This window comes from Halomicrococcus pelagicus, from assembly GCF_050954125.1.
In genome coordinates, this window is sequence record NZ_JBPBWC010000025.1 from 1 (window position 1) to 57671 (window position 57671).

The 57671-nt window shown below is 59.4% G+C and carries 49 protein-coding genes and 2 pseudogenes (1 of these 51 running past the window's edge); 19 read left to right on the forward strand and 32 right to left on the reverse strand.

The window, feature by feature from the left end:
- Positions 1-242: 242 nt before the first annotated feature.
- The 4 genes from ACRYA2_RS24520 to ACRYA2_RS24535 form a co-directional block, all read right to left on the reverse strand.
- Positions 243-1319, reverse strand: a complete 1077-nt coding sequence (locus tag ACRYA2_RS24520) for a class I SAM-dependent methyltransferase (RefSeq protein ID WP_433634156.1) — start codon at positions 1317-1319, stop codon at positions 243-245.
- A 5-nt stretch (positions 1320-1324) separates the two neighbouring features.
- Positions 1325-2092, reverse strand: a complete 768-nt coding sequence (locus ACRYA2_RS24525; RefSeq protein ID WP_433634037.1) for a methyltransferase domain-containing protein — start codon at positions 2090-2092, stop codon at positions 1325-1327.
- Positions 2093-2105: 13 nt separating this feature from the next.
- Positions 2106-2711 (reverse strand): OsmC family protein, encoded by a 606-nt coding sequence (locus tag ACRYA2_RS24530; RefSeq protein ID WP_433634039.1) that lies wholly within the window; start codon positions 2709-2711, stop codon positions 2106-2108.
- 224 nt (positions 2712-2935) lie between these two features.
- Positions 2936-3745 (reverse strand): helix-turn-helix transcriptional regulator, encoded by an 810-nt coding sequence (locus tag ACRYA2_RS24535; RefSeq protein WP_472850139.1) that lies wholly within the window; start codon positions 3743-3745, stop codon positions 2936-2938.
- Between the two features lie 384 nt (positions 3746-4129).
- Between ACRYA2_RS24535 and ACRYA2_RS24540 the strand changes: the two genes are divergently transcribed.
- Positions 4130-4438, forward strand: a complete 309-nt coding sequence (locus ACRYA2_RS24540; protein WP_433634043.1) for a HalOD1 output domain-containing protein — start codon at positions 4130-4132, stop codon at positions 4436-4438.
- Positions 4439-4872: 434 nt separating this feature from the next.
- On the opposite strand, the gene ACRYA2_RS24545 is transcribed toward ACRYA2_RS24540, so the two are convergent.
- From ACRYA2_RS24545 to ACRYA2_RS24560, 4 genes are read right to left on the reverse strand one after another with little or no spacing between them, the layout of a single operon-like run.
- Entirely contained in the window at positions 4873-5298 is a 426-nt protein-coding gene (locus ACRYA2_RS24545) for a Zn-ribbon domain-containing OB-fold protein (RefSeq protein WP_433634047.1), read from the reverse strand.
- The gene (locus tag ACRYA2_RS24550) at positions 5295-6494 is read right to left on the reverse strand and encodes a thiolase family protein (protein WP_433634049.1); all 1200 of its coding nucleotides are present in this window, start codon (positions 6492-6494) and stop codon (positions 5295-5297) included. Before ACRYA2_RS24550 ends, ACRYA2_RS24545 begins: the two co-directional genes overlap by 4 nt.
- On the reverse strand, positions 6491-7078 hold the full coding sequence (locus ACRYA2_RS24555; RefSeq protein WP_433634051.1) for an AMP-binding protein: 588 nt from the start codon (positions 7076-7078) through the stop codon (positions 6491-6493). Before ACRYA2_RS24555 ends, ACRYA2_RS24550 begins: the two co-directional genes overlap by 4 nt.
- A gap of 14 nt (positions 7079-7092) precedes the next feature.
- A complete protein-coding gene (locus tag ACRYA2_RS24560) occupies positions 7093-7977 on the reverse strand; it encodes an aldo/keto reductase (protein ID WP_433634053.1) in 885 nt (294 codons plus the stop codon).
- A gap of 200 nt (positions 7978-8177) precedes the next feature.
- Here ACRYA2_RS24560 and ACRYA2_RS24565 point away from each other — a divergent pair, with 200 nt between their 5' ends.
- Complete coding sequence (locus ACRYA2_RS24565; protein ID WP_433634055.1) at positions 8178-8750, forward strand: hypothetical protein; 573 nt, start codon at positions 8178-8180, stop codon at positions 8748-8750.
- Between the two features lie 308 nt (positions 8751-9058).
- On the opposite strand, the gene ACRYA2_RS24570 is transcribed toward ACRYA2_RS24565, so the two are convergent.
- Both ACRYA2_RS24570 and ACRYA2_RS24575 read right to left on the reverse strand, forming a co-directional pair.
- Positions 9059-9217, reverse strand: a complete 159-nt coding sequence (locus tag ACRYA2_RS24570; protein WP_433634057.1) for a hypothetical protein — start codon at positions 9215-9217, stop codon at positions 9059-9061.
- A gap of 79 nt (positions 9218-9296) precedes the next feature.
- Positions 9297-9518, reverse strand: a pseudogene (locus ACRYA2_RS24575) (hypothetical protein); the annotation flags it as partial.
- A gap of 149 nt (positions 9519-9667) precedes the next feature.
- On the opposite strand from ACRYA2_RS24575, the gene ACRYA2_RS24580 reads away from it, so the two are divergent.
- Positions 9668-11014 carry an RNA-guided endonuclease InsQ/TnpB family protein gene (locus ACRYA2_RS24580; protein ID WP_433634059.1) on the forward strand — a complete coding sequence of 449 codons (1347 nt, stop codon included), beginning with the start codon at positions 9668-9670 and terminating at the stop codon, positions 11012-11014.
- Positions 11015-12584: 1570 nt separating this feature from the next.
- Positions 12585-13802 (forward strand): RNA-guided endonuclease InsQ/TnpB family protein, encoded by a 1218-nt coding sequence (locus ACRYA2_RS24585; RefSeq protein ID WP_433634061.1) that lies wholly within the window; start codon positions 12585-12587, stop codon positions 13800-13802.
- A gap of 180 nt (positions 13803-13982) precedes the next feature.
- Here the strand turns inward: ACRYA2_RS24585 and ACRYA2_RS24590 are convergent, their stop codons facing one another.
- On the reverse strand, positions 13983-15386 hold the full coding sequence (locus ACRYA2_RS24590; RefSeq protein ID WP_433634063.1) for an FAD-binding oxidoreductase: 1404 nt from the start codon (positions 15384-15386) through the stop codon (positions 13983-13985).
- Between the two features lie 209 nt (positions 15387-15595).
- Here ACRYA2_RS24590 and ACRYA2_RS24595 point away from each other — a divergent pair, with 209 nt between their 5' ends.
- From ACRYA2_RS24595 to ACRYA2_RS24605, 3 genes are all read left to right on the forward strand, one after another.
- Entirely contained in the window at positions 15596-16387 is a 792-nt protein-coding gene (locus tag ACRYA2_RS24595; protein WP_433634065.1) for a helix-turn-helix transcriptional regulator, read from the forward strand.
- Positions 16388-17063: 676 nt separating this feature from the next.
- Positions 17064-17660, forward strand: a complete 597-nt coding sequence (locus ACRYA2_RS24600) for a hypothetical protein (RefSeq protein WP_433634067.1) — start codon at positions 17064-17066, stop codon at positions 17658-17660.
- Positions 17657-18319 carry a DUF2238 domain-containing protein gene (locus ACRYA2_RS24605; RefSeq protein ID WP_433634069.1) on the forward strand — a complete coding sequence of 221 codons (663 nt, stop codon included), beginning with the start codon at positions 17657-17659 and terminating at the stop codon, positions 18317-18319. The genes ACRYA2_RS24600 and ACRYA2_RS24605 overlap by 4 nt, the downstream gene beginning before the upstream one ends.
- A gap of 333 nt (positions 18320-18652) precedes the next feature.
- Here ACRYA2_RS24605 and ACRYA2_RS24610 read toward each other — a convergent pair whose 3' ends face one another.
- From ACRYA2_RS24610 to ACRYA2_RS24625, 4 genes are all read right to left on the reverse strand, one after another.
- Positions 18653-19270, reverse strand: a complete 618-nt coding sequence (locus tag ACRYA2_RS24610; RefSeq protein ID WP_433634071.1) for a GAP family protein — start codon at positions 19268-19270, stop codon at positions 18653-18655.
- An 844-nt stretch (positions 19271-20114) separates the two neighbouring features.
- Positions 20115-21779: an MFS transporter gene (locus ACRYA2_RS24615; protein ID WP_433634073.1), complete on the reverse strand. Its 1665-nt coding sequence runs from the start codon at positions 21777-21779 to the stop codon at positions 20115-20117.
- Positions 21780-22303: 524 nt separating this feature from the next.
- Positions 22304-22645, reverse strand: coding sequence for a DUF7344 domain-containing protein (locus ACRYA2_RS24620; RefSeq protein WP_433634075.1), 342 nt, complete (start codon positions 22643-22645; stop codon positions 22304-22306).
- Between the two features lie 300 nt (positions 22646-22945).
- A complete protein-coding gene (locus ACRYA2_RS24625) occupies positions 22946-25423 on the reverse strand; it encodes a bacterio-opsin activator domain-containing protein (RefSeq protein ID WP_433634158.1) in 2478 nt (825 codons plus the stop codon).
- Here ACRYA2_RS24625 and ACRYA2_RS24630 point away from each other — a divergent pair.
- Positions 25361-25519, forward strand: coding sequence for a hypothetical protein (locus tag ACRYA2_RS24630; RefSeq protein ID WP_433634077.1), 159 nt, complete (start codon positions 25361-25363; stop codon positions 25517-25519). The two genes, ACRYA2_RS24625 and ACRYA2_RS24630, sit on opposite strands and share 63 nt — an antisense overlap.
- 228 nt (positions 25520-25747) lie before the next feature.
- Here ACRYA2_RS24630 and ACRYA2_RS24635 read toward each other — a convergent pair whose 3' ends face one another.
- On the reverse strand, positions 25748-26143 hold the full coding sequence (locus ACRYA2_RS24635) for a PAS domain-containing protein (protein ID WP_433634079.1): 396 nt from the start codon (positions 26141-26143) through the stop codon (positions 25748-25750).
- Positions 26144-26387: 244 nt separating this feature from the next.
- On the opposite strand from ACRYA2_RS24635, the pseudogene ACRYA2_RS24640 reads away from it, so the two are divergent.
- Positions 26388-27059: pseudogene (locus ACRYA2_RS24640) on the forward strand (RNA-guided endonuclease InsQ/TnpB family protein); the annotation flags it as partial.
- Between the two features lie 105 nt (positions 27060-27164).
- On the opposite strand, the gene ACRYA2_RS24645 reads toward ACRYA2_RS24640, so the two are convergent.
- The 15 genes from ACRYA2_RS24645 to ACRYA2_RS24715 form a co-directional block, all read right to left on the reverse strand.
- Positions 27165-28145: an amino acid ABC transporter permease gene (locus ACRYA2_RS24645; RefSeq protein ID WP_433634081.1), complete on the reverse strand. Its 981-nt coding sequence runs from the start codon at positions 28143-28145 to the stop codon at positions 27165-27167.
- Entirely contained in the window at positions 28138-28887 is a 750-nt protein-coding gene (locus ACRYA2_RS24650) for an amino acid ABC transporter ATP-binding protein (protein WP_433634083.1), read from the reverse strand. Before ACRYA2_RS24650 ends, ACRYA2_RS24645 begins: the two co-directional genes overlap by 8 nt.
- Positions 28884-29558, reverse strand: a complete 675-nt coding sequence (locus ACRYA2_RS24655) for an amino acid ABC transporter permease (RefSeq protein ID WP_433634085.1) — start codon at positions 29556-29558, stop codon at positions 28884-28886. Before ACRYA2_RS24655 ends, ACRYA2_RS24650 begins: the two co-directional genes overlap by 4 nt.
- 4 nt (positions 29559-29562) lie before the next feature.
- Positions 29563-30378 (reverse strand): basic amino acid ABC transporter substrate-binding protein, encoded by an 816-nt coding sequence (locus tag ACRYA2_RS24660; protein ID WP_433634087.1) that lies wholly within the window; start codon positions 30376-30378, stop codon positions 29563-29565.
- 175 nt (positions 30379-30553) lie between these two features.
- Entirely contained in the window at positions 30554-31423 is an 870-nt protein-coding gene (locus ACRYA2_RS24665) for a universal stress protein (protein ID WP_433634089.1), read from the reverse strand.
- A gap of 780 nt (positions 31424-32203) precedes the next feature.
- On the reverse strand, positions 32204-33592 hold the full coding sequence (locus ACRYA2_RS24670) for a hemolysin family protein (protein ID WP_433634160.1): 1389 nt from the start codon (positions 33590-33592) through the stop codon (positions 32204-32206).
- Positions 33593-34149: 557 nt separating this feature from the next.
- The gene (locus tag ACRYA2_RS24675) at positions 34150-34761 is read right to left on the reverse strand and encodes a DUF2238 domain-containing protein (protein ID WP_433634091.1); all 612 of its coding nucleotides are present in this window, start codon (positions 34759-34761) and stop codon (positions 34150-34152) included.
- 14 nt (positions 34762-34775) lie between these two features.
- The gene (locus tag ACRYA2_RS24680) at positions 34776-35369 is read right to left on the reverse strand and encodes a hypothetical protein (protein WP_433634093.1); all 594 of its coding nucleotides are present in this window, start codon (positions 35367-35369) and stop codon (positions 34776-34778) included.
- 142 nt (positions 35370-35511) lie between these two features.
- Positions 35512-36198 carry a molybdenum cofactor guanylyltransferase gene (gene mobA / locus ACRYA2_RS24685; RefSeq protein WP_433634095.1) on the reverse strand — a complete coding sequence of 229 codons (687 nt, stop codon included), beginning with the start codon at positions 36196-36198 and terminating at the stop codon, positions 35512-35514.
- On the reverse strand, positions 36195-36689 hold the full coding sequence (locus ACRYA2_RS24690; protein ID WP_433634097.1) for a molybdopterin-dependent oxidoreductase: 495 nt from the start codon (positions 36687-36689) through the stop codon (positions 36195-36197). Before ACRYA2_RS24690 ends, mobA begins: the two co-directional genes overlap by 4 nt.
- Before the next feature lie 127 nt (positions 36690-36816).
- Positions 36817-37890, reverse strand: a complete 1074-nt coding sequence (locus tag ACRYA2_RS24695) for an Mrp/NBP35 family ATP-binding protein (protein WP_433634162.1) — start codon at positions 37888-37890, stop codon at positions 36817-36819.
- Positions 37891-37952: 62 nt separating this feature from the next.
- Positions 37953-38666 (reverse strand): TorD/DmsD family molecular chaperone, encoded by a 714-nt coding sequence (locus tag ACRYA2_RS24700; RefSeq protein ID WP_433634099.1) that lies wholly within the window; start codon positions 38664-38666, stop codon positions 37953-37955.
- Positions 38663-41965 carry a molybdopterin-dependent oxidoreductase gene (locus tag ACRYA2_RS24705; protein ID WP_433634101.1) on the reverse strand — a complete coding sequence of 1101 codons (3303 nt, stop codon included), beginning with the start codon at positions 41963-41965 and terminating at the stop codon, positions 38663-38665. The genes ACRYA2_RS24700 and ACRYA2_RS24705 overlap by 4 nt, the downstream gene beginning before the upstream one ends.
- On the reverse strand, positions 41965-43209 hold the full coding sequence (gene nrfD, locus ACRYA2_RS24710; protein WP_433634103.1) for an NrfD/PsrC family molybdoenzyme membrane anchor subunit: 1245 nt from the start codon (positions 43207-43209) through the stop codon (positions 41965-41967). The genes ACRYA2_RS24705 and nrfD overlap by 1 nt, the downstream gene beginning before the upstream one ends.
- Positions 43210-43318: 109 nt before the next feature.
- Positions 43319-44341: a 4Fe-4S dicluster domain-containing protein gene (locus ACRYA2_RS24715; protein WP_433634105.1), complete on the reverse strand. Its 1023-nt coding sequence runs from the start codon at positions 44339-44341 to the stop codon at positions 43319-43321.
- A 405-nt stretch (positions 44342-44746) separates the two neighbouring features.
- On the opposite strand from ACRYA2_RS24715, the gene ACRYA2_RS24720 reads away from it, so the two are divergent.
- The 3 genes from ACRYA2_RS24720 to ACRYA2_RS24730 all read left to right on the forward strand — a co-directional run bounded on the left by ACRYA2_RS24720 (position 44747) and on the right by ACRYA2_RS24730 (position 48414).
- Positions 44747-46657 (forward strand): bacterio-opsin activator domain-containing protein, encoded by a 1911-nt coding sequence (locus ACRYA2_RS24720; protein ID WP_433634107.1) that lies wholly within the window; start codon positions 44747-44749, stop codon positions 46655-46657.
- A 585-nt stretch (positions 46658-47242) separates the two neighbouring features.
- Positions 47243-47479 carry a hypothetical protein gene (locus ACRYA2_RS24725; RefSeq protein ID WP_433634109.1) on the forward strand — a complete coding sequence of 79 codons (237 nt, stop codon included), beginning with the start codon at positions 47243-47245 and terminating at the stop codon, positions 47477-47479.
- A complete protein-coding gene (locus ACRYA2_RS24730) occupies positions 47479-48414 on the forward strand; it encodes a hypothetical protein (protein ID WP_433634111.1) in 936 nt (311 codons plus the stop codon). The genes ACRYA2_RS24725 and ACRYA2_RS24730 overlap by 1 nt, the downstream gene beginning before the upstream one ends.
- A gap of 420 nt (positions 48415-48834) precedes the next feature.
- Here the strand turns inward: ACRYA2_RS24730 and ACRYA2_RS24735 are convergent, their stop codons facing one another.
- On the reverse strand, positions 48835-48957 hold the full coding sequence (locus ACRYA2_RS24735) for a hypothetical protein (RefSeq protein WP_433634113.1): 123 nt from the start codon (positions 48955-48957) through the stop codon (positions 48835-48837).
- Positions 48958-49195: 238 nt separating this feature from the next.
- Here ACRYA2_RS24735 and bglX point away from each other — a divergent pair, with 238 nt between their 5' ends.
- The 7 genes from bglX to ACRYA2_RS24770 all read left to right on the forward strand — a co-directional run.
- Positions 49196-51373 carry a beta-glucosidase BglX gene (bglX, locus tag ACRYA2_RS24740; RefSeq protein WP_433634115.1) on the forward strand — a complete coding sequence of 726 codons (2178 nt, stop codon included), beginning with the start codon at positions 49196-49198 and terminating at the stop codon, positions 51371-51373.
- A 218-nt stretch (positions 51374-51591) separates the two neighbouring features.
- The gene (locus ACRYA2_RS24745) at positions 51592-53346 is read left to right on the forward strand and encodes an ABC transporter substrate-binding protein (protein WP_433634117.1); all 1755 of its coding nucleotides are present in this window, start codon (positions 51592-51594) and stop codon (positions 53344-53346) included.
- A gap of 18 nt (positions 53347-53364) precedes the next feature.
- Complete coding sequence (locus tag ACRYA2_RS24750) at positions 53365-54375, forward strand: ABC transporter permease (protein ID WP_433634119.1); 1011 nt, start codon at positions 53365-53367, stop codon at positions 54373-54375.
- Positions 54365-55390 (forward strand): ABC transporter permease, encoded by a 1026-nt coding sequence (locus tag ACRYA2_RS24755; RefSeq protein ID WP_433634122.1) that lies wholly within the window; start codon positions 54365-54367, stop codon positions 55388-55390. The genes ACRYA2_RS24750 and ACRYA2_RS24755 overlap by 11 nt, the downstream gene beginning before the upstream one ends.
- Positions 55391-56455, forward strand: a complete 1065-nt coding sequence (locus ACRYA2_RS24760) for an ABC transporter ATP-binding protein (protein ID WP_433634124.1) — start codon at positions 55391-55393, stop codon at positions 56453-56455.
- The gene (locus ACRYA2_RS24765; protein ID WP_433634127.1) at positions 56452-57540 is read left to right on the forward strand and encodes an oligopeptide/dipeptide ABC transporter ATP-binding protein; all 1089 of its coding nucleotides are present in this window, start codon (positions 56452-56454) and stop codon (positions 57538-57540) included. Before ACRYA2_RS24760 ends, ACRYA2_RS24765 begins: the two co-directional genes overlap by 4 nt.
- A 122-nt stretch (positions 57541-57662) precedes the next feature.
- Positions 57663-57671, forward strand: the 5' portion of a protein-coding gene (locus tag ACRYA2_RS24770; protein ID WP_433634130.1) for a hypothetical protein. Its footprint extends 174 nt past the window's final position; the window shows 9 of its 183 coding nt (coding positions 1-9); its start codon is at positions 57663-57665; its stop codon lies off the right edge, out of view.

Below are 57671 nucleotides of genomic sequence, written 5' to 3' on the forward strand. Positions count from 1 at the left end.
ACTGTCGCCCGGCGGGCACCGACTACCGTCGCTATCGTCCGTTAAGAGAACAACGTTGGTCTCTCGATTTCGCTGATCATAGTGGGAGTCGCCTGGAGCACCTCAAGTGCACCCTCATAGTCTACAGGCGGAGCAGGCCGAGTGCCTCGGGGTCGTTCGAGAGAGCTTCGCTCTCTCGTGATGACGAGACGCCGTCGGCGTCTCGAACCACGTGACCCCGAGGCGGTTCACCAGATAAGAAATCAGGATTTTGCTTCGAAGACCAGACTGGTCGGCGTCTCGGCCGCCCGGCGGAAGTGCGTGAACCCGCCTCCGGTGACGACGTCTCGGGTTCGGTCCTCGCCCGCCTGCGCGCCGAGCCCGTACCCGACGTCTTGACTGAGCGAATTTGGCGTACAGGCAAGTGTCGAAATAGAGTATCCAAGGCGGCCAAATGGAGTAAGATTGTTTTCGACCCGGTCATTGGCATACGGTTCGACGATCATCCACGCACCGTTCTCACTTAGTGTCTCTCGAACGTGAGCAGCCACCCCAACGGGATCTCCCATATCATGGTAGCAGTTGAACATCGTAACGAGGTCGTAGTCGGAGCCGGTGTACTCCCTCGCGGTCGCCACTTCGAAGCTAACACGGTCGGCCACGCCCGCCGTTTCCGCCCGCTCGCGCGCCACCTCGATCGATTCCTCGTGGTAGTCGACGCCGACGACTGTCGAGTTGGGGTACGCTTCGGCCATGCGGATCGTCGGCGCGCCGTGACCACATCCCACGTCGACGATCCGCCCGCCTGATTTCAGCCTAGCATCAATGCCATCGAGCGCTGCGATCCAGTCGAGTAGGAACGCTCCGTATGACGGCCCGAAGAAGCGTTCCGTGCCATGGAACACATCCTCGTCATGTTCGTGCCAGCCGATGCCCTCGCCCGTTCGGAAAGCCTCCTGGAGTTCGGGACCTATCTTGGCCACTGACCCGACCAGTTGGAACGCACCGGGCATGAACACAGGGCTCTCCTCGTTGGCCAAGATGTGCGCCTGCTCCGGGGTGAGGTAGTATCGGTCAGTCTCAGGGTCGTAGGTCACGTACCCGCCGGCGGCCTGCGAGCGTAACCACTCCCGAACGTAACGCTCGACGGTTTCGGTTTTTTCAGCGAGTTCAGCTGACGTGAGCGGCCCCGCGTCATCAAGTGTCGCGTAAAGTCCGAGGTCGTCACCGATGACGGCGAGTGCGGCATGGACCGTTGCACCGAGATCGACGAGGGACGTCTCCACGAGTTCGCTCAGTTTCTCTTCGTTTATCGGATCCGCTTGAGTGTCGGTTCCCATGTTGCTCACTTCCTGGCGCCGAGCGAGATGCTCTTCACGCCGTACGTCTGACATGCATTCACGGCCTGATCCGAGATGAATTCGTACTGGGTGTTGTCCCGGACGTCGGTCACTTCGAATCCGGTCTGTTCGATGAGCGCCGTGTAACGGTCGACCTGCTCGGCCCCACCGATACAGGCCGCCCACAGGTCCTCGTTGTTCTTGATGCTCTCCGGCATCTGTGAGTCGCTGATGATGTCCGAGAGTGCGAGTCGACCGCCGGGCTTGAGCGCGCGATACGCTTCCTCGAACACACGTTCCTTCTCTGCGGAGAGGTTGATCACGCCGTTGGAGACGACCACGTCGAACGACTCATCGTCGAAGGGGAGCGCTTCGATGTGGCCGTGTCGCACATCGACGTTGTGAAATCCGTTCTCCTCAGCCAATTTTCGGGTCTTTCGAACCTGTTCGTCGGTCATGTCTACGCCGGTAACCGTTCCGGTTTCGGTGACGTTCATTCCGGCGACGAACAGGTCCATTCCCGAACCGCTGCCGAGGTCAAGTACGGACTCACCGGGTTGGATCGTCGCCAGATCGAAGTGGTATCCCACACCGGCGAATGAATCAATCGCCGGATCGGGAACGTAAGAGAGATCTTCTGGATCGTATCCGAGTCGTTCGGCCAGATCTCTGCCCATTTCGAAGTGGAACTCCCCGTCGGAGAACTCCGCGACGTCGCGGTACATCGACTTGACCTTTCGTTCGAGTTTGTCCGTGTCTAATGATTCACTCATTGTTGTTCACCAATCAGTCGTCTCCCGCCGCTTCGGCGGGGGTCTTGATGCTTAGCTGGATGTCCTGAGCGAGTGAGAGCAGCGTGTAGACGGGCGCTCGTCGTGCCCACTCATCGATCAGGTCGTCGTCGATGTCCTCTCCATCAATTTCGACCTCCGCGGTCAGATTCTCGTACACCGAGTCGGCCTCCTTGAGTTCAGCGAGACTAAAGAGGACCGCTGGATCGAAATCTGTCCGGACGCGCGTCTGAAGATGGTCGATGTCGACACCGTTCACGGCGGCGTTGATGGTGATGCCGACATTGATACAGGCGGCGAGCGCAGACAGTGCTGCTTCGATAGGTTCGATTCGATCGGTCGCGCCGACCCACCCACCAGCATCCAGCACTTCCTTCCAGGCGCCGTACGGAACGGTGTATTCACGCGTCTCGCGAGCGATGGTCTCGCCGCCGAGATCGTAGCTATCGATCTTTGCCAGGCTGTGAGCGGCCGTCCCCTCGTAGGTCGCGGACGCCCCGAGGCCAAGCTGGACAGCTTCAGGATTCTCGGCTGCGTGTTCGGCGAATCCTTCGAGTGTTTCGAGGTCGATCCCATGCATAGTTTGCCGGTCGTCAGTCATTGTTTCGCTGTACCTCCCGACAAGCGGCACAACGACTCCTGAGACGTTGTAGCTATTCCGTGCTATTTCGGCAGGTCCTGCCATTCGTTCAGCCACTGTACACGCGTCAACAGTTGCTCACTGAACTCTGCCGAGAAATCGATCGCCCAACCAGTCTGTCCTGCGAAGTAGAAGGGGGGACACCGAGCAACTGGATGGATATTGCACTCACGCGACCGGGAGCGTCACTCCATGTAGGCTTCAGGGGTGACCGGTCGCGCGTCGATCTCGAAGGATGCATACGTCGATTCTGCCCACTCGCGGATAGCCGGAACGTCGGTGTCGATCAATGCTTGGACCGACCCACTGTCCTGCTCGTAACAGCTGATGATAACACGGGTTTCTAGAAGGCCAATTCCGCATTGGGGGAGTTTGTCATGCTCGAGAACCGTGAAATTGTCCCGTTTCTCCATCTCTAAACTGCGCTCGGGATACGTCGTGATGAAGTATGCATGACAACTCGGTCGGTCGATCAACGTCATGTCTACTCCGGCGTCTATCAACGAGAGGAGCGCGTCAAAGCAGGGCTCCATCAAGGCAACCTCAGGTCGAAGATAGCGGACCTCGTTCGTCTGCTGGAGAAGCGACTTGAATCGGTTCACAGGACGGTAGGGTGAATCGGGCTCCGGAAGTGTGACAGTCAGCTCAGACCATGTCTCGGTCGGGAGTTCAATCACCTCGTCTGGAAGCCAGTGCCAGATGTCACGTAACTTCTGCTCGGTTTCGGAAAGCTCGATCAGATCCTCCATCCCGGTCGCGATGGCCTCTCCCAACCGTGTTGCCACATACTGGTACCCCTCCTTTCGAACCCAGTTGCGGTCTTCGAATTCGCTCAACGTTCGTCGGACTGTCGACGACGACACTTCATTCAGCTCACAGAGTTCGGAGCGACTCCGGGGACGGTCCGTCAGCGAAACGAGCATCGGAATACGATGTTCGGATCGAGAAAGATACCCGATGTCGTCGATCGGCGTTCCATTGTTAAGAATTCCCATGCCACACCTAGCCGATATACAATAATAACTATTCGCTTTGGGGTGTGGCGACTACATCCAATGGAATACATAGGGTGTGTCACTGTCAACGACCCCTTTATCCCTTGGAGAATCCTCAGACTCGCCAAAGCAAACAGCAACAAAGTCGCCAGCGGGGGGCAATCCGGAAAATCCGGGCGAGTTTTGTTTCCACCCGACAACTGGTTTGTTCCAAACCTTTTCAGAATGCAGCTCTTATTATTGAAAAACAAGTTAGCCAGTACGTTTAAACTGGTTACGAGACTGTTAGGGTTGTCTAAGCATAGAATTGGCACCCAGCCAAGCGTAGAATCGGTACGCAACGTATGACAATTAGAGCATGACTCTACGGAAATAAGCAGAAAAATGACCGATAATAGGAATCCACAGTCCGGACTGACACAGCACAAACATTCCGAAGACGAAACGGATTGCACGCTAAAAACAGCAATCGTTACACACATTGCAGCAAAGAAAGACATCGATCCAACTACGCTTGATCCTCTCTACGACGTAATCAACCCCGAAGCTCTCGAAGCTCTCTTCGCACCACAATTCGATGGGACACCACGAACAGATGGTCGTATAGTGTTCGCGTACAGTGGCTACCGAGTTACCGTGACGAGTGAGGATGATATCGAATCCACACCACTCGATACGACGAAGGAAAAATAGTTCCGTCCTACCTGCAGAGCTGGCAGAAAACCGGGGGCTAGTGAGTGGCGGATGCAAGAGGGCCGTGGAACGGGAAGCACACGACCCGTGATGGCTCTCGTCAGAGGTGACCGTCGGGCGGAAGCCCCATGCTCGAAGGCAATACCCGACCTCGTTTCCTAATCACGCCCGGGAAAAATAGCTAGTGGTTGCATGCAAAACTTCCTCGTGGCTCCGATGAGTGTGACGATAGACCGAGTGCAGCGTGATCTCGAGGAAACGACCGAGGCCGTCCAAGAGAATGTGAACGACCTTGCCGAGAAAGAGGAGCGGAACGCCTGCGTGCGGGCGTCTGTAATGCGGAGGGTTTCCTCTTGCTGCTGCAGTCACTACCCGTCGAAGGTCGCGAGCGGTACTTAATGACGGCGGATACGGCTGAAGATACTCCAATTTATCTATGGTTTCGACGTCGCTGGTCGGAACACCGGCAGTGATAGATCGTCGTTGACCCGTTTGAAAGTGACTTCCACATGGATGTCGGATTCGATCTCAGACGGATCGCAATCGGCGAACAACGTACAGATTCGAGGACCTTCTTTGAGGTCCACGTATCCGACCACGTACGGGAGTGCTTCCTGGAATGCCGGCAGCGTCACAGCCCTCCGAACAACTGTATAGCTGTACACACGTCCCTCCCCTTCTGCGTCAACCCACTCTAGAGCCTCGGCGCTACAGTACTGACACCACGGTCGGGGGAAGAACTGGTGCTTCCCACAGTCGGTACAGTATTGGAGGCGGAGGACGCCTCGATTCGCACCTTCCCAGAACGGTTCGGCGTACGGTTCTGCGTACTCACTCGGAAGCGGCCATCCGTCATTCATCCCTGAACCCCGCGTTTCAGAACGCCGACAGCCGAACTACGGAGGTTCTTGTCGTACGTGACGCCTCCCACACCGGTCACCAGACCGTACTCCGCGTCCGGGACCTGTCGTTCCCCGCCGTCGTGACGGAGCTGACGGATTGCTTCGACGAGGTTTTCGAATCCGCCCGCTAACCCCGCCTGACCTGCGGAGAGTTGGCCTCCGGACGTGTTTAACGGTAGCTCCCCGTCGTATCGGAGGTCCGTCGTCTCCAGGAACTGCCCACCGTCCCCTTTTTCACAGAACCCCAGGTCTTCGAGCTGCATCAGGACGACAATCGGGTAGTCGTCATACGCCTGCACGAAGTCTACTTGCTCAACTTCAACACCGGCTCGATTAAATGCTCGAGGTGCTGCCGTTCGAACCCCAGTAGTCGTCACGTCCGGCTGTTGCGAAACGTCTGGATTGTGTTGCTGGCCAAAACCAAGGGGTTCTACCGGCGTCTGATCCGACGTCGCAGCTTGATCACGCGAGGTCACGAGGAACCCGTATCCCCCGTTCACCGGTACGACGCAATCGAGGAGACAGACTGGATCCGAAATCATCTCTGCATCCATATATGTCTGGACGTCGATCCCCTCTGTCAAGTATGCGTTTGGGTTGTGTGATGCGTGCTCGCGCTGGACGACTGCAACCTCGGCCAGTTGCTCGCGAGATGTATCGTACTCTGTCATGTGAGCGGTCTGAACGAGACCGAAGTTCGAATTCGGCCCTTGGACGCCGAATGGATCCTTGTAATTTCGAATGTATCCACGCGGGTCTCGCGGGAAGAGAGCGTCAGAGTCGACATGCGGGTCGAGAGGAGCATCCGCCCCCAAACAGAGGACGGTTTCAACTTTCCCTGCCTCAATAGCCATCACCGCCTGCGACAGGACCGCGAGCGCGTTTGCCCCTCCTTGATCCTCGGAGAACAAGTAGTCGACTTCGAAGCCGAGCGTCTCGGCCAGCATTCCAGGATAGGTGTACGGCGTATCCGTGATAGTGCGGATGACGCCCAGCCCGTCGACCTCACCCTTCTCTACATTGGCATCGTCGAGCGTCAGCCTAGCGGCACGTTCATAATATTCCTCTAGGCTAGGGAAATCGTCGCTCTCAGCGCTCGGCCGGTGCTTCTGCGTCTCACCTACTCCCGTAATCACTGCTTCAGTTCCCGTCATGATGCCGGCCTCTCGTTCGAATCCTGTCCATCGACGGTTTCTCCGTCGATCTCCCGATCGGCCATCGTCTCGTTTGCCATTCGACGTTCGCCGAAGTCACCGAACTCCTCGTGCTGGCCGACCACGAAGACCTCATCGTCGCCGACGCGAAGTTCTTCCGCGAGCCCCGAGATAGACGCAAGCAATTCGGACTCGACCATGAGATAGTCCGGATCGGCGTCAGAGAGGATGTACTCGATGTCTCCCTGCGACGACCGGGCGTTTATCGGGGTGAAGGTGGCCCCGATCTTTTGGGTCGCAAAGAACAACTCGAGGAACGCAGGAGAGTTATGCCAGAGCAAGGCAACGGGGTCTTCAAGACCGATGTCCTGGTCCATTAAGCCGTTGGCGACGCGGTTGCTCCGCCGGTGAAGCCCCTCGAACGACCCCGAGGCACGCGGCCTGCTCCGCCTGTAGACCCGGCGGGCGCCGTTCGCGAGTAGCCCGGCGGTCGCGTTCCCGACGCCGGCGCCGGTCTCGAGGCAGGTCGCCTCGTCGACGGGGCGGTCTTCGAGCGCTGCCGTCACCGTCTGGGGAACGTCCATCGAGAACTCCGGGTTCAGTGGTGGAGCTGTTCCGGGACGGGGCTCTCGTCGTGGCGAGCCTCCTCGACAAGCGATCGCTGGGCCGCCTCGTCCATGCCGTCATACCGGCTCGCGGCGTCGAGTACCATCGCGACGAGCTTCGGGTCGCCGGGACTGACGACGCTGGTCAGGCCGTGCGAGGCGGCGAAATCGAACCGGTCGCGGATCTCCTCGGGCGTGTCGACGGGCTCGTACCAGTTCGCGTACGGGCGGTCCCGCTCGGGGAGTTCCTCGGTCGGCGGCCAGGACCCCTTCGCGAAGGCCTTGATGCCGAGCGTGCCGATGTTCTCTTCGTTCGCTCGCTCGAGCACTGCCTGGTAGTCGTAGTCCTCGTCGTCCTTCCCGACGACGACCGGGTTTAGCGGGAACATCACCGTCTCGAGGTCGTCGATGCGGTCGATCGCGTCGAGGATGAGCTGGGGGCTCCCGTGGCTGGTCAGCCCGATGTGATCGATGACGCCGTCGGCCTTCGCCTCCCGCATCGCCTCGAGGGCACCGTCGTCGTCGGTGATCCTGTTGAGTTCATCCTCGTACTCTAGGCCGTGGACCTGGTACAGGTCGATGGTGCCCACGCCGAGGCGGTCGAGCGACTGTTCGAGCTTCTGCTTCGCACCCTCGTAGCCCCGTTCCTGAGTCTTGCATCCGAGAAAGATGTCCTCGCGGTGCTGGCGGAGCTTCGGTCCCAGCTTCAGTTCGGCGTCGCCGTAGGCCGGGGCCACGTCGAAGTGATTGACTCCGTGATCCAAGACGAGTTCCACCATTTGGTCGGCCCCCTCCTGTTCGAGCCAGTTCAGCGCGATCGCGCCGAACGTCATCACGGTGCTGTCGTGCCCGACATCGCCCAGTGGACGCGTTTCCATACCTGTGAATCAGGAGCGGTACACATAACAGTTGGTGGACGACCCACCCATCAGGGTATTCTACCGGTCGATGAACCGGATCAATTGCTGCCGTCGGCGAAGTCCGCCCCGTTGGTACTGTGGCGTATCAGACGGCCACCCGGACGAAGTGACGGTTCCGATCGCAGTTCTCTGGTTCGTTTGGTCGACGGTTACGGACGGTGAACGGTGCGGTCGGAGCGATGTGGCCAGAACGGGAGTTCAACGTCTTTGTCCCGACAGAGAGAAGGCGAACACGGAGCGCGAATGTCCGTGTGGAGAAAGCCAGAGAGGGGGCCTGCTGCGGTCGCTACACGTCTTCTAGCGTCAGTGGCCGCTTCGCGCACCTGATCTCACACAGATCGATCTCGCGTGTCGACGTCGTTGGCTCCTCGAATGTGGACGGTGAAGTTCCCGATCTCGAACGAATCGTCGACGGCGATCACGTCACGCTGATCGTCGTCAAGGCGGAAGTCGCCGTCGTAGCCGAGTTCGTTGAAAGCGGCCTGCGGCACGAACAACGTGCTCTTATCGCCGAGAAACGGTCCGTAGGACGCGGATGCATGTGGTCGATGTGCTCGTGTCTGACGAGCACCGCGTCGCAGTCGGTTACTTCCATCGGAGATCTCAACGACGATGTCGAACAGTGTTTTGAGCGTGTTCGTCGTCTCTGCATCGTGAAGGTCAGGATCCATCGGGAAGTAGCCAATTCTGCCGGCGGCTCGTACGTGGTGGGTGACTCCCTTATACGCTGAACAGGCGCAAGACCACGCCCTGAAGGGCGTGGATACGCGCCGTAAGCCCGATTGTATTTGCTATTCTGCTATTGTGTGCGCGCGGAAACTGGCAGTTGACTCGGTGTTTGCCCCATCAAAACGTAAGCCGACTGCGCCGACTGTCGTAAAACAATCAGATACCTCGGAGTCCCGTTCGGGAGACGAGTATCGGCGTCGTGGCAGCGCCAGTGGCCGACAGTCCACCAACCGTAGACTCCCACCCATCCGAACTGACGGGAGTAACAGAGGAACCTCGGGAGGCCCGCGCCTTTAGGCGCGGGAGGATGTCACAGGAATCGTTGGATCACCCAAATGACAACAGCGGCGATGATGAGCATGACACCGATTCCTGACGTCGCTGGTTCTGGGAAGAAAAAGAGAATGCCACCAGCGACAAGCAGCAACCCTACAAGCCCTAGGCCAGCTAACTTACTGTCACGTGCCATAGTTACCGTTAATCCGCCAATGAACATATGGATTTTGGCAGATAAGTGATTCGGCGTTTGAGAAAATGCACAGATACGGTTACATCGTATAATGGGCTTGTACTTGATCCATCTGGCACTGGACGCAGAGATCATCCGCGAAACACGCATTATTATCGTACGGGCATTCACGCTTTTCGACGTCAACGGAGAGACGGCGTTTTGCGCGTTTCCATTCTTGCTCCCACTCGTGGATATTCATCTCGTCGGACGTGAAAACAATCTTGCCATCCCGATTTTCGATTTTCACAACGGTCGCTGAGGGCTGATACGGTGCTAGCGGAAGCCAACCCCTTCAGGGGTGGTGTAAGCGGTAGGCCTCGAGGAACCATTCACCGTACCATCGCTCGACGGTGATTCCCACCGCATCTGCAGCCTTTACAATCCCGGAGCTGCACACTATTCGCTGTAATGCGGCGGGTCAACACCTTCACGGTCAGCCCCCTTCGAGAGAGGGACGAGCTGATACTCTACGAGGTGCTTGATGCGTCCGCCGCGCTGTGGAACGAACTCACCTACCACCGTCGCCAAGCCTTCTTCAACGACCGGGATGTCTGGAGCGTCGACGCCGACGAGTACCGCGTCAAGTACAAGGGCGTCCTCGGCAGCGCCACCGCCCAACAGATCATCCGCAAAAGCGATGAAGCATGGCGGAGTTTCTTCGCCCTATTGGAGGACGGCGAAGCCCCGTCACCGCCCGGGTACTGGAAAGACGAAGATAGCGGCGAGCGCACGCACCAGACCCTCGTCCGCAACGATATGTACACGCTTGAGTGGGGCGAGCGATCGCGACTGGAGATCCCGGTCGGTTTCGACCTGAAGGAGAAATACGGCCTCGGCTACCACGACCGCCTCCGACTCGAAGCCCGCGGTGAGCCGCGGTGGCGTGGGGAACAGGGCCGGTTGGAACTGGTGTACGACAAGGACGCCGAAGCGTTCAGGGCACGACAACCCGTCTCCGATGCTGTTCTCCGACGGGATGAATCACTGGCCACCACGTCCTCATCGCCGGACGTGGTGGCAGCTTTGGACATCGGCGCGAACAATCTCGTCGCCGTCACCACCACTTCCGGCCACCAACGCCTCTACCACGCCCGCCCCAGCTTTCACCGATTCCGCCAAACCACCCAGCGGATCGCCGCCCTACAAGAAGCCCTCGAGTACGGCACGTGGTCGAGTCGGCGTATCCGAGAGCTGTACCGGCGGCGCACCGAGCGCGTCTCCCACCTCCAAGATGCCCTCGTCCGAGACCTTGCGGAGTGGCTGCACGGTCTCGACGTCGCCTCGGTGGTTGCCGGCGACCTCGACGACGTCCTCCAAGAGCACTGGAGTGCGCGAGTGAACGAGAAGACCCACCAGTTCTGGAGCCACGGCCGCTTCCGCCGGCGGTTCCGCGAGGTGCTGGAGGGCGAGTACGACATTATGGTACGCGAGGTCAGCGAGTCCGGTTCCTCCTCGACGTGCCCGGACTGTGGAAGCGAGAGCGTACATCGTAGTGGTGATCTGCTCACGTGCTACGACTGCAGTTTTGAAGGGCATAGTGATGTGGCGGCGAGTGAGAACCTGCTGTGTGATAGCGTTGGGTCGATGGCTCGGCCCGCGGTCTCCCGAGAGAACACGACGGAGAGGGAACACCACACGGTGGCCCGCCTCGAGTGGGACGATCACCGCTGGCAACAGCGGGGTCATTCGACCAAAGAGGAACCCGCAAACCGGAGTACCCGCAAGGGGAAATTTGCCTCCGGGGTGTCGGCATAGCCGAATCACCCACGCGGAGGAATCCCACGGCTGAAGCCGTGGGAGGAAGTCAAAACTGCAATTGTCTCCGGATATGATGAACAAGAGATGGTCTGTCGCCCCTGCTTGTCGTTGAGAACGACGACCTTGATACGACCGTCGTGCTCTTCGGTCGGGACCATCCCATTGGTCATACCATCTCCTAAAACAAGCTGTCACAAAAGTACACCCCCTACGATTGCCTGGCTGTCTGTTCTTAACGCTCGGATCAGAGTGGCGAGTTTGTGGGTGTGTCGAGCGTGGACGTCAGCTGTTGGTGTGTTTGGAGTCCCATTTGGAACCGCTGCATGATTTTTGACTGGTGTTCCGGACATGCCATAGCGACAATTGCACCGTCTTGGACCGGTATCATCGGTTGGCCTGGATTGTGTGGTGCGAGGCGACAGCTGGGACACGTGATTCCGCCGGCTGGCTGGTGCTGGAGGAGGTCGGCCGTATCGTCAGACGTCAACCCACAGATCGAGCCAAACTGCTCAAGATGCGTCTCACAGCCAATCAGAGGAACGGTGAGCTGGTCCAACAGGAGGAATGCTATGTCTTGCTGGCGCTTAGATTCGAGGATAGACTGACACGCATCACACTGGATCGCCGGCTCCTCGTCAATACTCTCCGCATGTGGGTGTTGGAGCTTGTCTGACGGCACTAGATAGTGTCGCAGGACGCCATACAGGTAAATGGCCGGCTGTCACGTACTTGCATGATGTTCGAGCGCTGATGCCGACTTATGACTTATCTCTTGAGGACGGTTGTATAGGCGCCCGGGTCATGGAGCGTCTACTCATAGTATGCTTTGCGCTCGACGACCTCGACGAAGGCAACGTTCGGGGTCACATCATGTGATGACTCCGAGAACACAAAAAATAGCTGAACCTGCTTGACCAGGACCGGCGACACCGGTAGATGACGTTTGTATAATCTACTAACCAAGGTTAGCAACGAGGTAAGTAGACCACGCATCCCCAGTTCATATCCATCAAATGCCTCTAAGACGAGCGGAAACTGTTCAGAGCGTTCACAAAGACGAACGACTCCGGGGGTCTAATACCATGGCGGCTCACCGCTCACTTGCATCTGACAATCGCGTCGGTGTCTGGCCACCCATGGTAGCACTGACCGACGTGAACGCGCAGATGCAGCCACACGAAACCGAGAAACTACACACGACACTGCACTCCAAGACTCGATCGTCTGCGCGGTTCCCCATCCCTGTGTTGGCGATTGACGCCGACGGCCTTCCACTGCTGCCGACGCTGTCATCCACCCCACCGCTTTCTTCCCAAAACACACCGTCTCTGCCCGCTATCCTTGTCTGGTCGACTCCTCGTGATCGTATCGAAAACAGGTTGAGAGTGAACGCAAGCCCCGTTCTCTCAAACACGCGTTATGATAGCCCGATTCACAGGCGGTACGAGGCGGATGCCCCGACCCTTGAGGTCGGGGAGGAAGCCGACACTCGATGTCACAAACCACGTCACGATGGCAGGCCGACTCCCCACGTATAAGTAACACCAGACATACATGTGAAAACATAGTGGAATACCGTCGTACCGCCGTCATCAAACTCGACACTCCCGACGAAGCCGACGCTTCGCTCCGAGAGACAGTTGAGCAATTCAAACATTGCGCCAACACCGCGAGCGAGTGGTGCTGGCACGGCGACGACGGCTACCACGTCACCTCGAAAGCCAAAGCCGAACGCGCCCTCTACGACCGACTCCGTGACGAAACCGACCTCACCGCGAATCTCGTCCAAAAAGGAATTCGGCGAGCAGTCGAAGCCGTCAAAAGCGGAGTCGAACGCCTCAAACGTGGCGAGAACACGTCACAACCACACTTCTCGGCAGACAGCGCGGTGTACGACAAGCGGAGCGCGACGTTCCACCGTGACTACGTCTCGCTGTCCACCGTAAACGGGCGCATCGAGTGCGACTACATCCTTCCCGACGGCTCGGAGACGCCACCCACCAAGTACGTCTCCGACGAGGACTTCGAGTTTAGGATGGCCCACCTCCAGTACCGCGACGGTGACTGGTATCTCCACGCCTCAATGCGGAAAGTCGAAGCAGACGAGGAATCGCCCGACTCCGAGTCCAAGCACAGAACAGTCCTTGGTGTAGATTTGGGCGTGAACAACCTCGCCGTCGCTTCGACAGGGCGATTCTGGTCAGCAGACGAGTTCAACCACTGGCGTCGAGAGTACGAGAAGCGCCGTGGCGCACTCCAGCAGTGTGGCTCTCGCCACGCCCACGAGAACATCGAGAGCGTTGGGCAGAAAGAGTACGGACGGTTCGAGATATACCTACACACGGTGGCGAACGAACTTATCGAGGAAGCACTCGAACACGATGTGCGAACAATCGTATTCGAGGATTTAACCCACATTCGGGAGAATATTCCCGAGGCGACGTGGCAACACGTCTGGGCGTTCCGACGCCTCTACGAGTACGTCGAATACAAGGCTGAAGAACACGGTGTCCAAGCCGTTCAGGTAGACCCCCGAAATACGTCGAAGCGTTGCTCGACGTGTAGGTTTACCCATGTCGCTAATCGGTCGGGAGCGACGTTCGAGTGTCAGCAGTGCAGGTATGAGAACCACGCCGACTACAACGCCTCGAAGAACATTGGTTTGCAGTATCTCCGTCGTCGGCAAAATGCAGACGATGGAGGCGCACCCGTAGATGTGCGCTTGAATCGCGGGACGCTGAACGTGAGCGGGGAGTACGTACCCTCTGCCTCGGGTGAGGCATAAAACGGGAGTCCACGCGAAAGCCTCGGGGCGTGACCCCGAGGCGATTTACGAGGCCGTTGTCTTCTAAACCCCCGAGCCTCTGTATGAGTCGTCTGTTACAGACAGTACAGGCGGGTAGAACAGAAGTATAGTACCGCGTTGTTTTCAACTATCGCTATATAATTGTCCACTCGGCCCCCGTTAGGTGGTCGGTTGGATGTTTGTGTTTAGCTGGAACAGGTTCTCCGGGTCGTATTCGGTTTTCACCTCGACCAGTCGGGTGTAGTTCTGGCCGAACGTCGTCCGGATAATCTCTTCGTCCTCGTCGCCGGAGGCGAAGTTGAAATACATTGTATCCGATGCGTGGGGTTCCATGGCCTCCCAGAACTCTCGCGTCCACTCGATGTTTTCTTCGTCCCCTTCGGGCAGCGTCCAGGTCGCGTCGATGCTCAACTGGAACGGCGAACGTCTGTCCCAGAAGGCTGTGGCCTCCGAGTCGATCCTGTTCAGTTTGCCACCCCGTGCGCGGATCGGCACGGGCGATCGGGGTGAAGGCCGGTCGCTAGCGTACTCCACAATGGTCTCTATGGCCCTCTCGTCGAGACTGTTTAGGTACCGGGATTTCCAGTAAGCGCGGACTCCTTGCTGGAAGAACGGATCGAACTGCTGTTGGACGTCCGTATATGGATCGACCCTGCTGAGATCGAGCAATGGTTCCTTGAACTCCCGGAGCGGCTGCAAGGCCTGCCGTCCTTCGTCGACCGGGCCGGCGTACACCCCCGCGGTGATGATGACGGGCGTGCCGTGGAGATCCGGGGGGAAGTGCTCGTGTTCCGGGATACTCCAGAGGAGGGCGTCGCTCGTGATTTCGTCGGGGGCATCTTGCATGAAGTCTCGCCACTGCCGGAGCACGGACGGCGCCTCCTTCATGGGGTACGCTGTCCCGGCATGCATGACCTCCGGGCCGAGTTCGTGGAGTTCGAACTCGAAGGAGGTCACTACGCCGAAGTTCCCGCCGCCGCCCCGCAGCGCCCAGAACAGGTCCTCGTGTTGCTCCTCGTTGGCGGTCAGGAACTCCCCGTCTGCTGTGACGATGTTTACCGATCGGAGATTGTCAGCGGTCAGCCCGTATTTGCGACGAAGGTGGCTGTAGCCACCACCAAGCGTCAACCCGGCGACCCCCGTCATCGAGATGACGCCCCCCGGCGTCACCAAGCCGAAGTGCTGAGTCTCTCTGTCCATCTCACCCCAGGTGGCCCCCGCCTGCACACGTGCCGTTCGATCGTCGGGATGGACGACAACGCCATTCATCTCGGAGAGATCGATGACGATCCCATCGTCGCAGACGGCGGTGCCGGCAACGTTGTGGCCGCCACCACGGACTGCTACGAGCAGGTCGTTCTCCCGGGCGAAGGTGACCGTCTGGACGACGTCGCCGACCCCAGTACACTGAGCGATCAGGGCCGGATACTTGTCAACCATGCCGTTCCAGACCGCGCGGGCCTCGTCGTACTTCGGACCATTCCGGCTAATGACGTCACCCTGAAGTTCCGCTTGGAATTCCGCGATCGCGTTCGTTTCGAGGTGTGGGTTCGAAAGTGCCATCGGGTTTCCCCCTTCTCGTTTTCTCGGAGGCAAGTCTTCATGTTATCCAGTGTCGTATGTTTACGGTGTCTTCGTTGGTCACGGTGTGAACATGGCGGAGTCGATCGGTTCCACATCCGATAGATTCCCCGTCCGGTTTCTGCCTACTTCGATGCCCCCGCTGTGTTGCCCTCCATAGATACTTATCGTGCGAAGAGATAGCAATAGGCATGGAGACTGCACTCGACGAAATCGCGTTTCTAGCGAACTCGGAGAATCGCGTGGCGGTCTTTGAGACGCTCGTTGAGGCACCGCGGAATCGCGACGAGGTCCGCGACCGAGTCGATGCGTCGCGAGTCACCATTGCGCGCATCCTCCGCGAACTCGAAGAGCGCAATTGGATTGAACAGTCTGGACGGGCGTACGAGGTGACGCCGCTCGGCGAATGGATGTATGACGAGTTTAATAGCTTGGTGGACGAGATGGAGGCTGAGCAGCAACTCCGTGAAGCTCTTCAATGGTTCCCGTCAGATCTACTGACGTTCGATGTCCAGTGTCTCCGCGATGCCGAAATCATCCTTCACGACGCGAGTGATGCGACCGCTCTCATCCGGCGAATCGTCAAATTTCACCGCTCTGGCGACCGGATTCGAGGTATCGCACGCTCCGCCGCACCGGTATTCATCGAGAACCTTTGGGAAGTAACCGTCCACGGGGACGCGCAAGCCGAACTGGTGCTCATACCTGAGGCTCTGGACGTCATCCGGACTCATCCACCCTCAGCACGGCAGTTCCGCGAGATGCTGGCGGAGGAGAACGCGCACTATTCCGTCTATGAGGGGATACCGATTTCAGTCGGAATCGTCAACGGCGCCGTCGGAATCAACCTCACTGACGAGGAGGGCACTCTCAAAGGTGGCTTGAAAACCGAAAACGAGACCGTCCACGCATGGGCGGTCGATCTCTTCAAGACCTGCCGGGAGGAGGCGAGGCCAGTGGACTCAGATACGATTACAGCGTAACACCCCAAACTGAACAGACTCGAAGGACTGACGCGCACTCCGGAACTGCTGGATTCAACCTCTGTATTCAGCACACGATTCGTGTCAGCCAGGGAAGTCTCAACAGGGCCGGCTGAGCCTATTTCTCTGACTTCTTCCCTCTCCCTTGTCGTACTGTTGTACTCTCGATCCGTCATCGTAAGCCGCGCACATTAGTATATAATACTAATTCTGATTAGCCTGGAACACTCTCCGGGCGTCTCATTACAGTGGTTCGAGGAGAAAGCCCACGACTTCAGTCGTGGGATGAATCCGACAGTAGCCGAAACAGCCAAGCGGATTCGTCTCCGTGGTTGTGCTCCCGAGTCTCGGGTAAGGATACGCACCTCATCGGGAGGGTAGATGAAGCCCGCTATCCGAGTCGGGGGCCGTACTGGCACGGCCCACAACCCCACCGTGCGGTGCGACGAGTGGGGAACCTCTCCGTCGTGAGCACGGTCTGTGACCGTGGAACCCCACGACTTCAGTCGTGGGAGGATGTCAGACGTGATATTATGACTTTCCGGCAGCTGACTTCTGTTAGGTGTGTATTCGTTAGAAGTCACGCGGATACCAATCGACAATATATGAGTATGTTTGAAAGTATTAACAATAGGTTCTAACCCCGGCGAGTTGTGGCCCGAACAGGGGAAAGGGAATGAGTCACTCACTTCCAGAAGAGTGGTTTATCAAGGATACACGAGTGAATGCAGCGATTGCATGGGTATTCGCAGTCATTTTCGTTGTAATCGCCGTTGTGAGTTTCTTGCAGATACTGTTCGTTGAGATGGTGATGGCCGCTCTTGCGGCCTTCGTCGCCATCTCACCCGCCATCGTCTACCGGTCGTGGACGCGAACCGTTCCGTGGCCACTGTTGGTTGTTGCGTCGCTTCCACTCCTAGTCGGAACGTTTCAGCCGATATTATTCGAGGAACTCGTGACCGGTGTGAGCGTTGCGATTCTCGCGATGCTCGTCGTCGTCGCACTCGAACTGACGTCGGCGGTTCGAATGACGCCACGGTTCGCGGTGTTTTTCACGGTTGTTGCAACGCTCGCGACTGCCGGATTCTGGGCTGTGGGGTCGGCGGCCTCGGCGGCGTATCTTGGTACTACGTTCGTCGAGACAAACGACGAACTCATGCTGATTTTTACCGACATGCTCGTTGCGGGAGTTCTTACTGGACTTCTCTTCCGATGGTACTTCCGGCGTCGACTCGCCGCAAACGTTGAACATCACTCAGAGGTGACGACATGAGTTTTCGCACCCGCGTCCATGTCTCAGGTCGCCGCAAAGGACAACTGGTACGACTCCTTCAGTTAGCAATGGTTGGCATCCTGGTCATCGGCTTGTGGCGTGAGAACGCCGGTATCGCCGTTAACGCTGGTGTCGGCCTGCTCGTCACGTTCCTCCCAGCCGTGTTGGAACGTAATTACAGCATCACGATGAGCGTTGGCATCGTGCTCTGGATTACAGTCGCGATGTTCCTGCACGCGTTTGGGACCTTATCGTTGCCTGCACTGGGATTTCTGAGTCCGTACCAGTCGACGTGGTGGTGGGATCATATGACTCATGCACTATCGTCATCGCTGGTCGCCGGGGCGGCATACGCAGTGACGCGAGCGCTCGAGGAGCACACAGAGTACGTTACGATGCCACCGAAGTTCATGCTCGTCTATTTGTTACTCTTCGTCATGGCGTTCGGCGTTGTCTGGGAGCTCATCGAGTTCTACATCGGCGTCGTGTCGACCCTCATCGGCGGCGGCAAGGTTCTCACCCAGTACGGGCTAGACGATACGATTCTCGACCTAATTTACAATTCAGTCGGCGGATTGCTTGTTGCGCTCCTTGGGACAGCATACCTGACTGATCTTGCTGACCAGCTTCGAATGCGAATCGAATCCACAGATCATTGAGCTACCCACCCCCAGAGGGGTAGGATTCAGCGTGGACTCCTGTTCCGGCCTCAACTAGGGTTGGAGAACAGCCTCCGTTCACGGTCACCGTCCCGCTGTTCAAGCGCACGCCCAAGGGTGCACCTGCATCGCCTCCGGGTTTGGGTGCGACGGAGATACCGCAGTCCGATGGTTTCGCCGCAGTATGTCGGTGTAGTTCTCGTACCTGCACTTCAGATACATCGAAGTATTCACCGTCGTGGTTTATTGAGGTAGGTGAATCCACACTGCAAGCAACGGTGTGCGTGAGCGTCCCGACCGTGAAAGTCGAGGGGGGCTTCTTCGGCGGTTCGGTCACCCCGTGAGGTTGTTAATCGTCATGCCGATGAAAAACAGGATTACAATTTCGTTGATAACCCACGAGTTCGTGTTCATCCAGTCGCGTGCTTTCGGCAGGAAGGCTTCCGCCCGTTCACCGAACGCAAGCAAGATGAGTGATGGAATCGCCAGAATCAGAAGCGTAATTCCGATAAACGGGAGGGCATCCGTCAGTGGTGCCCCGCGCGCTGCGAGATACGATCCGACGGCGGCAGACGTGAGGATATCGGTCGGGAAGAATCCCAGTAGAAGGAACCCCAGTCGGAATGAGAACCGCGGGGTCGCCGTTGTGAGTTTTCCCATCCACTCAGGTGGTTCTGCCTCTTCTCTCGTCCGGAAGGTGTGTACCATCGCCACGAGGAGCAACACGAGAATGATACCATAGAGTGTGTTGTTTCTTGTCCCTTGTCCGAGTGCACCCCTACCAACGACGTAGAAGAAACTGGTGACAAGGGAGATCGAGAGTGCGGCGCCGAGGATGTATGCGGCAGAGTTCTGTCGCCAATTTTCACTCGTGGCGAGGAAAATCGGACTGAGGATCTGTGGGCCCGCAATCATCACGAACGCCAGTGGAAGAATCTCGAGAACACTCATGGTTTGGATTCCTGGAATATAACTAGAGCCTGAAATGGAAGGGTGTCATGAATCTTCTTTTAGCCACCATCCGCTGCCTTCGTATCCCCCAGGTCACACGTAATATCAGCTGTCGGTTTTTCTCGCCAATCGTGAGTCCGTAGCAGTGATATCCACTGGTCAGTAGAAAAAGGCGAGAGATTGTTCATGGAGGTCCCGTTCCACCTTGCCCATCCAACCCATCCTTATACGCGGAGCAGGCGCACTACCACAGTCTTCAGGCCGTGGATACACGCCGTCACGTAGTAACACGTTCGACTGCCAGGAGCAGAGCCCGAGTTTCCACCTCGTGCTTTCAAACCGTAAAAGCCCTCAACACGGTACCAAGGTCAGGTCGGACCGGAGCGGAGCGGCTTCCGACCGACCGTCGGAGGCGGCCTATCCGCCCGCGTAACGAGTCAGTATCCGCAACGCCGACGCGGTGAACGCGACTCCTCGACGGGGCCGTCCCTGTGCTCGTCAGGCGAGCAAGCCCCAAAGATACCTCCGAGTCCGTCGAAATGTCAGCGATTCCCGGCTGGCACAACCAACAGCTGGGAGCCACCGACACCGAGGAGGAGAGTACTAGCAGCTTGGTACGGCGAGACAGTCACCGACTACGATGGCTGGGTGAGATGCGAACTCCGGTGAAGTGGCGGCGTCCGTGGTTGCAGCCCTGACCCTCCCACTGCTCGGGATTCCTCCACGTTCACGCGGCGGAGGATGTCAGTACGGGATGTATCTCACGACTGAAGTCGTGGGCTTTCTCCCTGCGACACCTGTATTCGCGTAGTAAACTTCGCATGTTTTCAGGCACAGTAGGCGGTCACTCGTCTGTTTCCGGCACATGCCGTGGCAAGAACGTCGACGCGATAAGCAAGAGCAGCACGAACAGTATGAGAAGGAGCAGCGCCGCCTGTTGAGCGTCGAACATTGCGGCCTCAAAGATGCCCTCGAGTAATTGTCGTTGTGGAGGAGTGAGTTGGTTCAGGAACTGTTGTTGTGTGGCTTCGGTCGCTGTCTCTACTGCATCTTCGAGCGCTATCACCAGATCATTTCGTTGCTCCACTGAAACAGTCACGTGTTCTGCTCGTAGTACTCTATCGACGACACTTCCATAGAACTGTCCGAGAAAATACGAGCCAACGACTGCTGTCCCCAGGGCATATCCTATCGAACTGCTTACGTTTAGAACCCCGGATGCCTCGGCGGAGTCCGCGGTAGGGATAGCCGACATCGTCATATTAGTGATCTGTGCTAATATAAGTCCGACACCGACTCCATAAAGCGCCATTGGGATAGCCATTCTACCGATCGTCTGACCGGGGCCTGTCTGCTCGTACAACAGCACCAGTCCAAAGCCTATACACACGATGCCGACCTGGATAAGCGTCTTTGGCGAGATGAACTTACGCCAGCCGGGCGTAAACGCCGCAAAAAGGACCGACGCGAGAGAGTACGGTAATAATGCCAGCCCAGTTTCAAAGGCGGTGTACCCGAGTACGGCCTGGAGGTAGACCGGGAAGATGAAAAAGAAGCCAGCCGAGATTATCGATCGAATATTGTACGTGATTACACCGGATAAAAAAGAGCGGTTCGTCAGTACATTCAGCGGAACGAGCGGTGACTTCCCAGCACGTTCCAGTCGGCGTTCGTACTGAACGAACGCGGCGAATGCGAGGAGACCCCCTCCAAGAAACCAGATCGCCGGCGATGTCCCAAACGGATTGAACTGCATCTCGCCGACGGAGAACGGCCGCCGTTCAACTAACCACCCATACTTCCCGCTAAGAAGGAATCCGGTGACGAGCGACGTCGAACCGACGATGGACAGAGCTGTCCCACCTCTATCCAGCGAACTGCGGGTCTCTGACAGTGGACTCGGACTCACATACCGAACAAAAAAGAGAATAGCCCCCACACCGATGATTTGGAGCGTAAATCCCCACCGCCAACTTGCATATGTGGTTAGTGCTCCACCAATAATCGGTCCAAGAGTTGATCCAACCCCGCTCACGCCAGCCAACAGTCCGAATGCCTTCGCCCGATCATCGTCATCGTAACTGACTCTCAATACAGTGTATGTCAGGGGAAATAACACAGCGGCCGCAGAACCCTCAATGAGTGACCAGCCGATATAGAGGATCGTCGTATTCCAGCTAATCGCCGCCACCAGCGTCCCACCGGCATAGACGATCAGTGCGACTGCCATTACACGCCTACTACTATGGCGAGACGGTAGCGTACCGGCTGGGAGAATCAGCGCAGCTATCACCAGCGAGTAGAGTGAAACCGCTCCTTGAATCACGGTGACCGTGGTATCAAACTCATCCACCATCGTGGGGATCGCTACGTTCATCAGGGATGCGTTGATGACTATAATGAACGTCGTCAGACTCACGGCGATTGCTGGGCCCCAGTATTGAACTCTCGTCTTTATGTCCGTAGCGAGATTGGAACTCCCCTTGGAAGTGGATCCATCTGGGGGCATACAGCGGTCTAACACTTTGACCCTCAAATAGCATGGACGTAGTTAGCTACCGAGAAGCACGTAGAAAGCCGGCCCTTCGGGACGGGGAGGATGTTTATTCGGTTCGTCATTGTAAAGTGAGGATCGACGGAACTAGCTCACTATCTGGCGATAGCCTTTTGCAGTGACCTCCTCCACGCCCGAAAGGGCGTGGCATCCTCCCATGGGATATCAGCCGCGTGTGGCGTTCGAGGTTTCACCCCGCACTTCCAGGGGAACCAGCAGCATACTGGAGGAACCTCTCGGTTTACCCCCCTCGGTAGGGCTGTGGCCCGGTCACTCAGGCCCCGTCTCCGGCCGAGTCATCGGCACACGTGTGTTCTCTGGTATGACTCTCTCCACCGGAGTAGCACATTGAAACAGGACATACAGACGCTTACACGTACCGGCGTGGGATATCCGGCCCGGCTATCGACGGCGGTTGTCGCGCCGGGCCTCCCACTCAACCCGCGCCTAAAGACGCGGGTATGCGTTAGCCATTCCTATCACAAACAGTCGTCGGGAAGTTCATCAGTGTGATTCTCTATTAACTCCAGCAGAGGTTGAACCTCATCGAATTGCGAACCCTTTCGAACCGTATTGACGTCTCGATCCCATTCGATGAATCCCATATCCTCTAGCTTCGGGAGGTGCGTATGCGTCATGTGAGTTCTGAGGGCTTCTAACTCCTCATCTCCGAGGTCGATATCCGCAGGAATTTTTGGGTCATCGTCGTCCTGTGGATTATGCTCCAACAGCGTGACGAGCACACGGCGACGGTACTTGTTTGCCAAGACGTCTAGGACAGTATCCATCGTCGGTGAGCGTTGCATGGCTTTGCCGGTCATGATTTAGAATCCTCGTCCTCCACCCGTACGTATTCGTCAGACCTGGCCTCTTCTCGAGCGAAAGTCACACCCGCCGTTGAGCGTACACTGAAGAAAGCACTGTCTCAAAGAACTGCGGTGATTTCGGATGAATATCGAACTATTGCGACCAGAACACCTACGCGAACTCGCCTCCCGAGTTGTTTCCTCAACTCATAGAATCGCCGTATTACACGACATCGTCCGGGAGTATTGGCGCTTGAGAAAAAGTTGCTGGGCGCAATAATTGGAAGAAACTGGATTCATAACTAGGAACGCTTCTCAGGTGTGGTCGAACACCACCTCGAGGAGTGTGCGTTCTGCCCCCCGAAGGTGATGATTGAACGTCGACTGGGAGATATCCAGCGCAGCGGACAGATCCTTGCCTGTTTGAATACGGGGTGACTCGAAATATCCACTCCGGTAGGCCAGTTGGAGGATTTCCTGCTGGCGTGGGGTGAGGCGCTCTTCGAACGCCGTCTGGAGCCGCTGTGCCGTGTCGAGCGACCGGGTTTGCGATCGGCGAGCGAGGAGTTCGATATCAGGCATATCTTGCTTGACACCCTCGACGAACTCACGGACATCGGCTGTCTCCGGCAGCACCACGACGGCAGTGGCAGTCCCCATTTCGATGGTCAGCGAGCGAATCGTCGCCCCACGTTCGAGGAACCGTGCGGCGAGCGTCGAGGCGGCCAATCGCACCTTGAACAGCGGACCATCATCACGATCGGCTAGATGGACGAGTTCCTTGATAGTGAGCGACTGCTCGCCGGCGGCCATCACTTCGTCGGGAGAGACGTCTCTTGCGGTGAAAAACACAGTCGTGTCACCGTCGGCTTCCGGTACCAGGCCCTCGAACTCGATCACGCCCCCGGTCTCCTGCGTGAGTCGAATGAGTGGCGTTTCAGCCGTCGAGGTCTGGAGCGTGAGTTCGACGACGCTATCGGTCCGCTGGGTCACCCTGGTTTCGACGGTGTGGATCGCGTGTGCGATCGTCCCTCCGAGTTCCGAGAGGACGTCGATATCGCGCTTGTCGGGTTGTGGCGTCCCTCCGTAGACTGCTAGAACGCCATGGACAGACTCGTCGTACACGAGTGGGATGCAGATCCACGACCGCCCACCACGTTCGAGCGTGGCTTCGCGCCACGGGGTCGCCCGCGCGTCGGTAGCGACGTCGGCGACGACCTGGATATCACCGGTCTGGATCGCGGCTACAGGCGGACTCTCTCCCTGGACAGACTCCTTGCCCGTAGTGAGTTCCTCTAGAGAGGGCCCGTCGATCCCCGCCCATGCCCGGGGGGAAACGGCGTGGGCGTCAGCGTCGAATTCGCCGATCCAGGCGAACTCGAACATGGCAGACTCAGCCAGGCGATCGCAGACAGCCTCGTCGATAGCGTCGACCGTTTCTGCCTGGACCAGCGCATTGTCGATCTCTCGGATCAACGTGTTGAGCCGGTCAAGTCGGATTAACTCCGTGTTCTGCCGTTCCAACTCCGCTTCGCCTTCAGCACTGTCCCACGCGGTTTCGACGGTCGCGGCGATCGTCTCCACGAGGTTAACTTTCCGTTCCTCGAATGCCCCGGTACGCACTGAGCCGGCACAGATGACGCCGTGTCGCCCCAGGGGAGCAAAGACACGACTCCGCAGTAGTGCGGCCGCCGACTCGCTCTCATCAACGTCGACATCATTGTCGACGTCCACATCGTCGCCGATGAACGTCTGCCAGATCTGCTCTGGGAACTCTATGGGCAAGCCAATTGCATCAGGGGCAGTCTCAGAGTTCGTTCGACTAGCGTATTCGTCGAGTTCGCCGGCTGTCTCGTCGTAGCGCCAGAGCGTGGCATACTCGACGTCGAGGACATCGAGCACGAGTTCGGCCACCAGATCGCCAATCGTCGCCGAATCGGCGTCTATCAGCTCCCGGGTTGCGGCGTTGAGCCGTTTGAGCGCCGTCTCGCTCTCCTTGCGGGCCTGCTCGGCACGCTTGCGCTCGGTGATGTCTTCGACGGTCACAATAGCTCCTCTGACATCACCGTCGTCCCGGAGCGGCACGGCTGCGACGTCCATCCACTTGCTTGTCTCATCGCGCTCAAGCCGGAACTCGATCCCGTCGGAGACGTCCTCCCCGCGAAGTGCCCTCGCCCCGGGCCACTGCTCGGGCGGGAGGCGCTCGCCATCGTCGTCCGTCCTAATCCAGGCATCTTGCTGGGCCGGATTTCTCGACGGCATGAGATTCCCAGCAACCACCGTTTCCATCCTATCGTTCTGCAACTCGAAGACCCCGTCAATGTCGATAACTCCGACAGCGACCGGAAGTTGCGCTAGAATCTCAGAAAGCCAGGCTTCGTTCTCTCGCAGTTCCTCCTGGGTCCGTGCTCGCTCGACGGCCGCCCACGTGCGGTCGGCCGTCTCCTCAACCATTGCGACTTCGGCATCCGTCCACGCCCTGGGTTCCGATTCCGTGACGATGAAGAACGCCGACAGTTCGCCCTCCTTGTAGAGTGGAACGCCGATCCATGCCGTGATGTCCTTGTCCTCGTACATCGCTCGTTCATCCTCGCTCAGTTCCGTGAGATTCCGATAGTCGTCGACCACGAGGGTTTCGTCCTCATGGAACCCTGCGGCGATATATTCGCCGTAGTCCTCCAAACGGTGTTCGCCGACGATTGAGGCCGCGTCGTCGCGATAGAAGTCCGCATGGACGAGGTTCGTATTGCCGTCGGCGAGCACGTCCCCATAATAGGCGCGATCGACATCCAGCCGCTCTCCGAGGACGTGCGCGGCTTCGTGCTGAATCTCGACAGGATCGGCAAGCGAACGAACGGTGTCTGCAAGCTCGACACGAAAGGCATCTAGTTCTGCCTCCTTCTCGAGCTCTTGTTCGTGTTGTTTGCGTTCAGTGATGTCGATGACGAACTCCAGGTACTCGTTGTCGTTCAGTATCCGCGATTCGAACAGTCCCCACCAGCGCGACCCGTCGGCGTGGTAGTACTGCTTCTCGTAGGGGGCGCCGCTGCCAGTCTCCTCGACCTGTTGGAGGTGCCGCTCCGAGTCCGGGTAGAATTCCTCGGGAGTGAGCTCTCGTCACGACGTGCCCAGCGCCTCTTGATAGTCGAGGCCCGTCATCTCGAGAAAGGCGTCGTTTGCATCCTTGATCGTGACATCACTGTCCCAGACAATGACACCGACTAAGTTGGAGTTGAACACAGGGGAGGAACGAACCTGCTCTCGCTGCCCATACGAGCCCTCGCTACACGTCTGTTCGCTCTCGGCAGGCCGCCACCATACCCGGCCGCGAGCACCGACCTTCTTCGTTTCTATGAGATCCTCCTCGACGAGCGTGTCGAGTCGATTGTAGATGGTGCGGTCAGAACAGTTGAACTCCGCGGCGACCTCCGACGTCGTGAATGGGGTCCCGGCTGGACCAAGTTGGCCCAACACCTCTTGGACCGAGTTGGTGGATGGTGCGGACGAACTCATACGGGTAGTTAGTTACCGGCGAAGAAAAACATGCGGTCAACAGAAATAGTCACCCAGGAATTTCTCAGGCAGTCTCAACCACCTACGCGACTAGTGTTCTCCTGGATGTCTCCGCTATCTTCAGCACGGTCTTCCTATCAGCCAGTGATAGTTTCAACAGGACCAATCAAGCCTGTTTGTTCGGCGTCTTCCCTCTCTATAGCCGTGCTCTCCCACTCCCGATCCGTCATCGGCAGTCGCATGAACGGTTCTCGGAGTTGACCTCGGCGTGAACACCCTCGCCGTCACCTCGACGGGCACGTTCTGGACGGGCGACGAGTTCGACCACTGGCGCAGAGAGTACGAAAAACGCCGTGGCTCGCTCCAACAGTGTGGAACACGGTGGGCGCACGAAAACATCCAATCCGTCGGACGGAAAAAGGAAGGCCGCTTCAAACTGATGCTTCACCGTATCAGCAACGAACTCGTTGCTGAAGCCCGCGAGAACGGATGTTCCGTCATCGCATTCGAGGACCTGACCGACATCCGTGAGCGGACTGGGGCATCGTGGGGGCACAAATGGGCGTTCGACCGCCTGTACGAGTACGTCGAGTACAAGGCCGAAGAACACGGCATCGCGGTCGAACAGGTTGCCCCAGAGAACACGTCGCGGCGTTGCTCGCACTGCGGGTTCACCCGCCCAGATAACCGTGACGGTGAAGGGTTCGAGTGTCTGAAGTGTGGGTACGAGAGTCACGCTGATTACAACGCCGCGAAGAACATCGGTTTGCGGTATCTCCGTCGCAACCAAACTGGGGGCGATGGAGGCGCACTCTTGGGCGTGCGCTTGAACAGCGGGATGATGACCGTGAACGGAGGCTATTCTCCTGCCTCATCCGAGGTCAGAACGGGAGTCCACGCTGAATCCCACCGCTAAAGCGGTGGGTAGCTCAAGCGGCAGAGAGGATGGCGTGTGATACGTGGATCCCGCCGCCGGACTGCCCAGCATCGATTCGTCCGCTCCAACCGGACGGCCGCTCTGCTACCCTTCTCGCCCCTCGACATTGCCGAGGCCGGGAATGGCAACCCGCTGCTCGACGACCGACATCAGCTTCGACGCCGAGAGGACGAGACCGAGATAGAGCAGCGCGGCCAAGGCGTACATCGTCGTGAATTCGAACGTCTCGGAGGCGATGGCGTCGGCGCGCTCGAACAGTTCGGGAACGGTGATGAACGCCGCTAGCGACGAGTACTTGATGAGGTAGACGAGTTCGTTCGACCAGCCGGGTATCGCGTAGCGGAGCCCTTGGGGCAGGACGACGTACCGGATTCCGGTGAGCTTCGACATCCCGACGGCGCGGGCGGCAGTCAGCTGTCCGGAGTCAACGCTCTCGATGGCTGCCCGTATGTACTCGGACTGGTAGGCAGAGCCGTTGATGGTGAAACCAATGATAGCGATCCAGACGGCCTGGCCCGGGACGAAGCCGACACCCACGAGCGGTAGTTCGCGTATCCACGACGACAGCCCCATGCCGTAGTAGAGCACGAACAGCTGGGCGAGCAGCGGCGTCCCGCGGATGAGTTCGGTGTAGCCGAGCGAGAGCCAGGCGGTTCGGTCGCCGTACACGCGCATGACTGCGAGAGGGACTGCGAGGACGAACCCAAATACGATGCTGGTGACCGTTAGCAGGACGGTCAGCCACGCGCCCTGCGCTAGCGCAGGCAGCGCCGACGCGCCGGTCGCGAGGAACGAGAACAGCCCCCCGAGTTGCGCGATTGGCCAGCCAAGGACGCCGAGTGCGTCGGCAGTTGCCGCCATCGATTCGGCGACGCTGGCGAACGTCGACGCCGGGATTAGCGGTTGGCCGGACGAAATGACGGCCCCGTCCAGCAGCCAGTCATTGGCCCACCGGAAGAGGAGCCAGCCCCAGAACAGCGCGGCCGCCGCGACGCCGAGCCACTGGCGGAGTTCGTTCGGGCGCCAGTACGCGCGAGCTCTCGCGCGCCGAGTCGCGTCACTCATGGTCGCCGTGGGCAACGCTGAGTCGACCGAGGAATTCCTCGGTCCGGGACTGCTCGGGGTGTTCGAACAACTGTTCGGGCGGCCCGCGTTCGACGATAGCGCCATCTTCGAGGAAGGTGACGGTGCTGGCGGCCGACCTCGCGAACCCCATCTCGTGGGTGACCACTAGCATCGTCATGCCGCGCTCGACCAGTTTACGCATCACGCCGACCACTTCGCCGATGAGTTCAGGGTCAAGCGCGCTCGTCGGCTCGTCGAACAGCATCAGCTTCGGCTCCATCGCCAGCGCCCGGGCGATGCCGACCCGCTGTTGCTGACCGCCAGACAGCTCCGCCGGATAGGAGTCGACCTGGGCTGCGAGGCCGACCATCTCCAAGTGCTGGTCGGCTCTCTCCCGGGCCTCCCCCTTCGAGAGTCCCTTGACTCGGCGGAGCCCGAGCGTGATGTTTTCGCGGGCGGTCAGGTGCGCGAAGAGGTTGAAGTCTTGGAACACCATCCCGACGTTCCGCCGGAGTTCGTTCACGTCGACGTCGGGTCCCGTAATGAGTTCGCCGTCGAGGTAAATGTCTCCCGCGTCGACCTCCGTGAGGCGGTTGACGCACCGCAACAGGGTCGACTTCCCGCTCCCGCTCGGGCCGACGACGACCTCGACGTCACCCTGTCCCATTTCGAAGCTTACGTCCCGGAGGACGCGCTCGTCACCGTAGCTCTTCGAGAGGTTCTCGACGCGTAGTAAACTCATGTGGAATCACCAGTTGGAATCGCAAAGATGCGGCCGACGTAGTCCAGCGTCCGGTTCGTGGCGAACGTCAGCACAAAGTACACCGCGCTGGCGAACAGGATGACCTCCAGCACGGCGTTGGTGTTCTGAACGAACAAATCGTTGCTCCGTGTCAGCAGCTCCGAGAGGCCGATAGCGAACGCAACGCTCGTGTCCTTGAGGACGATGGTGAACTCGTTCTGGAAGCCCGGAATCGACCGGCGAAGCGCCTGCGGAACGACGACGTGGCGAATCGCCCGCAGCCGTGACATCCCGACGGCGCGGGCGGCCTCCATCTGGCCCTCGTCGACGCTCTGTATCGCACCCCGGAAAATCTGTGACTGATAGGCCGCACTCCGGAGCCCGAGCCCCAGGACGGCAGCGAGGAACGCGCTCTCGATTGGCGTCCCGAAGTAGGCGAACAACAGGATGACGACGATAGGCGTTCCTCGAAGGACGACACCCGCGGTCTCGACTGCACCACTGGCGTACCGGCCTCCGTACACCTCGACGGTCCCCGCAGGGAACCCTACGAGGAAGCCGAGCAAGATGCTGGCGGCAGTCAGCGCGATGGTCAGCACCGTCCCGCCCAGCAGGTACGGGATGTTGTCGAATACGAACGCGAAGTCGCTCGACAGCAGTGGAGTCAACACGGCTCTACGAGTCGCTAAACCATTTGTTGCGGATCTCTGTGTACTTGCCGTTGTCGCGCACCGCCTTCAGGCCGCTGTTGAGTGCCTTCTGGACGTCGCTGGCACCATCGCGCACGCCGAAGCCGTACTGCTCGCCGGTCTTGTGCGTGAACGCGATGGAGACGTCTCGCTTGCTCCGGAACGTCTGGGCAACCGGCTTGTCGACGACGATGGCGTCGATGTTGCCGTTGACGAGGTCTTCGACCGCCAGCACGTAGCTTCCGTAGGAGTTGTAGTTCGACTGCTTGAGCTTCCCCGCCGAAAGGAGCTCGTCCTTGATGATGCCCTCGCCAGTCGTCCCTTTCTGGGCGCCAATGGGGTGGCCCGAGAGGTCGCCGAGTTTCGACGGCGAGAAGTTCCCGCCCTTACGCACGAGAATGGACTGGTCGGCGCTATAGTAGGGGTTCGAGAAGTCAATCTTCTTGTCGCGCTTATCGTTGATGGTCATCGCGGCCGCAACAACGTCGATTTTATCGCTTCCGAGCGCGGGCATGAGCCCCTTGAACTCGAACTCCTCCCAGCCCGAGAGTGTGTACTCGCTCTCCGAGACGACCGCTTCCAGCAGGTCGATGTCGAACCCGACGAGTTCGCCGCCTTGCTTCATCTCGAACGGAGGGAATCCGGGTGCGGTCCCGGCGGTCAACTTCTTGCTGCCGCCGCCGCCGGAACCAGTGATGCTACCCAGACAGCCAGCGGTTCCGGTTAAGCCAGCAACGCCGCTCGCTCCAACGACCTTCACGTAGGTACGACGGTCCATATCGACAGACGTTCTGCGTCCCATACCGCCAAAGGAGGCAAAGGATGCTTTTGAACCTTTCTCACCACGTTCTCATTCAAGAATTACGAAAGACAGTAAAGACTCAAGATTATTTGCAAGAGCTATTTGGAACAAAGTGAACCGGCGTCGGCGGGAAATCGACGGGTATTGGACACTCTCGGAATGTTTGATCTCGTTTTCACTCTGGTTCCGCGACAGTCATGACGGGGACCGGTGCGGAGCGCACGGTCTTTTCAGCGACACTGCCGAGCAGGATACGATCCGTGCCACGTCTCCCTGTCGTCCCCATCCCAACGGCGTGTATGTCGTTCGATTCGATATAGTCGAGAATTACCTCAGCGGGCGTTCCGTGTTCGATATGGCGGACGGTGTTGGCAACTCCATGTGTTTCGGCCTCCGAGACGACTGTCTCGACAGCGTCGGTTGCGGCCTCTTCACTTTCTTTCCCGGAAATCGTCGACCGGACATCCATCCCCAGTGCAGTGTCGTCCACGACAGACAAGACATGCACGGTTGCATCAAGCGACGCCGCGAGCTCAACGACATGATCGGCAGCGTGCATCGCAGCGGTACTCCCATCCGTTGGGATGAGGATGTTCTCGTAGGGGAACACCAGCGTCTCATCGGGCTGCATGCGGACTGTGAGCACGGGAACCGACGAGAGTCGGACGACCTTCTCGGATACGCTTCCAATGAGGTATCGTGAGGCCCCCTCGCGGCCGTGAGTTGGCATCACGACCAGATCTTGATCGTACCGCTCGGCGTACTCAACGATCGTTGGGGCCGGATTTCCCTGGACGACGTCGGTGTCGTATGAAATCCCGAGTGTCTCCAGTGTTTTTGCGGCCTCGGCAACGATGTCCTCACCTTGTTTCACGAGTGCATCGACAGTGTGGCCCTCGACGACGGTGACGCTGTCGCGCGTCGTATCGGCAACATAGAGTATCTGGATGGTCGCGTCGGCCCAGTGGGCGAGTTCGCTGGCGTGATGGAGCACCTCGGCTGCGCCCTCGCTACCGTCGTATGGGATGAGAATGTTCTCGTACATGACTCGGTAAGACAGAATACGTTTGCCAATCCCCTAATGGTTTTCACCAATTTCCCGAGATCGCATGGTCCTGCGTCTCCATGTGTTGAGAGCGAACCACAACTGTGCCTCAGAACGCGTGGCGGTGATCGGCCCGCGTGCCCAGAAAGCGGCATCCTGGGAGGCCGCTCGACCGCCGGGAATGCACGTTGAATATGTCTCCACTGCCTGGTGAGATAATTACGAGCGCATACCCGCGTCTTCAGGCGCGGGACAAGTGGGAGGCCCGCTGCGACACCTGGTCTCGGTGGCCGGGCCGGATTTCGACCGCACCTGTTTTTTCTGTGGCCCCTGGTAGCGCAGACATAACGGAATCGGTGAGATGCCGTCCCCGAACCACACGGGGTGGCGACCCAGGGTGGTTCGCACGGCGATGACATGGATTCCGACGGGGTGGTTCGAGGGAGCTTCGCTCCCTCGTCATCACGAAAATCGCCGATTTTCGAACGACCGCAGTGGCCGGGCCACAGCCCTCTAGCGAGGGCGGAAACGAGAGTTCCCCCGGTGTGTCGCCGGTTCCCTCCGAGTGCGGGGTGGAACCTTGAACGCCATGATCGGCGGCAATCCGATGGTCGGATTCCACGTCCGTCAGGGCGTGGAGGAGGTCAATCTTCAGTTGTGTTCGGAGTGAACCGGCAACTCACCCGAACAAGCAGTATCTGACAACCGTGGTTTGTCAGCGCGGGATTTTCATAGGCGCTGAGTGTCTGGTCTGAGTCTCAGCCGCTGAGACATTGCCGATTAATCGGGGTCGCCCTCGCCGGCCGGCGACTCCTCCTCGACCGGATCGGGGGTGTCGCGGTCGACGGTTACTCGAACCTTCTGGATGCGAGTGCTTTCCACCTGTTCGGGCCGTAGCGTCACGTTCTCGTAGTCGAACTCCTCGCCTTGCTCGACGAGGCGGCCGGCGCGGTTGAAGATGAAGCCGGCGATGGTCTCGAATTCTTCGCCCTCCGGTAGTACGATGCCGAGAGCCTCGTTGACCTCCTCGATGTTGACCGAGCCGTTCACCAAGACGGTGTCATCGTCGACGAACTCGATTGGGTGTTCCTCGCCCCCCACCAGTATCTCACCGACGATTTCCTCAAGCACGTCCTCCATTGTGATGAGTCCCCCAGTGGCGCCGAACTCGTCGACGACGATGACCATGTGCATCCGGTTCTCGCGCATCTCCGAGAGGAGTTCGTCGACGTTCTTCGACTCGGGGACGTGGAGCGTCGGGTTGACCACGTCTTCCACCTCAAAGTCGGCAAAGGCATCGTAGTTGGAATCATCCAAGTCACGGATGTCGAAGACGCCGACCACATTGTCCAACGAGCCCTGGTAGGCCGGCAGGCGGGCGTGTCCTGACTGGATACATTGCTTGATGGCTTCCTCGACGGTCGCGTCTTTGGAGATGGCTGCCATGTCGAGGCGGGGGGTCATCACCTCTTTGGCGGTGGCGTCGGTGAATCGCAGGGTGCGTTGGAGCATCTGGCGTTCCTCTTCGTTGAGGATGCCCTCGCGTTCGCCTGTCTTGATTATGTTCCGAATCTCGTCGCGAGTGACGTACGACGACTCGATGGATGAGCTGCCGCCAGTGATCTTGTTTACGGCGGTTGTCAGATAGTAGAACATAGTGATGAGCGGCCAGAGCACTTTCCCGACGATTTTTAGTGGGGGAGCGACGGTCCGTGCCCACGAGTCGGTGTTTTCGACGGCGTAGGACTTGGGTGCGCTCTCGCCGAACAGCAGGACCATCGACGTGATACCGAACGACGAGACGAGTACTGCCGTGCTCGCGTCGAAGTAGAAGCCGACGATAGTAGTCGAAATAGAAGACATTGTGATGTTGACCATGTTGTTTCCCACGAGGATCGTCACAAGCAAGCGGTGAGGGTCCTCTTTGAGGGACTTGACCACCCGCGCGCCACGCTTGTCATCCTCGACCATCGCGTCGATCTGGTGGGCCGGCAGGGAGAATAACGCAATCTCAGACGAAGAAAAAAACCCTGACCCCATGAGCAGCATCAGAATCATAAGGATACCAATCACGGTAACTCCCGTCTGCCCCAGTTCGATACCGACGACCGGCACAGTGTACAGTGTGATACTGGCCTCAGCCGCTGCTATGAGCACAGATGACCCCATCAATACCGCCAATTTCGAACGCAGAAAATTAACTCTTGTGGAACAAAACAAGTCTTTTACGACGAACCTCATGGATATCATATCGCCGATGTACATCTGTCTTTTTATTGTTCTCTGAGTGTCCAAGTTTGGAATTCTGCGGCAGAGAACCTTAGAACGTTAATCGCTACTCTTGCTCAGGCGGACGCGACTATTTGACCTCCTCCACTGGCTTTAGCCCGTGGAATCCCGGCAGGGGATTCCCGGCCTTGCTGGCCGTTTCAGGTTTCAAAACGCATCCGTTCGGAGCGTCGCCTGCTGGGTGTCATCATTGCGACCGTACCCCCGGAGCGAAGAACCGACCGCCGTACGAAGCCGTCGGTGTTAGTTATCACTACTCATGTACTTTCCCAAGACAGATGTGTATAGTGTTAGAAATCTTGTATTTATCTGGGTCCACGTACTTGAAATTCTCTCTCTTTTCATTCTCCTGATCACAGCCGTACGTCGTCATTCCCATGACGTCCTCGACGGCTTGGATACGTAGTAGAAGTCTTCCAACAGCCAGACGTATGGCTTCATGTGCTAAGCGTTCGTGCCACGCCTTGGGCGACGTCCGTCAGATAGGCCGTTCCCAGTAGAGCAACGACCAGGGCGCCAACAGCGTTGAACACGAGGTCGAGAACGATATCACGCACTCCATACTGGGCGAGGACGGCCTCTCCACCGATGAGGCTCGCTACACCGCCGCTGGCGAACTCGAGAATCTCCCAGAGCACCCCGAACGCGAGGACGAAGACGAGAATAAAGACGAACATGAACTCCGAGGGGATCTCTAACGTATCGTCGTATTCGGCGAGTGCACGGGCACTCGCGTAGCCAGCGCCGGCCACGATCGTCGCCGAGAGGGTGTGGGTCACCGAGTCGTACCAGCCGAACCACTGGTACGGGCCGAGCGCGCCCACTGCATGGAGAAACACGGCCGTCGTAATCCACAGCGTCAGTCCGGCGTTCAGCGGTACGCGATAGTCTCGGGAAAGAATGCCGGGAAGGAACGTCACGCCGAGAGACACACCCGCATTGATGACGAGCCCCCAATTGAACCGGATCAGGCCCACGATGGCAATGCCGAGAAGCGCGACCTGTAACAGACGTACGAGAAGGTGGAGATAGACATCGTCGACGCTCACCCGATCACGAAGGCTCATAGACCCTCACCCGCCGTAAGTCCGCGAACGTCCACAGCCTCGATCCATCGGAAGTATATCGCGAAAATCGGGCTCGCCACGAAACTGATGGCGGTCGCGAAGACCAGATCCCACATGAGCGTCGTCTTGTTCTGGATGAGCGTTGTATTGAAATAGACATCGGACGCGTACTGGAGGATGGCCCACACGCCAGCCGTCGCCATCGTGACGAAGATGACGAACGCCACGGCGAAGCGGGGCGTCATCTCGACTGGCGAAAAGACGTGGAGTTCGACGACGACTAACACTCCGATGGCGAGAATAGCGAGGAAGGTCGTGAGGTCGGCGAGCATATCCGGAAGCGCGAAGAATTGACTCGTAATCGGAAGCGCGGTGAACACCACGATCTCCCAGGGTGGCATCACAGATCGATTGCGACGCACGCCGGCTGGAAGAAGGATTATCACGAGACCGCCGGCCACGAAGACGGCCCAGATAGGTTCTCCACTGATGACGCTGACCGCGGCAGCAAGCAGGAGCACTGCGACGAGCAGCCAGGTAACGATCGAGTTGAAGCGGTTGTCCTCGATGACTACGTCGAGTTGGCTCATAAGCAAGCATACCCCGCGAATATGCATATACGCTTGGAGTGACGGTGTGGGACGAACTCGTCCATGCCTGGCGATAGTGGCGCTAATCACTGGACAACTCGTTCTAATGGACTACCGAAAGCAGCAGCGAGGGTAGAAGGCCTCAATCAGTGGACTGTTCGCGGGCTGGAGCCGGTGGCTGGAGTTCGAGTCCGACGTCGTTCGTGAATTCAGGATGTTCGATGGCTGCGAGTTCTCGGCGGGTGTTGACATTCGTCATCGACCGTGTCAGGTCGACGTCGTCTGGAGTTGCCGTCGGCCGAACGGCAGTGCTTGACAGTTCTGTGACAATCGAACGCAAGCGATGTGTATCGGGGCGGCGGTCGCAGTACTCGACGAGTGCCGCCGTTCGGTAGACGCCATGCAGCAGTTGCGATTCACCAGTGGCGTCCATCGGGACCGTCGCGTCGGTCGCAGCGGTGGCGTGGTGGTCTGCCAGCCACGAGACGGCGCGTGGTGACACCAACGGCATGTCACAACCACAGAGGAAGACAGCAGCCGTGGAGATAGAGTCGAGTGCGCCACATATCCCGGCGAGAGGTCCATCGCACCAGTCTGCATCGGCGGTGTAGCGGACGTCGTGTGAGAGCGCATTGTCGATAACAGTGCGCTTGTCGGCCGGGCCGGCGGCGACGACCGGTTGGCGTTCAGTCGTAGTTCGAACTCGGGTGACCACCCGGTCAACGAGCGGTCGGCCATCGAGCGTCGCCGTTGCTTTCGGGGCGTCGCCGAAGCGTTGGCTCCGACCGCCGGCGAGGACAACAGCAGTGATGGGTTGGTTCGCAGTCATCCGTACCGCGGATCGTCGAGCGAAAGCGTCTCCAATTCGTCCGGAACTTGGTCTGCTCCCAGCGCGACGGTTTCGATTCGTGCCACACCCTTCACTGACCGTTCGCCGTCGATGTCAGGGCCGACGACTCGAGTGCCGTAACGTTCGACAGTAGCGAGTTCCTCGCCGTCGCGGACGACAGCAACGAGCGCATCGACCGCAGACACGATGCCGACGCAGGCGCAATAGCCGTCGTCGCTCAGTAGTCGCAGATGCGTCGTCGCTGCTGGGTCGGTGACGCATGCGAGCAGATCGGGAATCGGGACGCCGGTCCATGTTGCGGTCGTTCGTTCGCCGGACGCGCAAGTGACAGTACACTCGCGAGTGACGTTCGAAAGCGCGTCGAGGTCAGCGCGGGTCAACGACAAGTGCTCGCTACCGAGGACGACAATATCGATATCGTCAGTGTCGGTCGCGGGGTTCGTCCGTCGGCCGATTGTGTCGCGGGTCATGATCGTCGGTTCGGTCGCGGATGGGTAGCCGTAAGTACCCCGTCGTTCGGTGTCCGTCGCTCGACGTCCGCTTCCTGTAGGGACGCCCCGGTGGCAGCAACGACTCGTTCGATCGCCAATCCGGCGGTCACAGCGATACTCCCGCTGGTCCGGCAACGTTCTTCATCCGGCGGTGGCGACGGAGCAGGCCGATCTTGTCGGCGACGCGCCCTGTGAGGTCCTGGAACGCTGCAGCGGTATCGCCCTCGTTCAGGACGACAGGGGTCCCGTCATCTCCGGCTTCTCGGACCTGTGGGTCGAGCGGAAGCATCCCAAGATAGGGTAGTTCCGTGTCGTTGGCAAGCTGCTCGCCGCCTCCGACTCCAAATACGTCGTGGGCGCTCCCACAGTCGGGGCACGTGAAGGTATGCATGTTTTCGACGACGCCCAGTACCGGTGTATCGAACTCGCCGAACGCTTGCATGCTTCGGCGGGTATCATCGGTCGCCACGGCCTGCGGCGTCGTCACGATCAGTGCTCCTGTCACGGGGAGCGTCTGGAGCACTGACAGCTGTACGTCGCCGGTTCCCGGCGGCAGATCAACGATCAGATAGTCAAGCCCAGTCCACGCCACGTCGTCGAATAGGTCGGTCAGCGCGCTGTGGGCCATCGGTCCTCGCCAAATAACGGGGTCGTTGTCGCCCACGAGCGATCCGACGCTCGCTACTTTGACCCCGTGGTTTGCTGGCGGGACGAGACGGGTCTCGTTGTCAACTTCTTCAACTGCAGGTGATGCCTCGACCCCGAGCATTCGGGGCGCGTTCGGGCCGTATACGTCAGCGTCGAACAGACCTACGTCGGCCCCGCGGTCGGCGAGTCCGACTGCGAGATTTGACGCGACGGTCGATTTGCCGACGCCACCTTTGCCGGACGCGACGGCAATAACCGCATCTACACCTGGCAGGACTTCCTCGGCACCAGGGGCGTGTTCGGGCGTCGCCGAGAGATCGGGAGCGAGCCCGACCTCGCGGACGACGCTCCGTACCTTGTCGGCGAGTCGCTGCTCGGTCGGTGCGTGAACCGCGCCGAGCGCTAAGTCGATATAGGCGGTGTCGTCGGTGACGGAGATCTCTCGGATCAGACCAGTTGAGACGATGTCGTCGCCGAGGTCGGGATCTTCGATGCTACGGAGCTGTTCGCGCAGGCGGTCAGCGGTTTCGATGGGTTCAGTCATGGTTTGGAATCGAAGGGGGTTGGTAGTTGGTTCGCACCCGCGGTGGGCAGTCACGCTATCTCCGGTCTGTCGTCTTCGTTTGGGTCTACGGCTGTCTGTGCATCCCACGCTGCGAAGGTTCGGGCAACACCCACGAGGCGTGCGAACGCGCCTTCGACGCTGTCGGTCTCGCGGACGCGCTTGTGGAACTGGTCGAGCCAGCCGAGTTGGTTGAGGGTGCGACGCTGGAGGGCTCGCAGTACATCGACCTCGTCAGCGTCACCGACCGCTCGGCGGTCGGCCTCGGCCGCGGCCAGTGCTCCGAGGAATTCAAAGGTGGCTGCGACGTGATCTGTAATACCATCGCCACGCGTTGGTTCGAACCCTGCCGTGGCGTACAGCCGTGACAGCTCCGCGGCGGGTTCGCCGAAGAGTTCGCCGTCGTCGGCGGCGTGATAGGCCGAGTCTGGTTCGTAATCGATAGCGGGATCGGTTCTGTATGCGGAAGCGAACGGCGGCACGTAGTGGGGGCCAGGAACTACGAAGAGGTTGTCGTAGCCGACCGACAGCGTTTCTCGGTCGTAGTTGGCGAGGGGTTCGGAGTCGAGTTCGACCGGTAACGACGATGAAAGACGGTCGAAGTCGCCATTCTCGGCTGCTGTAACGAGTGTTTCCACGTCGCCGTCGAGGCAAGCCGCTAGTAGGTCGTAGATTCTCGCGCGCGCTCGGAGGAGCTCCGGATCGGTCTCCGAGAGGTCTCCGTCCGCGTCGGTTGCGGTGTTCACGCACCGTCACCTCGCTTGGTCACATCTACGAAGGCATCGTACTGAGCGTTGCTTCCGCCGATGAGGTCGCTCAGTCCCACGTCGCCAAGTTCGGCATCGAGCGGCTGGAGGTGATTAACGGCGAATCCGGCATCCCGCCCTTTGGCGTAGGCGGCTTCTTCGCGCATCGGTTCGTCGAACTCGTAGGGCGTATGGCCGTCGCCCTCGACCGTATTCCGCGTCTCGCCGTCGACAGTCTGCGGGACCGCGCCATCGCCCTCACGGCCCCAGCCCCACATCGTGCCGACGACGCCCGGCCGGATGCCGTTCGTCACCATAGCGATACCCTCGACCGAGCGACGGCCGGCGTCGATTTCGATACGGTCGCCGTTTTCGATGCCGCGTTTCGCGGCGTCTTCGGGATTCATCCATAGCGGATTCTCCGGGCGTGTCTCCCGGAGCCACGGACTATTCTGGGTGCGGGTCGCTCCCTGCGTCCGGGGTTTCCAGTTAATAAGTCTGAGCGGTCGGTCGGGTTCGGCATCGGAGATGACGCCCGCCTGTACGGAGCCGTCGTAGTGACGCACGTCCTCGACCTTCGGCAAGGGGTCGAACCGTTCACCGGTATAGGAGTGTTTGCCTGTCGAAACTACTTCGCTGTAGAAGTCGGCGCGTGCGCTGAGCTTGTATCGCATGTGGTCGCCGTCGTAGGCATTCGACCGTTCGTCGTAGCGCCCGGCATAGTCGTAGTCATGTCCATGTTCGGCGAACGCCTCGTCGTAGTTCTCGACCGGTTCCTCGAACCGGCCGCCGCGATTGAGAACCGTGACGATTTTCCGCCACTCCTCGGGTTTCACTGCGCTGCGCCACTCTTCGAGGTCGAAGTGCTTTCCGAGCCCCTTCTTGTGGGATTTCCTGAAGGTGTCGAGTTCGGCGTCGCTGGCATCGGCGACCGGTTCGCGGTCGTAAGCGATGTTGGCGACGAGTTTGAGATAAAAGTCCTCGGCTGTGTCGAGTGACCAGCGGTTCCCGTCGGCGTCCGGGATGGCGTTTCCGCCGACGCCTGGCAGGTCCATCTTCTTCCACATCTCGATGAGGACCTCTTCGAACGGCCGGGCGTCCGGCACTACCTTCACGGTGGGTTGGCTGATTTTCTCGTCGGCGAGTCGCTTGTTCGGGTATGTGCTGAAGTTCTCCCAGCGTTCGAGGTAGGTCGGCTCTGGTAGGATGTAGTCGGCGTATTTGCTGGTGTCACCAATGACAGTGTCGCTGGCGACGAACAGCGGAATTTTCTCGGGATTTTTTAGCACGTCGGGAATTCTGTCGCCGCCGGCCACTGACATCACGTGGTTCTCCGAGTAGGGCCGGAGGAACAGCGCCTTGACAGAGTATGGATACTCATCCTTCGCGCTCCCGTACACTTCTTGGGCAGCATATGGGGGCGCGACCGGGAACCACGGCCGCTTTGCAGGATAGCCATTGTCGCGCTCAAACAGTGACGTGTCTTCGTAGTTCACGCCGCCACGGAGCAGCGGAACGCCCCATGGAGTGTTGCCGTCCGGCACCGTACCGAGTTCGTATCGGCCGGACATCGTGGCGAACCCGGCATGGGGAGTTATCTGGCCGCCCTTCCAGTCGTAGTTACCGATGAGGTGCTGGAGAGTGGCGATAGCACGCTGGTTCTGGAAGCCGTTGGCGTGCTTGGCCGGGCCGCGGTACGACATAATCGCCGCCTGCTTGCCGTGGCTCGTGAACTCGTCGGCCACCTCTTCGATGGTGGAGGGGTCAACGCCTGCCATGTCGGCGTACTCGGCGACTGTATGCTCGAAGATCCGCTCACGGTAGAGTTGCCACGCACTCACAACGCGCTTGCCGTCCACGGTGAGGTCCACGCTGAGGACACCAGTGTCGGCATCGCTCGCAGGCGCGAGTTCGGCCGTATCGGCGTCCACCACGACGAAATCGTCGGCGTTGTCTGCGTCTCCGGCGACAAGACCGAGGTCGGCTGCACGAGCCTTTGGTTGGGTTTCATCGTCCATCTGGACGAGGTGGGTTGCGTCGCTCCACGTCGGTTCGCCGTCAGCCTCGGCGGCCGACTGCGAGGGGTTCTGGAGGTAGTCCACATCGTGTCGGTCGTGGTCGATAATCCACCGTGCGAGCCCCATCGCAAGGGCGGCGTCAGCACCGGGTTCGACCGGCACCCACTTCTCGGCCTTCTCAGCGGTCTTCGAGAGCCGAGGGTCCACTACGTCCATCCGCATCCCGTCCTGCATCGCGTTGGTCAGCTTGGGTGCAAGCCACGTCGGACCCTTGTTGGCGACCAACGGGTTAGTGCCCCAGACCAGCAAGTACTCGCAGTTCTCGATATCTGCGTACTGACGCTTCTTTTTCGAGCCGAACGACCGAACGTTACCCATCACACTCGAGAATCCGCAGGTCCCCGCATGGTGGACGCTGTTGAGCGACCCGAGCCCCTGGCTCCAAAGGCGAGCACGAATGAAGTTCCGACGGAATCCGCCCACGTCCACAATTTGGTTGGCTTTCGGCCCGAGGTCGGGATGGTCAGTGTCGATGAGCGTGTCGTCCCACTTCTGGTCGAACTGCTGCTTGGTCAGCTCGCCGTTCTGGACGGCCTCCCAGTCAGACATGACTTTCTCCTCGGGCGCATACCCCCACATCTCACGGAGCCCGGGGTGTCCGAGTTCGTCGTCACCTTCGACGATTTCTTCCACAGCCTGCTCCCACGAGATGGTTTTCCACTCGTCGGAGCCTCGCGGGCCGACCCGCTTCATCGGCTTGCGGACCCGGTAGGTATCGAAGGCGGTCTGAATACCTGCCTGTCCCTTCAGGCACATCCGTGCTCCTGACAGCGACCACCGGTCGGAGTCTACGTCGCCGGTGCCTTCCAAATCACCTGTGGCGGCCTTCTCGGGGTCACTATCGTAGGGTACTTGCGAAAACGGTTGCGTGTTTAGGAACGAGTAGGGGTTGCCGGCTAGTTTTCGGACTAACGAACTGTACTGGCCGGTTCCGCTGTCGTCGGACAGTCGAACCTTGATCGGACAGAATGTGTTGCACTGTCCGCAAGTGGTGTGAATTACGTCGTCGGCCCCGTAGTCGCCGAAGTCGCTGCCGACGTAGTGTTCTCGGTCGTCGGACCAGAGATCGGTCGGGTCGAGATTCACGCTCGCAGTGCTACCGGCCGCGACTGCGCCGATCCCGCCCGCGACCTTCACGAAGTCGCGTCTGGTGAACGATACGTCATCATCGCCCGCTGTTTGTGAGTCAGATTTTGAACTGGATTCGTTGGGGGAACTCATTAGTCGTCACCTCCGTCGTTGGGAATGCTGCCATCCGTGGCGGATCGGTTGGCGATCTGGGTCTGTTTGTTCGTCTCGGTCGTTTCGGCTAGTTCCGCAGCGTCGAGCGGTCTGAGTGGAAGAACCTCTGCACCAAGTGAGTACAGGAGGAGACCGACTGCTATCATCCCGGCTGAGGTGAGCCACTCAATGGTGGTTGGGAAGTACGATCCGTGGGGAAGACCTTCCATCACCGGAAGAATCTGTGGTGGGACCACGATGTTGAACCGAACTGCGACAATGCCGACCACGACGCTTAGACCCGCCGCGGTCAGCGGAATCGGCGACCGTCGCCACGACCGTTTGCTCAGCAGGAGGAGGGGGAGGACCCATCCGAGACCGACCATGAACCACCAGAATGACCACGACATCTCGCCGAACAGCACGATAAGCCACGTCTCGACCTCGTGGGGGTGGAGGCTGTTGAGAGCGATGAGAGCATCGATGGCCGTGAACGCGGCGTCAGCGAGGATGAACCCCACAAGGAGTTTTCCGAGGCGGTCCATTAGACTCCGGTCCAAGGGTTCGCCCGTCAGCATTTTTGCCCGGAGGACGTACAGTGCTGAGACCATCGCAGTCCCAGATACTACTGCCGAGATGACGAAGATGACCGGGAACAGGCCGCTATTCCAGTAAGGACGGGCCTTTGACACCGCAAACAGCACGCCGGTCCCTCCGTGAACCATGAAGATAGCGAGTGGGATGCCGACGAGGCCGGCGCGCTTGAGCCATCGTTCGTCGGTCTCGTTGGACTTCTCGGAGGTTTCACGCCGACCGAGCGTAAGCAGACCGCAGAGTTTTGCCCGCCACCCCTCGGCGCGCTCGGCGACTTTAGCGAGATCGATACGCATCGAAAAGTACAGTTCAGTCACCAGGATTCCGATGTAGGCCACGTAGGCGTGGACTTCCCACGAGAGAGGCGAGGTCGCCTGTCGAAATAGGAACGGATGGTACATCCGGTCCATCCGGCCGAGGTCAGTCCAGACGAACAAGAGCGCGACGACCATGCTGACGATGGCAGCGAATAGCGCGTCGCGGTCTATTTTTTCAAGGCCCTCAACCTCAAAGACGTTCGCCAGTGTACTGACGAGGAACGCTCCCGCCGAGAGGCCCACGAAATAGATGTAGAATGCGACCCACGCACCCCATGGTGAGACGCTCGTGAGATTCGTGGACGCCATCCCGACACTGATGCGACGCCACATAGCCCATCCACCGACCGCGAGCAGGACGGCTAACATGGCGTACCACACGACGCGGAACCGTCCGCTTCGGAACCCAGGTTTGTAATTAGGTGCGTTGATTGCCATGGTCCTATTTCAGGTAGTAGACGTTCGGATCGGTGCCTTCCGACTCTTTGAGTTGGAACGACCGGTTTGAGTCGGCCATCTCCGAGACATCGCTCTCGGGGTCGTCCAAGTCGCCCGCGTTCCGGGCGTCGCCCACGCACGTCTCGACGCAGGCTGGTTCCTCGCCGCGATTCAACCGGTGCATGCACATGCTACACTTCCGGACGTTGCCGACCGGAGATTTGCCATCCTCGCGGGAGCCGCGGTCTACACCGTACTCTGGACTTGTCACCTCACCGCTCCCCATCACCTCATCATCGTAGTTGTCGCCGAAGTCGAAGTACCGCGCCCCGTACGGACAGGCTATCATGCAGTATCGACAGCCGATACATCGGTCGTAGTCCACGTTGACGACGCCGTTGTCCATTTTGTACGTCGCCGAGACGGGACACACCTGTACACAGGGCGGATTGTCGCACTGCATGCAGGGCCGGGGGACATTCGTCCGCGTAACATTCGGGAATTCCCCGTGTTCCTCTTCCATTACAACGTTGTACGAGACGCCCGGCGGCGTCCGGTTCTCGGCCTTGCACGCAACCGTACACGAATCACATCCCACGCATTTCTGGAGGTCGATGACCATGCCCCACTTCTCGTCGCCCGACTCGGCTTCCTTACTTCCGTCACTTGCCATTGACTCGGCGACTGACTCCATCGACCCGACGGAACAGCCGAGCTTCTCGGCCGTCTCGCGTGAGATGGTCTGGCCATCGGCGTCGATAGCCGGGTTCGGCGTCTCTCGATAGTCGTCGCCGAACTCGACGTTTGCAGCCTCGTCGTACTTCTTCCAATAGTCGTCGCCCGAGAGTTCGCCGCGAGCGACGCGCTTTGCATCCTCAGCCATAGCGAGACCGAGGTCAGTTCTGTACTCCGTCTTCGAGAGCTCTTCGCGCGCATCCGACATCTCGGCGTCTACCATCCCGTTGAGGGTGGCGACGTCCGGCACCGAGGGCATACTCGCTGCCTCAGAGTCGTCGGCGCTACTCATATCGACCACCACCCGGTCGGCCGTCCGCGCCGCCGCTGATTCTGAATCATCACATGTGAACAGAGAGACCCCAGTTAGCTGAGCGTACTACCAATACTGTTGGGTACGCTCGCTCCCGCCGAAACACCCCCTCTGGAAATACACATACTGTTTGGGTCGGCTCAGCTGACCGCCCTGGTCGAGGTCCGCACTGATAATCCAATTCGAGCCAATTAGGGCGGCACAAGCCCAGGAAGCCGCGATTCCAGCGACGTGAAAATGGACTTCTCAGTTTTAGGGGGTAGACAAACCATTGAGAGCTATGACCGAACGCGTTCACGCGACGAGATACCTATTTCGCGCGCCGGAACGCCCACCTCAGTCGCCGGGAGTGCACCGGCGAACGACGTTCTGGAGGTTACGGAGATGGCTGTGAGTCTGATGCTGTCCATGATGGACGTGAGTCTCGTCCTGGTCGTCTCCGTCGCGCTCCGACTCGCCGGCGCCGCCTACTCGCTCACGATCCTCTATCGGAGTGGCGACCGGCGATTCGGCTTCCTCACCGTCATGCTCGCGCTGATGGCTTCCCGGCAAGTGTGGACCGCGCAAACAACCACAACCGGTCTCGAAGAACTTCCAGGCCTCATCGTCAGCCTCCTCGCGGTGGCGACGGTTCATTACCTCTCGGCATACGTCGAGGAAGAAACCCGCATTAAGACACAGCTCCGCGAGGTTAACAAGGAGCTTCATAGTTTCCGGAAGGCAGTCGAGCACGCAGGTCACGCTATCTTTCTAACTGATACCGACGGTACCATCGAGTACGCCAACCCCGCTATCGAGTCAGTCACAGGCTACGACCCCGGTGAGGTGATTGGTGAGAATCCAAGCCTCTGGAAGTCCGGCGAACACGACGAGTCATTCTACGACGATCTCTGGACGACAATCACTAACGGCGAGGTATGGGACGGCGAAATCATCAACGAACACCGGAACGGCGAGCTCCGGTGGGTAGATATGACCATTGCGCCAATCAACGATGACACTGGCGCGGTGGACCGCTACGTTGCGGTGGACACCGACATTACTGAGCGCAAAGAGCGAGAACTCCACATCTGCGAACAGAACGAGCGCCTCAAACACCTCAACGACACCAACGAAGTCCTACGGGAGGTCAATCAGCGCCTCGTGCAGGCCGACACCCGCGAGGAGGTCGAGCGTGCGACCTGCGAGCAGTTCGCCGCGACTGACCTCTATGACGCTGCATGGATAGCGACCCGCAACATGGTCAATAGCGCAATTCGCGCTCGGACCCACGCCGGAATCGACGATGACGTTCTCGAAGGAGTCGTCGAGGCGGTAATCGACGGGGACAAGACACCAGTCGACCGCGCACTCTCACAGGGCGTGACCGCAGTTACTCGCACGCCTGCAGACGGCGACTGCATCGCACCGGACGACTCTGAAGCCACGCTAGCGATACCGCTAACCTACCGGGACGTCTGCTATGGAGCGCTCGTAGTCCACGCTGCCGACCTTGAGGCGCTCGATACCATAGACCACTCGGTGTTAGATGAACTCGGAAAAACCATCGCCTACGCGATCAATGCCGTCGAGAGCAAGCGTTCGCTCGTCACGGACAAAGTTACTGCGATCACATTTAGGATGGCTGATGACGACGGTCCGCTTTTCAAGCTCGCGGCCGCACTTGACTGTAAATTGCAACTCGAACGCCTCTCAGTCGGGAGCAACGGGGACTCGGTCGAGTACTTTACCGTTCAGGGAGCCGACGCCGACGCAATCTCCGACTACGTGAGCGAGTCGGCTGATATCGCGGCAGCACAGGTCATTTCCGAACGCGACGACGCTACGGTATTTCGGTTCGTCATCTCCAACGCATCGGTCGTCACCACCTTCGCGGACCAAGGGTGCGTGATCCGATCGGTGTCGGCAGATAAGGAAGGGGGAGAAGTGACTGCTGAACTCCCGCAGGTCGCCGATGTCCGGACTGTCGTCGAGGCAGTGCGCAACCGTCACTCGAACGCCGACCTCGTGGCACAACGCGAACGCGAGCGAGCGACCGAGACGCGCGGGGAGTTCCGGGCAGATGTCGAAGAGAGGCTTACCGACCGACAGCTCGAAGCGCTCCGCACCGCCCATCTGTCGGGATACTTCGGATGGCCTCGCGAGACGAATGGTGAAGAGGTCGCGGACCTGATGGACATCTCTCAGTCGACGTTCCTCCAACACCTTCGCGCTGGGGAGCGAAAGTTGTTCGAAGCGATGTTCGACTACGAACCAGTGAGCGTCTCGGAAGTCGAGTCCACGGCTGACCTGTAGTTGTCAGCTACCCACGGCTGAAGCCGTGGGCTTCCGCTCGCACCACTGTGAAGTACCTCGGGGACACGCCCCGAGGCTTCACCGTTTTGTCCGTGTCGCCCAGAAATGGACGGACGCAGGCGAATGTACTTCCCCTCGGCCTCCCTCTTGCGAGGTCGGCTGAAATTGACACCCGAACACCTCACCGGTGTCCGTGAGGGTCGGTCGCTCCACCACGACCCGACAACTCCCGTCTCACCACGCTACGGGCGCGGATTTTGAGAGGAGTCGCGTTTCCAACCCTCCGAACGACCGCTTCGGAGTACGGTCGTTAACCCGCGTCACGGTCGGTGAACCACGATACGAAACGTGGTATGGGAAACCTTTTGACGGGCGTCACCCTCGGGGCACGTGGTTCGAGACGCCGACGGCGTCTCGTCATCACGAGAGAGCGAAGCTCTCTCGAACGACCCCGAGGCACTCGCCCTACTCCGCCTGTAGACGGCCGTCGGGGACTTGTTCTGTCTGTCCGAAGCCCAGAGAAAATGTCTAACACAGTATGTATAGTGTAGAGTTAAGCTGTTGCGACGCCTATACGTCTTGATTATGTTCGACGAGATACGCCGAGTGAATCGAGCTACGCGCGCCCAATACGGTCTGATGCTGATATTTGGAGCGTTATGTATCGCCGCTGCATTTGCACCACTCGAAGAGGCTGTCCGAATCACGACAGTCGGTACTCTCTTCGGGTTCACCGCTGGCCTCTGGGTCGCGCATCTCGTCCAAGTGCTCCAACGCGTTGCCGACACGAAACAACCCGACGTCACCGGGATGGCTGACTGATGGTTCGATCGAAATCGATCAAGACGCAATCGGAATCCACCGTTGAGATAGAAAACGGGTCGACGTTCCTCGACAGCATCGAGTTCCTGACCGGGGAGAACCCCAATCTCGGCTCGTTCCTCCTCGTCGTCGGGATAGTGACTGTCGTGTTCATCGCGCTGTTCCAGTTCACACTCCCGGCCCCAGTCTCGGCTCTGCTCACGGCCGGGGTGCTGTTCGTCACTGTCCTCAGCGCCATCTTCGGGTTACTCCTCGATAGTCTCGGATACTTCGAGCGGGATGCCCCGGCCACTACCAGTGAGTCCGACAGCCGCGAGACGGACGCGAAGCCGTGGGTGCCCATCGGGAAAGCGTCTGCGCCCCTTCCGCCGTTGATCAACTTCGACGCCGAACTTCGGGCCTACGCCGATATGTACGACAGTGACCTTCCGACCGAGTTCGATCCGTTCATCAGTGATTACCTCCGCCTGAAGACCAACACGAGCAACCGGACGACCATCGCCAGCGACCTGCGCGCCGACCTCAACTCGATTGGCGCTCTCTTCGAGGAGGGTTCCGAGGGTGACAGAATCTACGAAGATGTCTCCCAACGGCTCTTCCGGTATATCGGCGACAAGAACAACCACGTAACGCTCGACGACGTCACCTTCTACGACGAGGGAGGCAACGAATCCGACATCAGAACCATTCAGAACCAACTCGCCCATGTCGAACTCACTATCGCCAACGAGGGCGAGGCAGCGGAAGTCGAAGTCGTCATCTCGTTGCACAATCGAAACGACTCCGCTCTCTCCAGCCACACCTACAGTGCGGGTCTCATCAACCCAGGCGTCACCAAGGTCATCGACACCGACGTCTTTATCCCCGCAGATGCCGAGCGCGCTGGCACTACCATCCGGAAGTCAGACCCTGGGCAGACCGTCGTGGGCGTCTGACTCTAGTCGACGACCGCGTCCTACTCGCCTGAGGCAGCCGTCCGCTCGCTCTTCCGAGGGACTTGTCGGTGGACTCGACCGCTCTCTCTTGCTCGGTGCACGCGATACCTCCTGTGCCACCGGCAGCATCCGTCCGCGACTGTATGTAATCTGTTATACAGTAATAAATAGGGTGTCTGTTACAGATATTCCAGACGACTATAACAGACGGCAGTACGACAACGGCACTGCTCAGCACCTCCCTCTCCATCGATGACCCGGACCATGTCTGCGTCGGTGTCCCCGCCAATGGATCGGCGGACGTCAGTAATGCGACCGTCAGCGATAGGAATCGTTCCGCGCTCGAACAGACGGATGTCAGTGTCAATACGGCTGCGTCCTGAACGAGTAGCGACTTCGTCATTCGTCACCTGGTCACGTTCAGTCACATGCCGGCGTCCGTTCGAGCGTCCAGACCTGCGCCGAGTGGCCGTCGGCCAGCGGGTCGTCGGTGTAATCACCGGTCACTTTCCAGGACTCGAACGGCGACAGGCGCGCGAGCAACTCGATTACATCGAAGCGTTCGACTAGTTCTGCCAGTCAACCGTTCGACGCCGCCATCGCGCGAGGCGAACGACCCCGCCGACGCGGTAACCGTCGACCACTCGTCGACCGCTTCGTTCTCCCGAGTCGCACCGACTGCGCCGGGAGCCACACAATCATGATGAACTAAGTAATCAGAATAAAGAAGAAGAGGCAGGCACGATTCATGACGAACGAAAAATCGTCTCGGTCGCCTCCTGTGGTCGCCGAAAGCGCGGAGACGGACCGGGAAAGTGAGATAGAGTCATTGCTCGGCGAGATGACGCTGGAGGAGAAGGTCGGCCAGTTGAATCAGCTGAACGGCTCGGACCAGACCGGACCCGCTGTCGACGGTGTCGACCTCGAAGCCGAAATTGGATCGGGACGGGTAGGGTCGGTGTTGAACGTGGACGGACTCGAGAACCGTCGGCGGTACCAGCGGATCGCCGTCGAGGAGACGCGTCTCGGCATCCCCCTCCTATTCGGATTTGACGTCGTCCACGGCTTTCGAACTATCTTCCCGATTCCTCTCGGCGAGGCCGCCACCTGGAATCCCGACCTCGCTGAACGCACGGCCGACGTCGCGGGAACGGAGACCGCCGCGGCGGGCATCCACTGGACTTTTGCCCCAACCGTCGACGTCTCGCGAGACGCACGCTGGGGCCGGGCGATGGAGAGTAGTGGCGAAGACGCCTACTTGGCGAGCAAACTTGCCCGGGCACGGGTGCGCGGGCTGCAGGGCGAGGATCTGTCAGCGGTAGATACAGTTCTTGCCTGCGCCAAACACTTCGCCGGATACGGGGACGTCAAGGCTGGGCGCGAGTACAATACGGTCGACATCTCCGAGAGCTCGCTCAGAGACGTTCATCTGCCGCCGTTCGAGGCAGCGGTCGACGAGGGCGTCGCGACGGTGATGAACGCCTTCACGGCGTACGACCGAATTCCCGCCGGCGCGGACGAATCACTCGTGTCCGAGACGCTCAAGGACGACTGGGACTTCGAGGGATTCGTCGTTTCGGACTGGAACTCCGTCCGGGAACTCATCTATCACGGGGTGGCGGGAGACGAAGCCGAGGCTGCCGAGACCGCCATCGAGGCCGGTTCGGACGTGGACATGGTTGGTCACGTCTTCTCGGACTCGCTCGTCGGCCTCGTCGAGGACGGTACTGTCGATGAATCGACGCTCGACAACGCGGTGCGTCGCGTCCTTCGCTACAAGTTCGAACTCGGCCTTTTCGACGACCCGTTCCGCTACTTCGACGACGACCGGAAGGCGGCGGCGACGCGGCGGGAAGCACACCGGAGCGTAGCAAGGGAGGCGGCGCGAGAATCGCTGGTGCTGCTGAAGAACGAGAAGGACCTGCTGCCGCTCGTGGACGATTACGACGATATCGCGGTCGTCGGTGCGCTCGCCGACAGTCAAGACGACATGCTCGGCAACTGGCGCGCCCGCGGTCAGCCTCGCGATGCGGTGACTGTTCTCGAAGGGGTGCGGGCGGCAGTCGGCGATGGGACCAACGTTCGGTTCGTGGAGGGGTGTGACAGATCCGGTGCCGTCTCCGAGAAGTCTCAGCGTGAGGCCGTCGAGGCCGTCGACGACGCCGACGTAGCGGTGGTTGCGGTCGGCGAGAACTGGGAACTCTCGGGCGAGTGCCGGAGTCGGACCAGCATCGACCTCCCGGGCGACCAGCGGTCACTCCTCGAAGCGCTCGATTCGACGGACACCGACGTCGCGAGCGTCCTTTTCAACGGGCGCCCGCTCGCAGTGCCGTGGATGGACGAGCACCTACCCGCTATCCTCGAGGCCTGGTTCCCGGGAACGCAGGCGGGACACGCCGTCGCCGACGTCCTGTTCGGCGAACGTGACCCGTCGGGACGGCTACCGATGAGCTTTCCGAGGAACGTCGGTCAGTGTCCGGTGCACTACGACCACCTGCCGACCGGACGGCCGGCGGAGACGGCCGAACCTGGTTGGGCGACATCGTACATGGAAACGCCGAACGCGCCCCTCTACTCGTTCGGTCACGGTCTCAGTTACGCCGAGTTCGAGTACGATGAGTTCGCGCTCTCGGACGACGTCCTGGAACGAGGGGGAGTGCTCACCGTAAGCGTTCGAGTGACCAACACCGGTGACCGGCGAGGGGACGAGACCGTGCAACTCTACACTCACGACCGGGTAGGAAGTCGCTCGCGTCCCGTGAAGGAACTCGCCGGGTTCGAGACGGTGACGCTGAATCCGGACGAGAGTAAAACGGTCCGGCTCCAGCTGACTGAGGATGACCTCGCCTTCTGGACCGCCGACGGTGAGATGGCCGCCGAACCGGGCGAGTTCGAGGTTATGGTCGGGCGGTCCGCGGCGGACATCAGGGTGACCGGGGCGTTCGAACTGCGCGGGTGAGTGCTCCCTGTTGTGTTGCCTCCGATTGTACTTTCTGTTCAAAGCAAATCGTTCGTTCCTCGAGATTGTGGAGTGTTTTTAGGACGTGGATGGCTGCAATTCCGGTAGTTGCTGGTGAGCGGTTCCGGGACTATACTATCAGAATGAATACGTCTGGATGTATTTTGTAGTACTATTTCAACATAACTCTTTAGTAGGTGGGAGAGAGTCACAAAGGCATGCGCGACGGAACGAACGATGATGCAGAACTGAACTGGACCCGCCGTCGGACGCTGGAAGCGGCAGGCACCGTCGGAATCGCGAGCCTCGCCGGCTGCTCGGGAACGTCGTCGCAGGGCTCGAACGGCAACGGGAAATTAGCCGACCCAGAGCTCACCCTCTCGGAGTGGCTCGTCCCAAAGGACGCTCAGTATAACTCGTTCAACTCGAAGAACTGGCCCGGCGACGCGTCACGAATGCTCTACGACGCGTTCGTCAGGTACAACGCCAAAAAACACGAGTTCGAGCCGAATCTGCTCACCAACTGGTCCATCAACGGTAAGACGGTCACGCTGAAGACACGGAAACAGAAGTGGCACAACGGCGACCCCGTCACGGCGAACGACCTTGTCGCCCAACTCCGCCTCGAGAAGCACATGGGACTGACGAAGTTCCTAGAGTCGGCGGAAGTGACGGGCGACCGGTCCGTGAAGCTCACGCTGACGAACGAAATCAATCCGGACATCTTCCTTGAGACCTTCCGGAACAAGCGACTCACGGTGAAAAAGAGTCTGTTCGAGAAGCACCTCCAGGAATTCGAGACCGCGTCGAACGAGTCCGAGAAGGCCACGGCCCAAGGGAACCTGAGCGGCAGGACAATAAAGGAGCCAGTCGGTAACGGGCCGTTCGAGCTGAAGGAGGCGACGAGCCAGCAGTTTACGCTCACCAAATTCAAGAAGCACCCGCAGGCCGGCAACATCAACTTCCCCCGGGTCATCTACAAGTACTTCCCGTCGAACCAGAAGCGCTGGCAGGCGCTGATGAACAACGAACTGGACGGACAGGCCCAGATGTTCGTTCCGAAGAACGTCCGAAAGAAGTTCCCGAAGAGCGTCGTACGGGCAAAAATCCCGACGAACAGCGGGTTCGGGGTGACGTTCCAACACGACCACGAGCACTTCGGCCAGCGGAAGGTTCGGCAAGCCATCGCACACGTCATCGACCGCAAGCAAGTCGCGAAGAACTCCGGCGGCGATACCAAACAGCCGGTCGACATTCCCAACGCCGTCCCGGCGAACTCCAACAAGTGGCTCGGGAGCAGCGCTAGCAAGTTCAACAAGTACCAGACGAGTACACAGAAAGCGGCGGCGCTGCTCAAGGAGGCTGGATTCAAGAAACAGTCCGGAACGTGGGTCGACGAAAACGGAAAAACCCTGAAAGCTCCGTTCAAGGTTCCGTCGGGGTACACCGACTGGATGACGGCGTCCGAGACTATCGTCAGCCAACTCCAGAGCTTCGGTATCGACGCGAAGCTCGTCTCTCGGAGCACCTCGACGTTCTGGGGGAAGGACTTCGCGAAAGGTGACTTCGTGCTGGCCTCCGGCGGATGGTCGGCACGACTCCACTCGCATCCGTACTTCCACCTCAAGTTCCAGCTTGCAAGCTCGGCCGCCGACAAGGTGTACAATTACCCCGACACGGTCTCCGTTCCCTCGATGAAGTCCGGTGGAGGCTCGAAAAAGGTCAACGTCGCGAAGGAAGTCGAAAACCTTCTCACCGCGAAGCCGGGAACGCAAACGAAACAGAAGGCCGAGAAGCTCGCCTGGGTCGTCAACCAGACGATTCCGGTTCTCCCGATACAAGAGAAACTCGCACAGAGCTTCCTCACGAAGGACGACTGGAAGGTCCCGAGCCAGAACGACGAGAGCATGTACGTCTACTGGCCAACGTCGTGGCTCCCGAGAACTGGCGAACTGTCGGCCAAGACGAAGTAAGAACTCGTCACACGAGTAATGTCAACACAATATATAGCCAAACGGTTCGGCCGGGCGCTGTTCACGGTCTTTGCAGTGATTTCGCTGTCGTTCGGGCTGACGAGGCTCATGCCCGGTGGCCCCGTCGACGCCCTGCGAGCGCAACTCATCAAACAAAACGCGGACATGTCCATGTCGGAAATCAACCAACGGCTCGCCACCTACACGAACGTCCAGCCCGACGAGCCGCTCTACGTCCAGTACTTCCAGTACCTCGGCTCCGTCCTCCAGGGCGACTTCGGCAGATCCATCTGGAGGGACGTTCCGGTCATGGCCGTTCTGGGCGATGCACTCCCATGGACGATTCTCATCATGACGCTGGCCCTACTGCTGATGTTCGGAATCGGTGTCTCGCTCGGCGCCGTTCTGGCTTACCGCGAGGGGACAACATTCGACCTCAGCGGGTCCGTCGTCTCGCTAGTGCTGAGTTCGACGCCATACTACGTCGCCGCAATCCTGTTCGTCTACATCCTGGGCTACCAGCTAAGCTGGTTTCCGACCGGCGGCCGCTACGGGACAGCAGTCGAGCCGGGATTCACCCTCGCCTTCGTGACCAGCGTGCTGTATCACGCCGCCCTCCCCGTGCTTTCGCTCGCCATCACCGGATTCGGCGGCTGGGCGCTCACGATGCGCGGGAACAGCATCAGCATCCTCGGAAAGGACTACCTCCGCGTCGCTCGCTTGCGCGGACTCTCAGAGCGGCGTATCGCCTTTCGATACGTCGGCTGGAACGCGATACTTCCCATGTACACTGGGCTGATGATTTCTGTCGGGATGGCGTTCGGTGGATCGGTCATCCTCGAGCAGATTTTCTCTTATCCCGGCGTCGGCTACTACATGTTCCGGGCGATCGGCAATCGCGATTATCCGATGATGATGGGCGCGTTCCTGCTCATCACGCTCGCGGTCGTCATCGGAATCCTCATCGCGGACCTGACGTACACCAAACTGGACCCGCGCATCGAAAGTGGTGGTTCCGATGAAATCTGAGACGAACGCATCCCAGTTCGACATCACCGAAACGTCGACCGAGACGAGAGCGGCCCGGTTCCACCAATACGTCGAACAGTATCTGCTGGTCCCGTCCAAAATCGTCTGGTCGGACAAGCGTGCTCGTTTCGGTTCGCTTATCATCCTTCTGTACCTGCTGATGGGTACGGTCGGCGTCGCAGTGGTGAAGCAGCCGAAGGCGAATCAGGGCGAGCGACTCATCGCGCCCTTCCAGACGATGGCGTTTCCGCTGGGTACTGACGGCCTCGGACGCGGCATCCTGGCTCAAATCGTTCACGCGACACCGTTTATGTTGAAGATGGTGTTCGCCGGCGCGGTGTTTACAGTCACAGTAGCGACGGTCGTCGGGACGCTTGCCGGCTACAAGGGCGGGACGGTCGACAGCGGTCTCATGACCATCACGGACATCGCGCTAACGATTCCGGGATTGGTACTCGTCATCGTTCTTGCGGTCATCCTCAATCCGAAGGGCCCCTTCCTGATCGGAATCGTACTCAGCATCAACGCGTGGGCCGGACTGGCCCGGGCGATTCGTTCTGAGGTGCTCTCGCTACGGCACGAGTCCTACGTCGAAGCGTCTCGCGTGCTGGGGCTCTCCACGAGCAAAATCCTCAGGCAGGATGTTATTCCCAACCTCATGCCCTACATCACGATGAACTTCGTGCAGGCGGCCCGGACGGTCATCTTCGGGTCGGTCGGGCTCTTCTTCCTCGGGATTCTCACGTCGAGCGCGCCGAACTGGGGGAAGATGATGAATCTCGCATACAGCACGGCGGGCGCCCTCTACACCGTCGATACCGCCCACTGGCTTATCATGCCGATGCTGACTATCATTCTGTTCTCGCTCGGTCTGACGCTGTTCGCACAGGGTGCGGACCGCCTGTTCAACCCCCGCATCCAGGCCCGTCATTCCGACAGTACTCCCGACAAGTCCTCCGAGGACGACGCGGGAGATGCGACCACCGTTGGTACCAACTCCGGAGGTACGCTCTAAATGTCACGACAATCACCACGACAGCAGTCACAGCGCAGGGACGAAGACGTCGCTATCAGCATCCGAGACGTGTCGGTGACGTTCGAGATGGATCGTGGGTCGGCGAACGTCCTGAACGGCGTCGATCTCGACGTCGAGCGAAACGAGCTGCTCGGCGTCGTCGGCGAGTCGGGGTCGGGAAAGTCGATGCTGGCGTCGTCGATGCTCGATGCCGTCGAAGAACCGGGACAGGTCGAGGGCGAAATAACGTACTATCCCGAGGAGGGAGAGCCGGTCGACATCCTCGACCTGAGCGACGACGAACTGAAGCGTCTCAGATGGGAGGAAATATCGATGGTCTTCCAGGGGGCGCTCTCGTCGTTCAATCCGACGATGAAGGTCGGAAAGCACTTCGAGGAGACGCTCACCGCTCACGACGCGGACGTGAGCACTGGCATGGACCGTGCTCGCGAACTCCTCTCTGACCTCTATCTCGACCCGGACCGAGTGTTGGACTCCTATCCGCACGAACTCTCGGGGGGAATGAGCCAGCGAGCCCTCATCGCGCTGTCTCTGGTGCTCGACCCGGAGATTCTCGTCATGGACGAACCGACGGCAGCGCTGGACCTATTGATGCAGCGGTCGATCCTGTCCCTGCTCGACGACCTGCAATCGAAGCACGACCTGACCGTCGTTTTCATCACACACGACCTTCCGCTCGTTGCCGGCCTCGCGGACCGACTCTGCGTTCTGTACGCGTTCGAGGTCGCCGAACGGGGACCGACGGACGCAGTCGTCGAGGAGGCCCGCCACCCCTACACACGGGCGTTGCTGAAGGCGGTTCCGAATCTCGACGCGCCGTTGGAGTCGATGAAACCAATAGAGGGAACCGCGCCGGACCCAGTCAACATCCCTCGCGGGTGCACCTACGCGCCCCGGTGTCCGCTCGCCGACGAAACGTGTCACAAGAACGACCCGGAGCTACGGCCCGTCGACCATCCCGACCACGACGCCGCCTGTCACCACTGGGAGGACGCGGCCAACGCCGTGTCGTTCGACGCGGACGAACTGGAGGGCAAGCCATGACCGGAGCCCCCGTCGTCGAACTTCAGAATCTCGAAGTTCACTTCGAGAAAGACCAGGGACTGCTCGAATCGGTGCTGAACGAACCGGACGTCGTGGGTGCCGTCGACAACGTCGACCTCGCTATCGACGACGAGGACGTCGTGGTACTCGTCGGCGAATCGGGGTGTGGCAAGACGACGCTTGGAAAGACGGCAATCGGTCTCCAGAAGCCGACCGGTGGTTCGGTACGCTATCGCGGACACGACGTTTGGGACGCCAAGCGCGGAAAGGGCGACGTTCCGTTCCAGGAGATTCGGAAGTCGCTCCAGATAATCCACCAGGACCCCGGAAGTTCGCTCAATCCGAACCAGACGGTGTTGAAGACGCTCGAAGCGCCGCTGAAGAAGTGGCAGGACGACCTCAGCCAGGCCGACCGCCGCAACCACATCTACGGGATGATTGAACGCGTCGGCATGGAACCCGCGACCGACTACGCCCATCGCTATCCCCACCAGCTATCCGGCGGCGAGAAGCAGCGTATCGCGCTCGTCAGGGCGTTGCTCATGAACCCGGACCTCATCCTCGCCGACGAGGCGGTCAGCGCGCTCGACGTCTCGCTCCGCATCGAGATGATGGACCTGATGCTCGAACTGCAGGAGGATTTCGGCACCTCGTACCTCTTCATCTCCCACAATCTCTCGAACGCCCGCTATCTCGCCCAGAAGGCCGGCGGCCGCATCGGCATCATGTATCTCGGCGAACTGGTAGAGATCGGCCCTGCCGAGGAAGTGCTCCAGAATCCACAGCATCCTTACACGAAGGTCCTGCGCTGGGCGACCGCGGACATCGACCCCGAGGACGAGGTCGAAGAGCCGCCCGTGCGGGCTATCGATATTCCCGACCCGGTCGACCCGCCGAGCGGCTGTCGCTTCCACACTCGTTGTCCGGAGGCGCGCGAGGTGTGTGCGTCCTCCTGTCCAAAACTAGACAGGTGGGACGCATATAACGAACATCATGCGGCGTGCTTCCGGCAGGATCCGAACCACGAGTACTGGGAGAGCGAGGAAATTGCGTCGGAAACGCCGTCACTCGCAGACTCCGACTGAAAATGTCCGTCTCAGCTTACCGGTCCGGCCCGGGGGTTAGGCCCGCGGTCGGCACAGCGACCCCGCTCCTCGACCCGAACCGAGCAGCTAAGACGCTCGAAGTTCGTAGGAGGTGCTAACGGATGTGGCTC

Coding starts and splice junctions, on each gene's coding strand:
- ACRYA2_RS24555 (WP_433634051.1), bottom strand. CDS start 7,078: ATGGACGTTCCCCAGACGGTGACGGCAGCGCTCGAAGACCGCCCCGTC.
- ACRYA2_RS24535 (WP_472850139.1), bottom strand. CDS start 3,745: ATGGGAATTCTTAACAATGGAACGCCGATCGACGACATCGGGTATCTT.
- ACRYA2_RS24630 (WP_433634077.1), top strand. CDS start 25,361: ATGGACGAGGTTCGTATTGCCGTCGGCGAGCACGTCCCCATAATAGGC.
- ACRYA2_RS24670 (WP_433634160.1), bottom strand. CDS start 33,592: ATGGGGTCATCTGTGCTCATAGCAGCGGCTGAGGCCAGTATCACACTG.
- ACRYA2_RS24615 (WP_433634073.1), bottom strand. CDS start 21,779: ATGCCCCCAGATGGATCCACTTCCAAGGGGAGTTCCAATCTCGCTACG.
- ACRYA2_RS24725 (WP_433634109.1), top strand. CDS start 47,243: ATGTTCGACGAGATACGCCGAGTGAATCGAGCTACGCGCGCCCAATAC.
- ACRYA2_RS24600 (WP_433634067.1), top strand. CDS start 17,064: ATGAGTCACTCACTTCCAGAAGAGTGGTTTATCAAGGATACACGAGTG.
- ACRYA2_RS24715 (WP_433634105.1), bottom strand. CDS start 44,341: ATGAGTAGCGCCGACGACTCTGAGGCAGCGAGTATGCCCTCGGTGCCG.
- ACRYA2_RS24620 (WP_433634075.1), bottom strand. CDS start 22,645: ATGACCGGCAAAGCCATGCAACGCTCACCGACGATGGATACTGTCCTA.
- ACRYA2_RS24595 (WP_433634065.1), top strand. CDS start 15,596: ATGGAGACTGCACTCGACGAAATCGCGTTTCTAGCGAACTCGGAGAAT.
- ACRYA2_RS24645 (WP_433634081.1), bottom strand. CDS start 28,145: ATGAGTGACGCGACTCGGCGCGCGAGAGCTCGCGCGTACTGGCGCCCG.
- ACRYA2_RS24550 (WP_433634049.1), bottom strand. CDS start 6,494: ATGACGGGAACTGAAGCAGTGATTACGGGAGTAGGTGAGACGCAGAAG.
- ACRYA2_RS24570 (WP_433634057.1), bottom strand. CDS start 9,217: ATGGCACGTGACAGTAAGTTAGCTGGCCTAGGGCTTGTAGGGTTGCTG.
- ACRYA2_RS24755 (WP_433634122.1), top strand. CDS start 54,365: ATGAAATCTGAGACGAACGCATCCCAGTTCGACATCACCGAAACGTCG.
- ACRYA2_RS24730 (WP_433634111.1), top strand. CDS start 47,479: ATGGTTCGATCGAAATCGATCAAGACGCAATCGGAATCCACCGTTGAG.
- mobA (WP_433634095.1), bottom strand. CDS start 36,198: ATGACTGCGAACCAACCCATCACTGCTGTTGTCCTCGCCGGCGGTCGG.
- ACRYA2_RS24610 (WP_433634071.1), bottom strand. CDS start 19,270: ATGAGTGTTCTCGAGATTCTTCCACTGGCGTTCGTGATGATTGCGGGC.
- ACRYA2_RS24680 (WP_433634093.1), bottom strand. CDS start 35,369: ATGAGCCAACTCGACGTAGTCATCGAGGACAACCGCTTCAACTCGATC.
- ACRYA2_RS24660 (WP_433634087.1), bottom strand. CDS start 30,378: ATGGGACGCAGAACGTCTGTCGATATGGACCGTCGTACCTACGTGAAG.
- ACRYA2_RS24635 (WP_433634079.1), bottom strand. CDS start 26,143: ATGAGTTCGTCCGCACCATCCACCAACTCGGTCCAAGAGGTGTTGGGC.
- ACRYA2_RS24525 (WP_433634037.1), bottom strand. CDS start 2,092: ATGAGTGAATCATTAGACACGGACAAACTCGAACGAAAGGTCAAGTCG.
- ACRYA2_RS24760 (WP_433634124.1), top strand. CDS start 55,391: ATGTCACGACAATCACCACGACAGCAGTCACAGCGCAGGGACGAAGAC.
- ACRYA2_RS24690 (WP_433634097.1), bottom strand. CDS start 36,689: ATGACCCGCGACACAATCGGCCGACGGACGAACCCCGCGACCGACACT.
- ACRYA2_RS24540 (WP_433634043.1), top strand. CDS start 4,130: ATGACCGATAATAGGAATCCACAGTCCGGACTGACACAGCACAAACAT.
- ACRYA2_RS24590 (WP_433634063.1), bottom strand. CDS start 15,386: ATGGCACTTTCGAACCCACACCTCGAAACGAACGCGATCGCGGAATTC.
- ACRYA2_RS24520 (WP_433634156.1), bottom strand. CDS start 1,319: ATGGGAACCGACACTCAAGCGGATCCGATAAACGAAGAGAAACTGAGC.
- nrfD (WP_433634103.1), bottom strand. CDS start 43,209: ATGTGGCGTCGCATCAGTGTCGGGATGGCGTCCACGAATCTCACGAGC.
- ACRYA2_RS24765 (WP_433634127.1), top strand. CDS start 56,452: ATGACCGGAGCCCCCGTCGTCGAACTTCAGAATCTCGAAGTTCACTTC.
- ACRYA2_RS24580 (WP_433634059.1), top strand. CDS start 9,668: ATGCGGCGGGTCAACACCTTCACGGTCAGCCCCCTTCGAGAGAGGGAC.
- ACRYA2_RS24530 (WP_433634039.1), bottom strand. CDS start 2,711: ATGACTGACGACCGGCAAACTATGCATGGGATCGACCTCGAAACACTC.
- ACRYA2_RS24650 (WP_433634083.1), bottom strand. CDS start 28,887: ATGAGTTTACTACGCGTCGAGAACCTCTCGAAGAGCTACGGTGACGAG.
- ACRYA2_RS24605 (WP_433634069.1), top strand. CDS start 17,657: ATGAGTTTTCGCACCCGCGTCCATGTCTCAGGTCGCCGCAAAGGACAA.
- ACRYA2_RS24745 (WP_433634117.1), top strand. CDS start 51,592: ATGCGCGACGGAACGAACGATGATGCAGAACTGAACTGGACCCGCCGT.
- ACRYA2_RS24720 (WP_433634107.1), top strand. CDS start 44,747: ATGGCTGTGAGTCTGATGCTGTCCATGATGGACGTGAGTCTCGTCCTG.
- ACRYA2_RS24545 (WP_433634047.1), bottom strand. CDS start 5,298: ATGAATGACGGATGGCCGCTTCCGAGTGAGTACGCAGAACCGTACGCC.
- ACRYA2_RS24560 (WP_433634053.1), bottom strand. CDS start 7,977: ATGGAAACGCGTCCACTGGGCGATGTCGGGCACGACAGCACCGTGATG.
- ACRYA2_RS24750 (WP_433634119.1), top strand. CDS start 53,365: ATGTCAACACAATATATAGCCAAACGGTTCGGCCGGGCGCTGTTCACG.
- ACRYA2_RS24665 (WP_433634089.1), bottom strand. CDS start 31,423: ATGTACGAGAACATTCTCATCCCATACGACGGTAGCGAGGGCGCAGCC.
- ACRYA2_RS24705 (WP_433634101.1), bottom strand. CDS start 41,965: ATGAGTTCCCCCAACGAATCCAGTTCAAAATCTGACTCACAAACAGCG.